We start from the raw sequence: 57439 nt of genomic DNA on the forward strand, positions 1-57439 counted from the left end.
CCTGCGATCGACGAGAACTCGCCGCCGGCGATCGTGGTCGGCACGCTGATCTGGCGCACGGTGGGGGGATTCATCTCGGGCGAGACGCCGCCACGGGTGCGGATCGTGTCGATGCCGTCGGATGTCGTGACGTTGTTGGCGAGGCAAAGCTGCACCGCCTTGGCGCCGTCGGTGATCGAACCGCCGCCGATGGTGACGATCAGATCGGCCTTCGCATCACGTGCCTGTTGCGTCGCCGCGATCACCGCGGCGCGCGGCGTATGCGCCGGCATCTGGTCGAAGGTGCCGACACAGCGGGCGCCGAGCTTCTCGCGGACTTTTTCGATCTCGTCGGTCTCGCGGTTCAGCGTACCCGACACCATCAGGAAGGCGCGCTGGGCGCCAAGCCGGTCCAGTTGCTCGACGACGGCCTCACGGGCGGGCCGCCCGAACACGACCTCGTCCATGGCGCCGAATACGACACGGCCTCGATGCACGCGGCTGTCCTCCCTCAAGATAGCCCGCCTTGCTGGCGGCCCTTTGCGGGGAGGTTAGCGGAGGAAATCGGGGCCGTCATCAGGGGTCTGGGTTGCACGTTCAGAGGCTCCGCGTTCACCGCAGTCGTCCCGGCGAAGGCCGGGACCTATAACCACCGGGCTCGGTGGTGAACGGGATCGCGGCTCCAGCGTCGCGCAGCAATCGAAATCTGGGGTAATGGGTCCTGGCCTTCGCCAGGACGACACCGAGGATGCTGCGCGGCTTGCGAGTCATACATCCGCATCCTCGCGGCGCCACGCGTCCGAGTCTTGCGTTTACTTGCCTTCCTCTTGAGCAGAGGGCGCAGGGAAATCCGGGTGCGCTTGGGGGCTCCGCTCCATCCACCCGTCATTCCGGGCGGCCCGCAGGGCCGAGCCCGGAATCCATTGAGCCGCCGAACAAGTGGATGAATGGATTCCGGGTTCTCGCTTCGCGAGCCCCGGAATGACGGTCGACAACAGGTACTCACCGAAATGACAGCGGCGAGCGCTTCAGATCGAAGAAAAGATGCCCGGCAGAAATCTTGACGGCGACATCGCGGCGTGTGTTACACCTCGAAAGCAACAGGGACGTGCGCATGACATCCACCGTCGATCTGGCGAAACTGCATATTGACGACTTCAGGCCGCATCAGGGCGCGGAGTTCGAGATGCAGACCGCGGAAGGCGCAGTGGCGCTGAAACTCGCCAAGGTCGAGCCCGCGGGCAACAGCGGCCGGCCGAGGGGCGCGTTCTCGCTGTTGTTCGCGGGGCCGAAGGGGGCGTGGTTGCCGCAGGCGATCTATCCAGTGCGGCATCCGGCGCTGGGCGTGATCGAGATCTTCCTGGTGCCGATCGGCCCGCTCGGAGACGGCAACGGCTATCAGGCGATCTTCACCTGACGCTCATGCGGCGCGGGGGCCGGGCCTGATCCAGCGCATCAGGTCGTAGACGCCCTTGTCTTCCTCGGTGACGAAACCGAGCCGGCGGTAGAGCCGCATCGCCGGATTGAACTTCTCGACATGGATCGAGACGTCCTTGCCGGCATCAGCCGCCTCGTCCATTGCATCGCGCAGCAGCGCTTCGCCATATCCCTTGCCGCGATGTTCGGGAAGGAAGGCGATGTCGATGATGCGGTGCTGGCTCGGCCAGCGCTCGATATAGAACCGGCCGATGTTCTCGCCGCCATGCGTGATTACCAGCCAGTCGGTGTTCGGATAGTATTGCTGATAGTGCGCGTGCTGGGCGCGGAATTGCTGATCGAGGAAGGCGGCCTTGTCCGCCTCGCTCCACGGCACCGGCGCCAGCTCCTCGGCGCGCGTCGAGGCGTAGAGCCGGCCGAGGAACGGCAGATCAGCCTCCGCCTGCCGGCGAAAGCGGCAACCGGATTCGGCGGCGCGCGCCCAGCCGAACGCAGGACTGATGCTGTCCGACGTATCGAGAACCAAAGCGACCTCAGCTTCGTGGCGGGAATACGCCCTGCAGCGCGATGCAGAAATTCAAGGTGAGATACGGCTGCATGTTGTTGTGCGGCTGGTTGCCGCCGGTCATGCCGATCATGGCGGCGTTCATCTGGATCAACGTCGGCGCCGGGTTTCCGGGCACATAGGCGAAGGCACTCGCCGATTTGCCCAGGATGCGGGTCGGGCTGGGGACTTGGACGTCGGCCGTGTCCTGCGTATCGACATTCACGAGGTGGTTGTGAAGCGGTATCTGGGTTTGCAGCAGGGTGACCGAGGTCGAGCCGCCAGTCTCTCCGAGGTCATACAGCGACAGCCCGGGGCCCTGTCCAGGCGCCAGCGGCGCGTTGCCCTGCATGTTGGGCAGCTGGAAGTTCGACGTGCCGTTGCCGCCATAGGTGGTGCCAAGCAGCGAGAACAGCGCCGTATTCTGCGAGATCGGCAAGAGCTGACCGCTGCAGAAGGCCCAGCCCTTGGGCGCGAAGTTGAAGGGAAAGATGCGGATCTCGGCGACAAAGGGATCGGACATGCTGTCGCGCTCCTAGCTCTGGCTCGGGAAAATGCCGAACAGCGAAATGATGAAGCCGACGCAAAGCAGCGGCTGCAAATTGTTGTGCGGCTGGCTTCCGCCCGCGTTCGTCAGCATTCCGCTTGCCATCGGGCCATCGGGCGGCTGACCGTCGACGTACATGGCGATCGTGCCGGACACCTGATCAAGGATATTTCCTTGCGGGTTCGCCCCGGTGCCGGTCTGCGTCGAGGCGATGAAGGCGTGCGAATGCTGCGGGATCGTCTGTACCGTGAGCGTTACGTTTTCGACGCCGCCATTCTGGCCGATGACATAGCTCGTCCCGCTACTGGCGGTGCCCATGTGGAGCGGCAGGCGGCCGCGCAGATCGGGGACTGCGAAGGTGGATTGGCCATCGCCGCCATAGGTGGTGCCGATCAGATTGAACAGCGTGTCGTACTGGGAAATCGCCAGTAGGCTGCCGTCACAGAAATTCCATCCCGCCGGGGCAAAGTTGCCGCCGAACATACGGATTTCGCCTACAAAAGGTTGTGACATCGGCGCTTCTCATCAGTTCGGCGAGGGGAAAACGCCCTGAAGGGCAATGCTGAAATTGATCGTCAGGAACGGCTGCATGTTCTGATGGGCCTGGCTGCCGCCGACATTGCCCACGGTCGCGGGATTGAGCGTCGTGATGTTGGTCATCGACGTGCTGTAGCCGTTGTTGAAGGCACCGAGATAGCTGCCCGCATCGATCGGCGTGGTGCCGTTGCTGTTGGTGGCGTTTGCCAAATGATTGTGCTGCGCCATCTCGCTGATCGTGAGCGTATGGCCCTCCTCGCCGGCCCGTTGGCCAAGCGCGTAGCCCGCGCCCATACTGATCGGCACCCGGCCGCGGAGGTCGGGCAGGCCAAACGTGACGCGCCCGTCCCCGCCATAGGTCGTGCCCAGCAACGAGAACAGCGCCTGGTTCTGATTGATCGGCATCAACTGGCCGTTGCAGAGCGCCCAGCCCTTCGGAGCAAAGTTGAACGACATCATGCGGATTTCGGAAAGATATGGATCGGCCATAGGTCCTCCGCGAATACGTCGTAAGATTTGCAATAAATACGAGACAATGATGCCGCGTCGACAACCTGTGCACGATAGCGTGTTTTTTATGAAGTGCAACCTAAACGATTGTGCCGTGTTGGCAATTCTTTTTCAATCGCCGGTTGAGCGTGGCATCGGCGAGCCGCGATCGCTGGCTGCGGAGCTCACGTCAAGAAACGGACGTCCGCAAGCGCTTCCTGCGCGACGGTCGGAGTTCTCCGCTGCGGGCAATTCGGATTCGATTGCGCCGAGCGAACAACGCCTGCCGAAGCGATCCGGCTGGCGTTGTGGTTGATGCGGTACCCGTTCAGACGATCAGGTCATGATGGACCAGGGTATGGGTGTGATCGTCGGTCGGCGTGCCGCCCATGGCGGCGAACGCCGCCTCGTGGCCGACCCACCATGAGGGCGCGGCATTGGAATGCCCGCTGAACAGATTGGACAAGGTCTGGCTGTGCGTGGCCAGGTCCGCATGGCTTGTGTTGGACTGCGACTGCGTCGGCGTGAACGACGAGAAATCGAAGCCGTTGGTCGCCTGCTGATTCGAGGATGTGTCGCTTTGCATGGGCATCGCCTTCTGCGATCCCACGTTGGCTTGAACGACATCTGCGGCAGTCGGGAGCCGGCGCTCGCCATCGGCGAGATCGATATACATCAGGTCGTTGGCATCGGATGACGACGTCAAATCGGGGAGACCGAGCACGTGTCCCAACTCGTGGACCACCGCGGTCAGCAGATCGAGATGACCCGCTGCTGCCGTCGACGGATCCGTCTGCAGGCTGGTGCCGGAAGCATTGAGCGCGTGCGTGAACTCAAAATTGTCCGACGGTGTCGGATCGACGAACCAGCCGTGGCCGGCGGCATCGGTATCGATCGTGATGTGGCCGGCGCTTTCCAGGCCGACGATTTGGCCGGCGAGGTCGGCGACGCTGAAAGTGACGGCATGCAGCGCGGCGAGTTGATCCGAGTCGGCGCCTGCCTTCGCCCATTGGGTAATGGCCGCCGAGACGACCGAGTCGAGCTCGCCTTGTGTCAGGTGGGTTTCACCCGGGGTCGCGACAGCGGCCTGCACGCCGCCGTCTGCGGCGAGCATTGGCGATGCGCCGAACCCGTTGGTGCTGGCCGCCACGACGCTGATTGTCGGCGCCGTGGTGACCGTATTGTGCGCCAGCACATAGGCCGCAATCGCGGCGGTATCGGTCGCGCCGCCGCCATAGGACGAACCATCGCCCGCATGCAGACCGACGGTGGTGTTGTCGCGATCGCGCAGCCGGATATCGGTGCCGCCACCCGAGCCCGAACCCAGGAACTGATTTTCCTGGGCGCCGGTGCCGCCCAGCGTCAGCGAGACGCTCTGCGCGTCGCCCGCAACCGTACCGGCGTTGAGCTCAAAGCCATGATTGCCGAATGTGCCGGGGTTGGACGCCGTGTTGCCCATGACGATCGCGGTCAATCGTGCGTTGCCGCCGTCGACCGCATCACCGGTCTGCAACAGGATGCCGTCGCCGTTGCCATATTGAAAGAGATGGTTGTTGGTGATCGTGACGCTGGAATTGGCGCCGCCGTCGGTGATGAAGCCGATGTCGGAGCCCTGGACGGAACCGCTGTTGGCGATAGCCGCCACGCCGATGGTGTTGGAATCGATCGTGCCGGTAAACGAACCCGCGCCCGATCCGGTGCTGATGCCGAGCGCCGTGCCGAGCGCATCGCGCATGGTATTGTTCGCGATGTCGAAGGTCAGGTTGGCGTGATCGCCGGCTCCGCCGGAGCTGATGGTGATGCCGCCGCCGCCCGAGACGATGTTCTGGTTGTTGTTCGAGAAGCTGTTGCCAAGTCCGGCGGTCGCGCCGCCCAGCACGAGATCCGAGCTGACACCGCCGTGCAGATCGAGCTGGAACAGGTCACCGCGCGCCGACGTGAACGTCGAGCTTTGAACCGTCGCGTTGAACGTTCCGTCGGTGGCCTGGAACACCAGTGCATCGCCCGACGAGTTGCTGGCCACCGAATTGGTGGCGAAGGTCGAGCCGGTGATGGTGATGCGGTTGAGCGTCTGACCACTGTTGTTGAAGACGTGGAACGCATCGAGCGCCGCGCCCGTGAAGGTCGAGTTCGTCACCGTCGCCGCGCCCGACAGGCCGGTGAAGTAGACGTCGCCTTCGCCGATGCCGCCGACATTGTCGCCGTTGGTGCCGGTCACCGTGGTATTGCCGAGGGCAAAGCCGGTGACGTTGGTGCCGACGATGCCGTAGTTCTGGAAGTCGTGCATCGTCAGATAGGAGAGCTCAACGTCCTTGGTGTTGTTGAGGTAGACGCCGCTGCCTTGCGTGGTGCTGGCGTCGGCGCCGGTCTTGCTGGCGATGGTGCCGCCGCTGCCCGCCGTCGAGCCGTCGCCGGTGACATGCAGGCCGCCATTGCCGGCGGCCGTGCCGGTGTTCGACAGAATGATGCCGTTGTTGGACCCGCCGCTCGAGGTGATGCTCTTGAGGATGAGGTTGGCTGAGCCGATCTGGGTGTTCTCGACATCGAGCGCGGTGCCGGTGCCTGATGTGATGGAGTTGGCGCTGCCGGTCAGCGTGATGGTGCCGCCATGGGTGAAGCTCAAGCCGGTGCCGCTGGCGGTCTTGACCGTGATGTCGGACATCGTGACGGTGCCGACATTGTTGCCGTCGTCGCTGATGCCGATGCCGGTCGAGGCCGAGGTGTCGATGCTGACGCCGGTGATGGTGTGACCCGTGGTGCCGAGCAGGTCGATGCCGTTGTCGGCGCCGGTGACATGGATGACCGGATCGGTGCCGGAGCCGACATTCGCGGTCACCGTGGCGTTGGTCACCGGATTGGTGAACGTCAGGGTATGGCTGCCGCCGATCAGGTTGACGCCGCTGGCGAGGTTGATGCCGTTGGCTTCGCTGTAGGTGCCGGTGCCGTGCTCGAGCACGACATAGTCGCCGGAGCCGGCCGGATTCGCCGCGTTGAAGGCCGCGATCGAGGTGTAGGGATCGTGCTGGGTACCGAGGTTGAGGCTGGTGCCTGTCGTCGAGTTGTCGATGTAGAACACCTGCGGCACGACGCCGACATGGAAGGTCTGCGCGCCGGAGGTTTGCGCGCCGGGTGTACCGGTGTTGCCGTTGTCGTTGACGTTGAGCGTGACGGTATCCGAGCCGGTGAAGCCGTCGTCGCTGTTGTAGGTCAGCGTCGCCAGCCCGGTATTGACCTGCGCGATGGTGCCGGTGAGCGTGACGGTGTGGCTGGCGTTGTTGGTGAAGCTCGCGAGCCCCGTGGTGTCGAAGCTCAGGGCGGCGTGGCCTGAGCTGATCGTCGCCGTGACGTTCCCGCTGCTGGCGTCGACGTCGGCGACCGACAGGCCGGAGATCGTAAGATTGGTGTGCGAGAAGGCAGTGCCGATCGAATTGTCCGCCGGCACCGTTGCGGTGGGCGCATCGTTGACGGCGGTCACGCTTCCCGTCGTCGATGCCGTCCCGGTGTTGTTGCCGCCATTCGCGGTGCCGCCGTCATCGTGCACGGTCAGGGTATAGGAACGCGCGGTGGTATCGGGGTTTTCGCTGGTGTTGTTGAACTGGATCAGGTCGAGCGCCGCATTGTAGTGCGCCAGCGTGTCGGTGCCGGTGAAGCTGATCGTTTCGGTGCCGGCGGTGCTGCTGATGTCGAAGTGGATGCCGCCGATGTCGCCGCTCGCGCCGGCGTGCCCCGCGATCGAAAGCGCGTCCGACGGCTTCAGGTCGTTCAGCACGAAGGTCGCATCGGTCAGGTTGTTGCCTTCGGCGTCAGTGATTGTCAGGTTTGGCGTGATCGTGACCGGCGTCGAGTTGGCCGCCGGCGTGCCGTTCGGCGGTTCGGTGAATCCGGCGATGGCGCCGAAGCTGATCACCGGCGCGTCGTTGACCGGCGTGACATGGATGGTCGAGGTCGAGGTGTTGCTGTCCAGCGAGCCGTCATTGACCGTAAAGCTGACGGTACGATCCGCCTCGGACGGATTGTCGCTGGTGTTGAAATAGGTGATGGAGTCGAGGGCGGCCTTGTAGTTCGCGACGCTGGAGGAGCCGGTCAAGGTCAAAACGCCGGTCAGAGCGTTGTACGATCCGACGATGCCGTTCTGGGGGTTGAAGCCGAGCACATCCTGGCCGGCGGCGAAGCCGCCGGTAATGGCAACCGTAGCGCTGGCCATGTTGGCGCTGTCGACGTCGGACACGTTGACCGACGTGTCGATCGCGGTCGCGGCCTGGTTCTCGATGTAGTTCAGCGTGCCGCCGGCTGACGTGACCGGCGGATCGTTGACCGGCGTGACGTTGATGGTGTCGGTGACTGCCGTGGAATTCGCGGCGCCGTCATTGGCTGTTATCGTGACGGTGCGCGCGAGGCCCGATGGGTTGTCGCTGGTGTTGAAATAGGTCACCGAGGCCAGCGCGGCCTGGTAGTTGGCGACCGTGTCGGTGCCGGTCAACGTCAGTTTGCCGGTCGCGGCATCAAACGTGCCGGTGATGTTGCCGATGGTGGTGAAGCCCAGGACATCCTGGCCGTTGGCATAGTTGCCGGTGATCTGCATCGTCGCGCCGGCCAGCGTGGTGTTGTCGACGTCGGTTACCGTGATCGCCGGATCGAACGCCGTCGCGACCTGATTCTCGGTGTAGTTCAGCGTGTGGCCGGCGGTGACGACGGCCGGGTCGTTGACCGGAGTGACGTTGATGGTGTCGGTGACCGGCGTGCTGTCGAGCGTGCCGTCATTGGCTGTGATCGTGACGGTGCGCGCCAGCCCGGACGGATTGTCGCTGGTGTTGAAATAGGTCACCGACGCGAGCGCGGCCTGATAGTTGGCGACACTGGAGGTGCCGGTCAGCGTCAGCGTACCCGTTGCGGCGTCGAACGATCCGCTGATGCCGTTCTGGGTGACAAAGCCGAGGACGTCCTCGCCGACGACGTAGTTGCCGGTGATCTGAACCGTCGCGGACGCCAGATTGGCGTCGTCGCCGTCGGTCACGGTGATCGTCGAATCGATCACAGTCGCGGCCTGGTTTTCCGTGTAGCCAAGGGTGTGGCCGGCGGTGACGACCGGTGCCTGGTCGATGACGACGGCGATGGTAAAGGTCTGCTGGCTGTGCAGCGTGCCGTCGGAGGAATCGACCGTGATGTCGTAGGACGGATCGGCGGCGTGGATCTTGGTGGGATCGGCGACCATGACCTTGCCGGTGGCCGCATTGATGGTGAAGGCGCCGCCGGAGGTGTCGCCGACCAGCGAATAGGTCACGGCCGGGCCGTTGACGTCGGTCGAGGATGCCGTCACGCCGGCTCCCGAGCCGACCGGAGCGCCGACCGCGACGCGGTTGATGGCGCCGTCGCTGTCGACCGGGGTCGATGGCGCGACGTCGGTAACGGCGATGGTGAAGGTCTGCGAGCTCGCCAGCGTACCGTCGCTCGCCTGGGCGGTGACGGTGTAGGCGTGCCCGGCCGCGCTTTCGTAATCGATCTTGGTCGAGTCCGCGACGCTGATGACGCCCGTTGTCGCGTTGATGGTGAAGCCGCCGCCGGAGGTGTCGCCGATCAGCGAATAGGTCACGGCCGGGCCGTTGACGTCGACCGACGATGCGGTGATGCCGACGGTCGAGCCGTTGGCCGCGCCTTCGGTGATCGAGTTGGGATTGGCGTCGGCATCGACCGGGGTCGACGGCGGAGCGTCGGCGACAGCGATGGTGAAGGTCTGCGAGCTCGTGAGCGTGCCGTCGCTGGCTTGCGCGGTCACCGCGTAGGAATGGGTCGGGCCGCTGCTCTCGTAGTCGATCTTGGTGGGATCGGCGACGGTGACGACACCCGTTGTCGCGTTGATGGTGAAGCCGCCGCCCGAGGTGTCGCCGACCAGCGAATAGGTGACGGCCGGGCCATTGACGTCGGTCGACGACGCGGTGACGCCAACCGTGCTGCCGGCGGCGGCGCCTTCGACGACACTGTTGGCGGCGGCATTGCTATCGACCGGAATCGACGGCGCAGCGTCGCTGACTGCGATGGTGAAGGTCTGTGAACTCGCCAGCGTACCGTCGCTCGCCTGTGCGGTGATGGTGTAGCTGTGACCCGCGCCGCTGCTCTCATAGTCGATCTTGGTGGGATCGGCGACGGTGACGACGCCGGTCGCGGCGTTGATGGTGAAGCCGCCACCCGAGGTGTCGCCGACCAGCGAATAGGTCACGGCCGGGCCGTTGACGTCGATCGCCGACGCGGTGATGCCGACCGTGCTGCCGGCGGCGGCGCCTTCGACGACGCTGTTGGCGCCGACGTCGCTGTCGACCGGGGTCGATGGCGCAACGTCCGTGACGGCGATGGTGAAGCTCTGCGTGCTGGTGCCGCCCAGGCCGTCGCTAGCCTGCGCGGTGATGGTGTAGCTGTGAGCCGCGCCGCTGGTTTCGTAATCGATCTTGGTGCCGTCGGCGACGGTAACGACACCCGTCGTCGCATCGATGGTGAAGCCGCCGCCGGAGGTGTCGCCGACCAGCGAATAGGTGACCGGCGGGCCGTTGACGTCGATCGCCGACGCGGTGACGCCGACGGTCGAGCCGTTGGCCGCGCCTTCGGCGATCGCATTGGGGTTGGCGTCGGCGTCGACCGGGGCCGACGGCGGGGCGTTGGTGACGCCGATGGTGAAGGTCTGCGAACTCGCGAGCGTGCCGTCGCTGGCGGTCGCCGTCACGGTGTAGGCGTGGCCGGGCGCGCTTTCATAGTTGATCTTGGTCGGGTCGGCGACGGTGACGATGCCGGTTGCCGGATCGATCGCGAAGCCGCCGCCGGAGGTATCGCCGGTCAGCGAATAGGTCACGGCCGGGCCGTTGATGTCGACCGCATGCGCGGTGATGCCGACCGCGGTGCCGGCGGTTGCGCCTTCGACCACGGTGTTGGCTGCAGCGTTGCTGTCGACCGGGGTCGACGGCGCCACGTCGGTGACGTTGATGGTGAAACTCTGGGTGCTGGTCAGCGTGCCGTCACTGGCCTGCGCGGTGATGGTGTAGGCGTGGCCGGGGGCGGTTTCGAAATCGATCTTGGTCGGATCGGCGACGGTGACGATGCCGGTCGCGGCGTCGATGGTGAAGCCGTGCGCATCGCCGACCAGCGAATAGGTCACGGTGCCGCCATTGATGTCGGTGGCGTGGGCGGTGATCCCGACCGCGGTACCGATGGCCGCGCCTTCGACCACCGAATTGGCCGTGACGTCGGTATCGGTGGGCGCCGACGGCGGTGCGTCGGTGACGCCGATGGTGAAGGTCTGGGTCGACGAGGTCGCGCCGGCGGTCGCGTGCACGGTGATGGTGTAGGCGTGGCCGGGCGCGCTCTCGTAGTCGAGCTTGGTCGGATCGGCGACGGTGACGACGCCGGTATTGGGATCGATCTTGAAGCCGCCGCCGGAGGTGTCGCCGGTCAGCGAGTAGGTGCTTGCCGGGCCGTTCGGATCGACCGCGGACGCCGTGATGCCGACCAGCGTGTTGACGGCGGCGCCTTCGACGACGCTGTTGGCGGCGGGATTGGTGTCGACCGGCGTAGAGACCGGAACGTCGTTGACGTTGATCGTGAAGCTCTGCGAGCTGAAGCCGCCGTGGCCGTCGCTGGCCTGCACGGTGATGGTGTAGGCGTGGCCCGGCGCGGTCTCGAAGTCGAGTTTGGTGGAATCGGCGACGGTGACGACGCCGGTGTTGGGATCGATCTTGAAGCCGCCGCCGGACGTATCGCCGGTCAGCGAATAGGTGACGCCGGGGCCGTTGACATCGGCCGACGATGCGGTGATGCCGACCAGGGTATTGACGGCGGCGCCCTCGTTGACGGCGTTGGCGGCGGCGTTGCTGTCGACCGGTGTCGATGGCGGCGCATTGCTGACCGCAATCACGAAACTCTGCGACGACGCGAAGATGCCGTCGGTCGCTTGCACATTGACGACGTAGCTGCCGCCGGAGCTCTCGAAGTCGACCTTGGTGGGATCGGCGACCGAGATCACGCCGGTGTTCGGATCGACCTTGAAGCCGCCGTAGGAGGAATCTGATGTCAGCGAATAGGTGACCGGAAGGCCGAGCAGGCTGCTCGACTGCGCAGTGATGCCGACCGAGGTGTTGGCTGCCGCGCCTTCAACGACCGTGTTGGTGCTGGAATTGGCATCGGTCGGCGGCGCCAGGAAGCCCTGGATCGGCGGCCAGAGCGTGCCGGGAGGGCAGCCGAGGTAGAGATATTGCAGACCATACGTGTCGGCGAACGCCTGCGCGGCCGGATCAAGAATGATATGTCCGGTCGGATCGAGGTGAAGTTCGGGGCGCGTTAAACCACCGATTGAATAAGCAGGTATGGTCGTCATGCGCACTCCTGCGACCGGCGTGGAAGCCGATCAATATTTACAATTGTTGGGGACGATGACGTGTGAAGCCGTTCACACGTTGAAGTTGATCGCCCGCGACCGGCGATCGCGCCAAGCCGCCTGCAATTCGAGAAAGCCGCGATGTTCGCGGAGCCGCGGCATCAGCAAGATCAAATGCGCTTGCCATTTACGTCGTCGCTTTCACACACTCGCGCCGCGACAAAACACTATGAATGTTCGAGAAAAATGCGGCCGGCCAAGAATATTCATGCTTTGGCAACCATGACCGTATTGGCGATACTACCGGGTGTCAATGTGTGTCCGGATGACAACCTCGCCGTTAACGACGATTTCGCCGTGCAGCGGGAGGTAGAGTATGGGAGCTTGGCTGGTCGTGACGAAAGGTTCCTGTGCCAAAAGTAGAATCGGGGGCGGTGTGACGAATCTGTGAAACGAACTCGCGTTGTGATTGATTCGCGACGATCCGTCTGTGACCTTGCGCCCTCGATAGGCCAGCCAAACTGCCCCTTTTCGTCGTCCCGGTTTCGCGCGCGTGTCGTAAGGCTTTCAGACTACGAAACTATTTGCTTGATCCGGCGGCCATCTTGAACAGACTGTGGTGCGGCTACATCTGTGACGTCCGCTGCCGCGACATTGCGGTGGTGAGTCCGTGTTGAATCACCGCAAGTTTCAATTGCGACTTTCGTAGCCCTGCTTTGGTCGGCGTGCTTCGTAGTCTTCGGGGGAGTAAGGAATTGAGTTCGATTGACAGAACGGAGCGTCCGGCTCCGGTGACCGGCGTCGAGCGTCATTCGCTTCGCCGCCAGGGATTCGTCAGGGCGTGCTGGCGCGGCCTCGCGCCGATTGGGCTGTTGGCCACGCTGACGCTCGGCGGCTGCGACGACAAGAGCGCGCAATCGCAGGCCGCGCCTCCGGCGCCGCCCGTGACCGTCGCGCAGCCGGTCAAGCGCACCGTCACCGACTGGGACGAATTCACCGGCCGCTTCGAGGCGATCGAGGAGGTTCAGGTCCGCGCCCGCGTCGGCGGCTTCGTCAACAGTGTCGAGTTCAAGGATGGTGCGATCGTCCACGCCGGCGATCTGCTTTACACCATCGATCCGCGACCGTTCGAGGCGGTCGTGCTGCAGGCCGAAGGTCAGCTCGCGGACGCGCGTGCCAAGGGCGAGCTTGCCAAGCGCGATCTCGAGCGCGGGCTCAATCTGGTGCAGACCAGCGCGGTCTCGGAGCAGGTCGTCGACCAGCGCCGCCAGGCGTTGCAGGCGGCGCGCGCTGCCGAAACGCAGGCCGAGGGTACGCTGAAGGCCGCGCAGCTCAACGTCGAATTCAGCCATGTGCTGGCGCCGATCGCCGGCCGCGTCAGCCGGCATCTGGTGACGCCGGGCAATCTGGTGCAGGGCAGCGAGAGCGGAGCGACGCTGCTCACCTCGATCGTGTCGCTCGATCCGATCTACATCTATTTCGACGTCGACGAGGCGACCTATCAGCGCAACAGCAAGCTGTGGTTCGAAGGCCGGCGGCCGAGCTCGCGCGATACGGCGAACCCGGTGCAGGTGACCCTGACCGGCGAGACCAAGCCCTCGCATGAGGGCAAGATGGACTTCCTCGACAACCGCCTCGACGTCTCCACCGCAACGCTGCGCAGCCGCGCGGTGATCCCGAACAAGGACCTCTCGATCCTGCCCGGCCAGTTCGGCCGCGTCCGCCTGATCGGCTCCTCGCCCTATGAGGCGCTGCTGATCCCGGATACCGCCATCGCCACCGACCAGTCGCGCAAGATCGTGTTCGTGGTCAAGGACGACAACACGGTGGAAGCACGAACGGTCACGCTCGGACCGCTGGATGAGGGCCTGCGCGTGATCCGCGAAGGCCTCAAGCCGGAGGACCATGTGATCGTCGACGGGCTGCAACGCGCCCGCGTCGGCGCCAAGGTGACGCCGAAAATGGCCCAGGCTCCGGCAGGAGACAAGCCGGCGGCAGGTGCCAAGCCATGAATCTCGGCAGGCTCTCCATCAACCAGCCCATCCTCGCGATGGTGCTGTCGATCGTGCTGCTGATCGTCGGCGCGATTGCCTATCCGACGCTGCCGGTCTCGGAATATCCGCAGGTCGTGCCGCCGACCGTCACGGTGACCACGCAGTACCCGGGCGCCTCGGCGCAGACCGTGTCCGACACCGTCGCCGCTCCGATCGAGCAGGAGATCAACGGCGTCGAGGACATGCTCTATCTCTACAGCCAGGCGACCTCGAACGGCCAGCTCACCATCACCGCGACCTTCAAGCTCGGCACCGACCTCGACAAGGCCCAGGTGCTGGTGCAGAACCGCGTCGCGATCGCGCAGCCGCGGCTGCCTGAAGAAGTCCAGCGCAACGGCGTCGTCACCCGCAAGAACTCGCCCGACATCCTGATGGTCGTGTTCATGCTGTCGCCCGACGACACGTTCGACCAGCTCTACATCTCCAACTACGCGCTGCTGCAGGTCCGTGACCAGCTGTTGCGGCTCGACGGCGTCGGCGACATCCAGATGTTCGGCGCGCGCGATTACTCGATGCGGCTGTGGCTCGATCCCGACCGCATCGCCAATCTCGGCCTGACCTCGGGCGAGGTGCTGGCGGCGATCCGGGCGCAGAACCTGCAGATCGCGGGCGGCCAGATCGCCGAGCCGCCGATCGCCGATCGCGCCTTCCAGCCGAATCTCGTGTTCACCGGCCGTCTCAAGGACATCAGGCAGTTCGAGGACATCGTGGTGAAGGCCGGCTCCGACGGCCGTACCGTGCGCCTGCGCGACGTCGCCCGTGTCGAGCTCGGTGCGCTGTCCTACGCGACCAACAGCTTCCTGCTGCGCAAATCGGCGGTCGCCCTGCTGGTGACGCAGCGGCCGGGATCGAACGCGCTCGCCACTGCCAAGAGCATCTCCGACACGATGGAGCACATGAAGGCGAGTTTCCCGAAGGGGCTCGACTACAACATCGGCTACAACCCGACCGAGTTCATCGCCCAGTCGGTTCATGAGCTGATCAAGACGATCTACGAGGCGATGGCGCTCGTCGTCATCGTGGTGCTGGTGTTCCTGCAGGGCTGGCGGCCTGCGATCATCCCGATCATCGCGATCCCGGTGTCGCTGGTCGGCACCTTTGCGGTGATGGCCGCGCTCGGCTTCTCGATCAACAATCTGACCTTGTTCGGCCTGGTTCTCGCGGTCGGCATCGTGGTCGACGACGCCATCGTGGTGGTCGAGAATGTCGAACGCCATCTCGAGCACGGCATGAGCCGGCGCGAGGCCGCGCTCAAGACCATGGAGGAGGTCGGCGGCGCGCTGGTCTCGATCGCGCTAGTGCTGTGCGCGGTGTTCGTGCCGACCGCCTTCCTCGGCGGCATCTCCGGGCAGTTCTTCCAGCAATTCGCGGTCACGATCGCGGTCGCGACCGCGATCTCCTGCTTCTGCTCGCTGACGCTGTCGCCGGCGCTGGCCTCGCAGATCCTGGTCCCGCACGAGGAGAAGCGCCCGCCGGCGCGCTGGAACATCATCGCGCGCGGCTGGGACAGCTTCACCGCGCTGTTCAACCGCGTGTTCGACCGGCTGGCGCATGGCTATGCGGCGGTTGCCGACTTCGTGATCCGGCACACGGTGGTGATGGTCGCGATCTACCTCGTGTTGATCGGCAGCGCCGGCTGGCTGCTCGCGACCACCTCGCAGGGCTTCATCCCGGCGCAGGATCGCGGCTACGTCATCATCTCGGCACAGCTGCCGGGCGCCGCGTCGCTGGCGCGGACCACGGCTGTCGTGCGCGAGATCGAGCGGATCGCGCTGGATACGCCCGGCATCGTTCGCGTCGCGGCGTTCGCCGGCTTCTCCGGCGCGACGCGCACGCAGGCGGGTAATGCCGCGGCGTTGTTCCCGGTGTTCGACGAGCCGGAGGCGCGCCTGAAGAAGGGACAGACGGCGACCGCGATCACGGCCGACCTGCGCAAGCGTCTGTCGGTGATCCAAGGCGCCTTCATCATCGTCATTCCGCCGCCGGCCGTGCCCGGTATCGGCACCGGCGGTGGTTTCACCATCCGCGTCCAGGATCGACAGGGACGCGGGCCCGAATTGCTGGCGTCCGCGACCGACGAACTGGTGTTGGCCGCGCGCAAGTCGCCGAGCCTCACATCGGTGTTCTCGCCGTATTCTGCGAACACCCCGCAGCTGTTCGTCGATATCGATCGCGTCAAGGCGCAGAAGCTCGGCGTTCCCATCGCCAACATCACCGACACGATCGAGACCTATTTCGGCTCGACCTATGTCAACGACTTCAACCTGTTCGGACGCACCTATCACGTCACGGCGCAGGCTGACCTGCCGTTCCGCAAGGAGACCACCGATCTTTCGCGGCTACGCACCCGCAACGGTGCCGGCGACATGGTGATGCTCGGCAGCGTCGTGGACTTCAAGGACATCTCGGGACCCGACCGTGTCGCACGCTACAATCTCTACTCGGCGTCCGAACTGCAGGGTGAGCCGGCGCCGGGCGTCAGCTCGACGACAGCGCTCAACACCATCAAGAAGCTCGCCGACGAAACCCTGCCGAGCGGCTTCTCGTTCGAATGGACCGACCTGTCCTACCAGCAGATCAACGGCGCCAATGCGGGCCTCTACGTGTTCCCGGTCTGCGTGCTGTTCGTCTATCTGGTGCTGGCCGCGCAATATGGCAGCTGGACGCTGCCGTTCGCGGTGATCCTGATCGTGCCGATGTGCCTGTTCGCGGCCACCATCGGCGTGCGCATCATGGGCCAGGACGTCAACATCCTGACCCAGATCGGCTTCGTGGTGCTGGTGGGGCTCGCCGCCAAGAACGCGATCCTGATCGTCGAGTTTGCGCGCGATATCGAGCTCGAGGGCCGGCCACGGCTGGAGGCGGTCATCGAGGCCTGCCGGCTCCGCCTGCGGCCGATCCTGATGACGTCGTTCGCCTTCATCCTCGGCGTGCTGCCGCTGGTGCTGTCGACCGGCTCGGGCTCGGAGATGCGGCAGGCGGTTGGTGTCGCCGTGTTCTTCGGCATGCTCGGCGTCACCTTGTTCGGCCTCGTCTTCACGCCGATCTTCTACATGGTGGTGCGCAACCTCGCGGAAGGAAAGAACGAGGGCAAGCCGAAGGAACCCGCAGCGAACATGGCGGGGTAGCGGCGGCATTCGCCGTACCGCGGCAGCAAGTCCTTCCCCGTCATCCTGAGGTGCGAGCCCTTGCGAGCCTCGAAGGATGCACGGCCACCAGCCGGGCCATCGACCCTTCGAGGCTCGCCCAGCGGCGCAATTGCGCCGCAAGGCTCGCACCTCAGGGTGACGGAGCAGATATTGTGCGGACTTGCGTCGACAAGCCCATACTAACGGCTGAGCGGAAAGAGATGGGCAGGCGCGGGGTTATAAAATAATGTCGCGCCGATTTTTCCTGATGAGAGACTGCTGGGAGAGCACAAAAATGAAGTCGGGATTTTTGGCTGCGGTCGCGGCTTGCAGCTTGATGCTTGCGGCGCCGGCGTCGGCACAAGGTGTCAAGATCGGCATCCTGAACGACCAGTCGGGCGTCTACGCCGACTACGGCGGAAAGTATTCGCTCGAGGCGGCGCGGATGGCGGTCGAGGATTTCGGCGGCGAGGTGCTGGGCCAGAAGATCGAGATCGTCACCGCCGACCATCAGAACAAGCCGGACCTCGCGACCGCGATCGCGCGGCGCTGGTACGACACCGAGGGTGTCGACATGATCACCGAGCTGACGACGTCTTCGGTCGCGCTCGCGGTGCAGGAGCTGTCCAACGAGAAGAAGAAGATCGACATCGTGGTGGGCGCGGCGACCTCGCGCATCACCGGCGATGCCTGCACGCCCTATGGCTTCCATTGGGCGTTTGACACCCGTGCGCTAGCCGTCGGTACCGGCAGCGCACTGGTGAAGGCGGGCGGCGACAGCTGGTTCTTCCTCACCGCCGACTATGCCTTCGGCTATGCGCTGGAAAAAGACACCAGCGAGATCGTGAAGGAGAGCGGCGGTAAGGTATTGGGCTCCGTTCGCGTGCCGCTCAATTCGTCGGACTTCTCCTCTTTCCTGCTGCAGGCACAGAGCTCGAAGGCCAAAGTCATCGGGCTCGCCAATGCCGGTCTCGACACGGTCAATTCGATCAAGCAGGCGGCCGAATTCGGCATCGTGAAGGGCGGTCAAAAGCTCGCCGGTCTACTCATGGTGCTTTCGGACGTGCACGGTCTCGGGCTTGAGACCGCACAGGGCCTGGTGCTGACCGAGGGCTTCTACTGGGATCGCGATGACAAGACGCGCGGCTTTTCCGAACGCTTCTTCAAGCGCACCGGACGGATGCCGAACATGATCCAGGCGGGTACCTATTCAGCAACGTTGAGCTATCTCAAGGCGGTCAAGGCCGCCGGCACGAAGGACTCCGATGCGGTGACGAAGAAGCTGAAGGAGCTGCCGGTCGACGACGCCTTCGCGCAGGGCAAGGTGCTCGCGAACGGACGCATGGTGCATGACATGTATCTGTTCGAGGTCAAGAAACCCTCGGAATCGAAGAAGCCGTGGGACTATTACAAGCAGCTCGCCGTGGTGTCGGGCGACAAGGCGTTCTTCACCGCCAAGGACAGCGGCTGCCCGCTGACCAAGTGACGCCTAGCTAGGGCAACAAATATCGGTGTCGTCCCGGCGAAAGCCGGGATCCATAACCACCGATGTTAGCTATTCTGCCGCGCTGGGGCCCCAGCCATCGCAAAACTCGACCCCATGGTTATGGGTCCCGGGTCAAGCCCGGGACGACAGCGGCGTGTGTGGCGCGATCGCGCCTTCAATGCACCAGCCGCCACACCGCGCCGCCGAGCGCGCCGATCCACAGGATGATGCACGCGGTGGCCTGAATGGCAAAACCCCGGCTGCGCTTTGTCACCGCCTCGCGATAGCCGATGAAGTAGACGATGCGGCCGATCACCCAGAGCGCGCCGAGCGCGGCCGCCGCGGCATCGCCGACATAGATCGCGAACAGCCACAGCGACGGCAGGAAGATCGGCATCCATTCCAGCGTGTTCATTTGGATGCGGAACACGCGCTCGAAATCCGGATGGCCCGAGATCGCCGGCAGCTTGACGCCATAGGCGACGCGGGCGCGCGAAACCTCGATCGAAGTGTAGAAATAGAACGCGACGGCAAGGCAGGTGACGATGGCCGTGTAGTGGTACATGTCGGGCGTGTCCTCTTGTTTCATTGGCCCCGATGTCATGACGGGGCGGCAGCGACCGGTGTGACAGGCTGGACGATTTTGGGCGCGTCGATCTTCTGTCGGCGTTTCAGTACCCGGTCATCTCAAGATAGCCGATTCCCGCATGGCTGCCTGCAAAGCGGATCGGGCCTTCCCAATAGGGGAAGCTGGTCCCCATCCAGGCCTTCGGATTGACCGGCGTGGTCTCGATGGCAAGGCCGCGCGCCGGAAGGGCGACGCGCCATGACGTCGGCAGCTTGCGGCCGTCGATCTCGGTGATCGCAATCGGCGTGATGTTGTTGCCGGGGCCGGCGATCGCGGCCGAGCGGCCGTCCGGCGTGAACCAGTTGCCGAACAGGTTCTCGCGGCCGTCCTTCTGGCGCAGCCGGTACAGCATCAGTTTCTCGTCGCCGGGCAGATGCAGCGAGAACCAGTCCCAGCCGGTCTGGTCCGCCGCCAATGGCTGGCTGCTCCATTCGCGATCCATCCAGGCCATGCCCGTGACGTCGACCGCGCTATCGTCGATCACGATGCGGCCGGACGCCTGGTAGAACGGCTGGCTGTAGTAATAGGAGGCCTGTCCGCGATCCGACTTGCGGCTGTAGCCGTGGTCGCCCTGCAGCACCAGCGGGCGATTGGCGTCGAGGCGGAGCGCGGTGCTGAAGTCGGCAGCCGAAGCCTTCAGCTCGAGCGGCGCGACGCGCTGCGCATCGAATGGGTCGAGCCCGTGCATCTCCCAGGCGTCGACCCAGGCACGGAACGGCGTGGCTTCGACACCGGCCTGACCGATGCCGCCGCGCGCAAACGTCTCGCTGAAACGATGCGTGGTGGCGGTGATCACGGCGGCGTGGCCCATCCAGACCTGTTGGTTGGCCCAGCCCTCGCTGGGGCCGCCCGGCTTCATCGCCTGGCGGAACAGCGTCCATTGCGCGCCATAGGCTGCACCATTCGCGCCGGCGAGATTCGCCGTCACGTACCACCATTCGATCCGGAACTCCGGATGCGGGCCGTGATCGATTGGGAATGCGAATGGCTTGCCCAGCGTGACGGCGGCAAAACCTTCGGCATTCTCGCCGAGCCCGGCAAAGCCCTGCGCACGGCTCTTGCCGCCGAGCGCAAGCGCCAGCGCGCCGCCGGCAAAGGCGCGGCGAGTGATGATCGCGCGAGCGGCGACCGTATGTCGTATGGACCGGCGCATCCGCAACCTCACTTCACCTCTCGCGCTTGCGGGGGAGGTCGCCGCGCGCAGCGCGGCGGGTGGGGGCTCTTTCCGACATGTGACTCGTGGAGATACCCCCACCCTGACCCTCCCCCGCAAGCGGGAGAGGGAACGCAATCCCTGCGTGGCCGTAGTATAACTCCGTCCCTTCGCAGTCAGCGCTCATTGACGAAGATCCTGATCAGGCTGGCCGGCTGCATGCGCGCCAGTCTAGCGACCGGCAGCGCCGCTGCACAGAACGCGGCGGCGAGCGCCACCGCGAGCAGCTCGATCAGCTGCAACGGGAAGACGTGGAACGGCAGCCGCCAGCCGAACGCCTTTACATTGACGATCGCAAGCAGGCACCAGGCGACCAGAAGGCCGAGCGGCAGCGCGAACAGCGCGGTGATCAATGCGACCGCCATGGTCTTCAACAGTTCGAGCGCCGCGAGCCGCCGCCGCGTCAGGCCGATCGCCCACAATGGCGCAAGCTGCGGCAGCCGCGAATTGGCCAGCGTGAGCAGGCTGGTCAGGAGCGCGATGCCGGCGACGCCGAGCGTGAAGGCGTTGAGCGCCGCGGTCACCGAGAAGGTGCGGTTGAACACCCGCCTGGATTCCCGCTTCATCGTCGCCTGGTCGGCGATACTGCGGTCGTCGAGGCCGAACTTCTGCTGCAGCGCCGTGATCAGCGGCGCGATATGATCGGGCGCGACGCGCAGCCCGATCCGGGTCTGCGGCGTCAGCGGAAAGCGCCGGGTCAGCGCGGCGAAGTTGACCGCGATCTGGCTTTTGGGGTTGCCGTAATCGGCATAGATGCCGACGATCTCGAGCGGCCAGTTGCCGCCCGGGGCAGGCACCTTGATATGATCACCAATCGCAAGCTTCATCCGCCGCGACAGCTGCTCGCTGATCAGACAAGTGTCGCCGGGACGCAAGCGCACCCAGGCATTTGCCGCGCTTTCCAGCAATGGCCAGTTGTCGCGATAGGTGACGTGGTCGGGCAGGCCGAGCACCTCGATCGGCGCGCCGCCGAATTGTGTATCGGCGCGGCCGCCGGGCAGGATCGCCTCGACTTCGGGCCGATCGCGCAGCCACGCCTTGATCTCTTTCGCCTGCTGATCGCTGGCGGCGCTGATGTAGACGTCGGCGGCGAGGCGGCCGTCGAGCCACACCAGGAAGGTGCGGCTGAAACTTTCCACCATGGTGCTGACGCCGATATTGACCGCGAGCGCGAGCAACAGCGCCATCAGCGCCAGCGACAGGCCTGAGAGCTGCTGGCGGCTGTCGGCCCAGAACCAGATGCCGACCGGCGCCCGCGCGCTGCGCTGGCCGAACGCGAGCGCGATCTGTAGCACCATCGGCAAAATCAGCGCCGCGCCGAGCATCAGCGCGGCCAATACCGCAAAGCCCGCGATCAGGGAATCGCCGAACTGAATGAGAGCCGCCGCCACCGCAAATACCGCGAGCGCCGCGGCACTCTGGAACATCAGCCAGCGCCGTTGTGCCTGCTGCCAGGCCTGCGGCTGCGCCGTCGCCAGCACCGGTATCCGGATCGCCTTGGCAAGGCTCGCGGCGGCGGCTGCGAGCGCGCCCAGGATGCTGATGGCGATGCCGGCGAACCACCAGGCGGGCTTGAGCGAAAGCTGTCCCGGGATCTGCGCGCCATAGAGCCCGCGCAGAGAGGCCGCGACATCGGGCAGCAAGGCTGCCGCAATGAAATAGCCGCAGACCAGGCCAATCAGGCCGGCGACCAGCGCCAGCGACACCAGCTCGATCACCAGCACGGTGTTGAGCAGCCGCGCCGAGACGCCGCAGGCGCGCAAGGTGCGTAGCATCGGCAGCCGCTGCTCGAAGGCGAGGCCGATCGCGGAGTTGACGATGAACAGGCCGACGAAGAACGACAGCAGGCCGAATGCGGTGAGGTTGAGATGGAAACTGTCGGTCAGCCGTTCGAGGTCGCTCTCGGCGCTCGGCTCGACCAGGCGGAGTTTTTCGCCTGCAACGCTTTCCAGCGTTGCATGCGGTGCTTTGGACTTGCCGACCAGCAGGCGCGACACCTGGCCGGGCATCTTCAGGATCTCCTGCGCGATGCCGATATCGACGACGAGCGCGCCGGGTGCGAGCTCCGCCTGCACGCGCAGCGGCGGCAAGCTCGTGCCGTTGGCCTGCGGCCGTTCGCCCTCCTTGAGGCCGAGATCGCGCAGCGTCTCGCCCGCAACCAGCATCTCGCCGGGCGGCGTGACGAAGGATAGCAGGCTGCCGCGCCCGACCGCCGGCGCGTTGCCCACCTCGGACGGCAGCGTCACCGGCTCGACGCCGAGCAGGCGGAAGCTGCGCCCGTCGATCTGGACCCGGCCCTCCAGTGTCGGCGACACCGGCCAACCGGCGCGGCGCAGATCGACGAACAGTTGTTGCGGGAAGGTCGCGCTGTCGCGGCTCACCAGCATGGCGGTGCGCGAGCCGCCGAAGGTCGCGGCGGCGCGGTCATAGGCGATGCGGGCCTGCTGGTTCAGCGCCTGCACGCCGCTCCACAGCGCGGTGGCCGAGATCAGCCCGATCAGCAGCGTCGCAAGCTGCATCGGATGCCGCCGCCAATGGCTGAGCAGCACGGCGAGGATCCAGAGCGCCCGCCTCATGCGATGACCCCGGCATGCAGGGTGACCTGGCGGTCGAGCGTCGCGGCGAGCCGCGCGCTGTGGGTGACCATCAGGAAGCCGCAGCCGGTGCGAGCGACCAGATCGCGTGCCAGTCGCAGCACCTCGTCGGCGGTGTCCTCGTCGAGATTGCCGGTCGGCTCGTCGGCGAGCAGCAGCAGCGGCTTCGGCGCCAGCGCGCGGCCGATCGCGACGCGTTGCTGCTGGCCGCCGGACAATTGCTCGGGATAGCGCTTCAGCAGCGGCTTGAGCCCGAGCCGCTCGACCAGTTCGTCATTCCAGGCGGCATCGTGCCGGCCGGCGATGCGGGACTGGAACACGAGATTGTCCGCAACCGTCAGGCTCGGGATCAGGTTGAACTGCTGGAACACAAGGCCGAGCCGGTCGCGGCGCAGCTCGGCGCGGCCGGCATCGTTGAGAGCGGAGACCGTGATATCGGCAAGCCTGATCTCGCCGCTGTCGGCGGCGTCCAGCCCCGCGATCAGATGCAGCAGCGTGCTCTTGCCGCTGCCGGATTCGCCTGACAGCGCCACGCTCTCGCCGGTCGTGACAGTGAGATCGACGCCGCGCAGCACTGCGACGTCTTCACCGGCAAAGCGGTAACTCTTGGTCAGGCCGGTGACGCGAAGCACCGCGGCGGTCTGGTCAGATGAAGCGATGGCCGTGCCTCATTCAAGGCTTCTGGTATTTCAGGACGAACTCGTCGATCGGCACCGGCGCCTTGAAGACGGGAATGTCCTTCGGGTCCTCTGCATGATGCAGGAAATCGGCCTCGGCCACCAGCTTGAAGCCGGCCGCCTCGATCTCCTGCTTCAGGGTGCTCTCCTCGATCCGGTGCAGCGTCTTGGCGACGCTTACGCCTTCGCCCGCCTTGGCCGAGTGGTCCGCGATCACGAGGAAGCCGCCGGGTTTGAGCGCGGCGAACATCTTCTTGTTCATCGCGGCGCGATCGACCGGCAGATAGCTGATGTCGTGATAGAAAAAGAACAAGGTGATCATGTCGAGGTTGCTGACCTCGGGCGGGATCGGATCATCATAGTCGCGCACCACATGGACCACGTTCTTCATCGCCGGCGCCTTGGCGCGGGTGTCGAACTTGTCCTTGACGAAGCGCTCGAGCACGGTCGCCGAATCCTGCGCGTAGACCTTGCCCGAAGGGGCGACGGTGCGCGCCAAGAGTTCGGTGCTGTAGCCGGCGCTCGCCGCCATGTCGAGAATGGTCATGCCGGGCTTGACGCCGGCAAAGGCCAGCATCTTGGCCGGCTGGCGGCGCTGGTCGACCTGGCGATCCGCATCGCTGCGATCGGGCGCGGCAACGATCGCCGCGTAGTCGGGACCGGCGGCGTCCTCGGCGCGGACTTCAGGCACCGCGAGCAGCGTGGCGGACATAAGCGCAGCGCAGGCGGCCGCGCGAAGGATCGATCTGTTCATGAAATAACCCAACCTTCAATAACCTCGGCTTTTGGTTGCCGCTAAGCATAGCAGCCGGCCCATGACAGATCACCGCTTCACTGGCCGCGACGACGCGATCGTGATCGGGGCGCGCTTGCCCGGCCATCGTGTCGCGCCGGCCACAGAACCCGAGGAAATGCGGGTTGCGTTGCGCGGCGAGGCGTGGCTAGCATCCCGGCGGGGCCGATCTTACGAGCCGAAAAACGAAACGACGGGGAGCCAGACATGACGACGCAACCGACGCCCAAGGGGATGTCAACGGGGATGTCGAAGGGGACGCCCAAAGGCGCCTGGCAAATCACCTTCCTTCTGTTCCTGTACATGGTGGTGAACTTTGCGGACAAGATCGTGGTCGGGCTTGCCGGCGTGCCGATCCGGAAGGAGATGGGTCTCACCCCGGAGCAGTTCGGCGATCTCGGCTCATCCTTCTTCTATCTGTTCTCGATCTCGGCGATCGTGGTCGGCTTCATCGTCAACCGCGTCGACACGCGTTGGGTGCTGCTGATCCTGGCGGTGATCTGGTCGCTGACGCAATTTCCGATGATCGGCACCGTCAGCCTCACCACGCTCACGATCTGCCGCATCATCCTCGGCGCCGGCGAGGGACCGGCCTTCTCGGTCGCCGCGCACGCGATCTACAAATGGTTTCCGGACGAGAAGCGCACGCTGCCGACCGCGATCCTGTCGCAGGGTTCGGCGTTTGGCGTGATCCTCGCGGTGCCCGCGCTGAACTGGATCATCGTCAATCACAGCTGGCATCACGCCTTCGGCGCGCTCGGCATCGTCGGCCTGCTCTGGACCGTCGCCTGGTTCGCGCTCGGCAAGGAAGGGCCGCTGGTGTCGACGGCTGCCGTTGTTGCCGACGAACCACGGATTCCCTACTGGAAGCTGCTGACGTCGCGCACCTTCGTCGGCTGCGTGGTCGCGACCTTCGGCGCCTATTGGGCGTTGTCGTTGGGACTGACCTGGTTCACCTCCTTCATCATCGAGGGACTCGGCTTCTCGCAGCAGCAGGCCGGCTTCGTCTCGATCCTGCCCTGGATCTTCGGTGCGACGATCGTGCTCCTGACCGGCTGGATCTCGCAGCTGATGCTGGCGCGTGGCTTCACCACCCGCGGCGCGCGCGGCGTGCTCGGCTCGGTGCCTTTGATCGTCGGTGGCTGCATCCTCGCTGCGCTGCCCTATGCGCCGCCGGGCGCGCTGATGATCGCACTGCTGGTGATCGGCTCCGGCCTGTGCGGCTCGATCTATGTGGTGTGCCCGCCGATGCTCGGCGAGTTCACGCCGGTGTCGCAGCGTGGCGCGATCATCGCGATCTATGGCGCGCTGTACACCATCTCGGGCATCATGGCGCCGATGGTGATGGGCAGTGTGATCCAGCACGCCGCCACGCCGATGGCCGGCTACATGAGCGGCTTCACCATCAACGCCGCGATCATGGCCGGCTCCGGCCTGCTCGGATTGCTGCTGCTGTGGCCCAACACCGAGCGTGCGCGGCTGACCGGCACGTCGCAGCCGGCGGGCACGATCAAGGGCGCGATGTCGCCGACGTAAGGGACGCGGCTTCCACCCTCCCCTGGAGGGGGAGGGTCGCTGAGCATGTAGCGAAGCGGAATGCACAGCGGGGTGGGGTGATCTCTCCATTCGGGCACTGCCCGTGTTGAGAGGTCACCCCACCCCGTCTCACATTTCGCTGCGCTCAATGTGAGCCGACCCTCCCCCTCCAGGGGAGGGTGTGTCTATCTCAATTCATCCCCTGCGCGCCGCGAACCAGCCTGCCCGGCCGTGCGCCGGTGGCCTTGCCTTCGCGCTGGGTCACCACGCCGGAGACGATAGTCGCGTCGTAGCCGTCGACCTGTTGCAGGAGGCGGCGGCCGCCGACCGGAAGGTCGTAATGCACCTTCGGCGGATGCAGGTGCAGCCTGTCGTAGTCGATTACGTTGACATCGGCCTTGAAGCCCGGCGCGATCACGCCGCGATCAGTGAGCCCGACCGACAGCGCGGTTTTGCGCGACTGCGCCGCGATCACGAACGGGATCGAGAGCTTCTCGCCGCGGCTGCGGTCGCGCGTCCAGTGCGTCAAGAGATAGGTCGGGAAGCTGGCATCGCAGATGATGCCGCAATGCGCGCCGCCGTCGGACAGGCCGGGCACGGCACTCGGTTCGCGCAGCATCTCATGCACGGCATCGAGATTGCCGTCGGCATAATTCAGGAACGGCACATAGAGCATGCCGCGGCCCTCGTCGGTGAGCATCGCGTCGTAGGCGAGCTCTTCCGGCTGGCGGCCCTGGCGGCGCGCCTGCGGGCCGAGCGCGTTCTCCGGCGGCTGCTCATAGTCCGGCGGATTACCCAAAAGATACATCTTGTCGTAGTTGGGCCGGAAGAACAGCGGGTCATCGGTTGCCGTCGCGCTCTCGCTCAGGATCGCGGCGCGCACCTCGGGACGGCGCAGATGCGTCAGCTGCTCGGCCAGCGGCAGCCTGGCGATTTCGCGATAGCTCGGATGGGTCTGGAACGGGTTGCGCGACAATTCCAGCCCAAGCAGCAGCCCGACGGGGCGCGCGGCGATCTGGGTCGTGATCGACAGGCCGCGGGCGGCGGCTTCATTGATGGTGTCCATGGTCTGCCGCCAGCGCCGCGGCGCCTTGTCGGCCTGAGCGACGGAGAACGAGATCGGGCACCTCGTGTTCTCGGCGACCCGCAGCATCATCGGCAGGTCTTCGTGGACGGTGCTCTGATCGAGCACGAATTGCAGCACGCTGCGGCCGACGCCGTGCATCGCGCCGGCGATCGCGGTCAATTCATCCTCGCCTGCCTTCAAGGTCGGCGTGTAGTCGCCGGTCGAGGTGCGGTGATTGAGCGTGCGCGAGGTCGAGAAGCCCAGCGCGCCGGATCGCACCGCGTCGCCGGCGAGCGCCGCCATCGCCTGGTTGTCCTCGGGCGTGGCGGGATCGCGGCGCGCGCCGCGCTCGCCCATCACATAGACGCGCAGCGCCGCGTGCGGCAGCTGCGCACCGATGTCCATGTCGAAGCTACGCTTCGACAGCCATTCCATGTAGTCGGGGAAGCTTTCCCACGCCCAGGGAATGCCGGCGGAGAGCACCGGCTCCGGAATGTCCTCGACGCCTTCCATCAGCTGGATCAGCCTGCCGTGATCGCTCGGCCGGCACGGTGCGAAGCCGACGCCGCAATTGCCCATGATCGCGGTGGTGACGCCGTTCTGCGACGACGGCGTGATGTCCTGGCTCCAGGTCACCTGGCCGTCGTAATGGGTGTGGACGTCAACGGAGCCTGGCGCCACCAGTCTGCCGCGGGCGTCGATCTCTTCCTTGCCCTTTGCGGAGACCTTGCCGACTTCGGTGATCTTGCCGCCTGAGATCGCGACATCGGCTTCATAGAGATCGCCGCCCTTGCCGTCGGCGATGTTGCCGCCGCGGATCACGAGGTCTGGGGTCGAGGTCATGGCGTTTCATCCCGGGCTGTTCTTGGTTGCGGGCATCATGGGTGAGCCCTTGATGCTGTCAACCATCGCCGGTGAAGCTCTGGGATGCGCTGGCGATGATTTGGCAGCGGGGATTGCGCGTTGCGGAAATTTGACCCCGCCGACCAGCGGCGGGTGCGGCTGAAGCTAACCGGCCTCGCGGCCGATCATCTCGCCGAACTGTCTGCGGTTCATCTCGATGAGCTGTCGCCGATCGAGCCGCTCCTGAAGCAGGTGTTGCCGCGGCGATCGGAATGAATTCCTGCTGCGCATAACGCTTCGCGCCCGCGCAGCGCGCTTTCTCGCGCTTGGATCGCGATGCGGCCAAATCCAACCTAAAGGCGCGATTCTAGATACAATTCGCGGCCAACGCAGCCTGCAATGGCGCGATGTGCCTTGTCATTGTCATGAAACCTTCATAGACCATGCTTGGGGGCGATATCATTGAATGGACGGCGGCCGGTCGTGACCGATGCGGGGACTCCCATTGCCGTCAGGCATGGCGATCAGGCGGAAATCGAACTCAAGCTGCTTGCGCCGCAAGGAAGCCTCGAAAAACTGCGCGAGGCAGCCTGCATCGTGCAGCATGCGCGCAATCGCGGTGCATTTCACCGGCTGGAGACGGTTTATTACGACACGCCGGAGCGGCTGTTGTTTCAGCATGGCATGTCGCTGCGCGTGCGACGCAGCGGCAAGACCTTCGTCCAGACGCTGAAGCTTGCGCCCAATGGCGCGCAGCCTCTGATGCGACGCCAATGGGAGGCGGCGGTCGAAGGCATCGCCCCTGATCTGGCGCGGTTCCCCGCCGACGAGATCGGCGATCCCGTAGCGGCGCTGAGCAACATTGCGCTGGTGCCGGTGTTCGCGACAAAAGTGCGCCGCCACGCGCGGCAGCTCGATCTGCCCGATGCGTCGGTTGAGATCGCATTCGACGAGGGGACGATCGAGGCCGATGCGCGCCAGGAAGTGCTGTCGGAAATCGAGCTTGAATTGAAGAGCGGCAATGCCGGCGTCCTGTTCGATCTCGGAACCCAGTTGCTCGATGCAGCACCGCTGCAGATCGGCACGCGCAGCAAGGCAGAACGCGGCTATGCGCTGGCGTTCGATGTCGCGCCGTCGGCGGCGAAGGCCGAGTTGCCAGGCATCACCGCGGAGCTTGCGGTCGACGACGTCATCGCGCTGCTGGTGGGCTCCTGCTGGCACCATCTTTTGAGAAATCACGCGGTGGCCGAGCAGGGATCGGATCCCGAAGGCGTGCACCAGATGCGCGTGGCCTTGCGACGCTTGCGGACGATCTGCGCGCTGTTCCGGCGCGACATTCCATCGCCGGCATTCCTGGCGATCAACAGCGAAGCAAAATGGCTGATGCGGCAACTCGGCAAGGCCCGGGATTGGGACGTCTTCGCCGAGACGACGATCAACCGTCTGGTCAGCGCGGTTCCGGATATCGATCTGGATGGCCTCCGCCAGGCGGTTCAACAGCAACGGAAGTCGAGCTACGGCACCTTGCAAAGCGTTCTGGCTGACCCTCGATGCAGCCGTTTCCTGCTCTCGCTGGGGCATCTGGTGGAACGCCGCGGCTGGCGCAACGAGATCGACAGCGAAGCGCTGGCTGTGCTGTCGCAGCCAATGCCGGTGCTCGCCGATCAAATTCTGGAACGATTGCATCGCAAGACATTGAAGCGTGGCGCGCGCTTCCGGCGGCTCGATATCCACGCGCAGCACAATCTCAGGATCAACCTCAAGAAGTTGCGCTATGCGGCGGAGTTCTTCCTGCCGCTTTATGCGTCCCACGCGCCGGCGAAGCGCTACGTGAAGCGGCTCGCCGGGCTGCAGACCACTCTCGGGCGGGTGTGCGACATCGGAAGCACGCGCGTGCTGCTCCATGCCATCCGGCAGGACGACCAGCCTGCGCTTCATCTCGGCATCGGCGCGATGGCCGGCTGGCTCGCCCGCGATCAGATCGCGGTGGCGAAAACGCTGCGCAAGAGTTGGCGGCGGTTCAAGACGACGCCGGCATTCTGGGGCCGGTGAGTTTGGCAGCGGAAGGCGATCCGCGCGGGTTGCCTAACGGGGCTGCGCCTGGGTCGCAAGTGCGGAGGCCCGCGGCTTGCGCTCGGTGACCAGCGCAAGCAGCACCGTCAGCACCATGAAGACCGCCGAGGCGCCGAACACCCAGTGCGGCATGTGCTGATCCATGATCCAGCCGAACAGCAGCGGGCTCACGATGCCGCCGAAGTTGAAACCGGTGGAGACGATGCCGAAGGCGCGGCCCGCTGCGCCGGGAGGCGCGGCATTGCGCACCATCATGTCGCGGGACGGCGCGATCACGCCGCCAAGGAATCCGGCAAGCCCCATCGCAAGCGTGAGCGCGACGGGCGGCAGGTTCACCAGTGCGACCAGCACGACCAGCACGGCATTGACCGCGAAGCAGCCTGCGGCGAGCTGGCTGTGGCGATGGGTCCAGTCGGCGAGATAGCCGCCGGCGAGCACGCCGGCCGCGCTGGCGCCGAGGAACGCGGTCAGCGCGATGTTGGCGGTCGAGAACGACGCGCCGTAACCGCCCATCAGCGCGACCACGCCGAAATTGTTGATGCCTGAGGTCGAGAGGCTGAGCAGCGTGAAGAACGCTGTCAGCACCATCAGCGCCGGCGTGATCACGCTCGCCTTCGGGGTCGCATCGTCCTTCGGCTTGTTCTTGTTGGCGCCGGCATCGGGAATGCCGAGCACGATCAGGAACAGCGCCACCAGCGGGCCGACCGCGCCGGCCACGATCAGCGCGCCGGGGCCGCCGATCGAGGCGACCAGCGCCGCCATGATCGCAGGCGCCACCGCGCCGCCGAGGAAGCCGGCAAAGGTGTGGATCGAGAAGGCGCGGCCCATCCGCGCCTCGTCCATATGGGCCGAGAGGATCGCGTAGTCAGCCGGATGGTAGACGCTGTTGGCGAGGCCGAGCGCCACGGCACAGACGATCAGCGACGTATAGCTCAGATGCAGGCCGAGCCCGATCAGCGCGCAGCCGCCGATGGTCAGCCCGATCAGCAGGATCTTGCGCGCGCCGATATGGTCGGCGAGGTAGCCGATCGGCGCCTGGGTCAAGCCCGACACCACCGCAAACACCGTCAGCGCGAAACCGAGTTCGATATAGCCGACGCCGAGCTGTTGCTTCAGGAACGGGAACAGCATCGGCAGCACGAAGATATGGAAATGGCTGACCCAATGGGCGACCGAAATTCCCGTCAGCGTGCGCAGCGCGCTGTCGGCCTTCGCTTGCTGCGGTGCGGCCAGAATGTCGACCATGTCAGTGAAGCCCCAGTTCCAAAGCGTTTTCGAGCGAAGTGGGTACCGGTTCGCGTGACGAAAACGCGTCAAAAAATGCCCGGCAGGGCCGGCAGAAAATAAGGGCTGGCCGCTAATTGTCCATGAACGCGGGCGCATGGCTGCCCCCGGCGCGGGCGTGCCGGATCGACACATGCGGCATTAAAGGCGGCGACAAAGTGTGGTCCTGCGGTGATGATCAGCCATGATCGACGCCAAAAAGCCGCTCCGGGTGCTTGTGTCAGAGGGCTCCAGCACCTCCGGCCGCGAGGCGATCACGATCCTGGGGCTGGCCGGCCATCACGTCGAGATCTGCGATCCTTCGCGCTGGTGCCTGGCGCGTTATTCCCGCTTTGTCCGCAAATACCACCATTGTCCGCCGCTGCGGTCAGATCCGGCCGGCTTCCTCCGCTTCGTCGAGCGACTGTTGGCGTCGCGGCATTTCGATGTGCTGCTGCCGACCCACGAGCAGGGCTTTCTGTTCGCCCGCGCCGCGGCGCGGTTGACATCACGGACCGGTCTGGCGCTGCCGGATTTCGACAGCTATCGCGCCGTGCACAGCAAGGCCGGCTTCAGCCGGCTGCTCGACCGGCTCGGCCTGCCGCAGCCGCCGACCCGGATCGCGCGCTCGGCCGACGAGCTGCGCGAGGCGGTGCGGTTTCCATCCGTGGTCAAGACGTCGGTCGGCACTGCCAGCCGCGGCGTCTGGTTCGTGCGCGATGCCGGCGATCTCAACCGCGCGCTCTATGATCTCGAATCCGCCGGCGATTTTGCCGGCGAGGTGCTGGCGCAGGATCTCATCACCGGCACGGTCGAGAAGGCCCAGTCGGTGTTCTGCCGCGGCAGGCTGGTCGGCTTTCACGCCTACCGGCAGATCGCGGCCGGCGTCGGCGGCGGCGAGGCAATCAAGGAGAGCGAGAGCCGGCCGGCGGTCCGTGCTGCGCTCGAGACCATCGGCGCGCATCTCGGTTGGCACGGCGCGCTCTCGGTCGACGTCATCATGCCGCTCGACAGCGCAACGCCGCTGTTGATCGACTGCAACCCGCGGCTGGTCGAGCCCGTCAATGCGTACCGGTCCGGCACCGATCTGGTCGATCTGCTGCTGCGCGTCTCGCTCGGCGAGACGCCGGCGCCGCTGGCCGATGGTCGTGCCGGCGTGCGCACACATCTGGCGATGCAGGCGTTGCTCGGTAGCGCATCGCGCGACGGCACCCGGCGTGACCTGATCAGGGAATGCGGCCGCATCGCCGCGGGCGAAGGTCTCTATCGGAGAAGCAGCGAGGAGTTGACGCCGGTGCGGCTCGATTGGCTCAGCGCCGTGCCGCTGGCGATGACGACAGCACTGCTGCTGGCATCGCCGCCGATCGCCTCATCGCTGGCGCGCGGCGGCTTCGGTGCGCATCTGCTCGATCGCGCAAGTATCAAGAAGATCGAGGGTGAGGATTTCTGCTAGCCCCATCCCCACGTCGTCCCGGGCAAGCGAAGCGCGACCCGGGACCCATAACCACCGAAGGTGATTGTTGTGCATCGCTGGGGCTACAGCTTGTCTCAACAACCCAACCCTGTGGTTATGGGTCCCGGCTTTCGCCGGGACGACGTGGGGATGGATATCGCTGATCCCTCACAACGGCTCGTCATCATTGCCGTAGCGATCGACCTTCGGCGTGGCGATGTCGCCGTCCTCGTAATAATCGTCGTCCTGTGGCGCCGCGGGCGGCGGAGGCTTTTTCGACTTGTCGTCGGTCTTGTCGTCGATCTTGCCGCCGCCCTTGCTCTTCTTTCCGGCCTTGGCCATGCGTTTCCCCTGCGCGGGTCAAATCAGCTGCCGGAATTCTACCCCAGTTCGCCGGGGTTTGTAACGTAAGGAGATGGGCGCGGCCGGGTCACACCCGCCGCGCCGGTTTTGCTGGAGCATGATCTTTTCGGAAAGCCGGTCCCCACTTTTCCGGATCATGCTCTAAAACGTCGCGCCCGCCCTGACCATGTAGGTGCGGCCGGGCAGCGGATAGGCCGAGAAGCGGCCGGCCGTGAACGAGCTCGCGATGGCGTAGTCGTAGTACAGCGCGTTGAACAGATTGTTCACGCTGAGCGACCAGAAGAAGCGGTCAACCTGCCCGCTGAGCTTGAGATCGGCAGTGGCGTTGGCGGGAATCCGGCTCTGGGTGTTGGCCTGGTCGTTGTCCATGATGCGCGAGCTCCAGGCCCGCACCGTGGCATCGAACACCAGATAGTTCTGCCAGATATTCCAGGTCACGCCGAGATTGCCGGTGTAGCGCGACACCAGCGGCACGTCGTTGCCGGCCCACATGCCTTCGCGGAACACGGCGCGGGTGATCGCCATGCCGCCGCGCAGGGTGACGGTGTCACTGACCTTCAGCGAGGCGCTGGTCTCGGAGCCGTAGCGGCGGGTGGGGTCGAGGTTGACGTTGTAGAATAGCACCGGGTTGAAATGGATCTCGTTCTCGAGATCCATCAGATAGACGCTGGTCTGCACCTGAAACAGGTTGGTCTTGACGCGCAAGCCGCCCTCGACGTCCTGCGACGTCTGGGTCTTGAGCTGGAAGTTCTGCGGGACCGGGGCGAAGGTCAGCGGGTCGAATGACGGACCCGATGCGACGCGTTCGTCGACATCGGGCGTGCGGAATGCGCGCGCGGCACGGCCGAACACCGAGAAGCTGTCGGTGAAGCGATGCTCGGCGCCGACATGCAGCGCGTATTGGGTCTCGTTGCTGTCGAGCGGCGCCGCCTGCGCGTCGAAGGCAAACGGCGCATTCGGATCGTAGCGATCGCGTGCCGAGACGCTGGTGTTCTGGACGCGCGCGCCGTACGAGAAATCGGTGGTCGGCAGCAGGCCGATCGTGTGCTGCCAGTACCCGGCCACGGTCTGCTGCTCGATGTTGTAGATGTGGGTGGGATCGACGCCCTGATAGGCGCCGCGCGCCTCACGGAACGTCGAATCGTAATAGTCGATACCGGTCAGGATCGTGGACGGCATTCCCAGCACGACGTTCTTGACGCTGAGGCGCGGCGTGATCGACCAGGTCTGCAGCGCGGCGTCATTGTAGGTCGAGGCGAAACTGATGGTCGGCACGGTGCCGAAGAAGCCGCTTTGCGTCTCGCGCTGGCGCCAGCCGCCGTCGACGATGAGGTCGACGCCGTTCATCAGCGTCTTGGTGAATCCGGTGGTGACACTGGCGGTCTGCTGGTTGGCGTAGTCGAAGGGCGTGGTGGCGCCGCGGCGATCGGTGAGCAACTCGTTGACGCCGATCGACGGATCGACCAGCCGTCCGCCGGGCAGGCCGAGCTTCTGGTCGCTGCCGGTGACGGTGAGGAAGGCGGTCAAATCTGGTGTCGTGTAATTGACGTTGCCGACGGCGTTGCGCTGGTCGAGCGCATTGTTGACGCGGTAGCCGTCGGACTTGATGCCGTTGCCGTAGAACGAGGTGGACCACGGGCCGGAGTTGAGTGCCGCGGACACCGCGGCCATGCGGGTGTTGAACGAGCCGAAGCCGCCTTCGGCCCGGATCGTGGCCGGCGGACCGCCGGCGCCGGTCTTGGTGATGATGTTGACCACGCCGCCCACTGCGTTGTCGCCATAGAGCACCGCACCGCTGTTGCCGCGCGTGATCTCGATGCGTTCGATCGAATCGAGCGGGATCGTGGTGAGATCGAAGCCGGCCTTGTCGACGTCGTTGAGGCGGCGGCCATTGAGCAGGAACAGGGTGTTGTCCGAGGCGAACGCGCCGAAGCCGCGCAGGTCGACCGCAGTCTTGGCGCCGTTCGGGCCACCATAGAGTGATTGCAGTTGGACTCCCGGCACCTGCGCGAGAATCTCGGGCAGCGACTGCACCGGCGAATGCGCGATGTCGTCGGCGGTGATCACGGTCGAGGAAGAGCCGACAATGCCGGCGAACTGGCGGCCGCCGCTACCGGTGCCGCCCGTTCCGGTGGCCGGTCCGGTCCCTGTCGTGCTTGATCCTGCTCCACTGCCCACATTGTTGCCTTGCGCGGTGCCCGGCGCCGGGCGGCGCGGCGCCAGCGCTTCGTCAGCGGCCGGCTTGGCGCGCGTAAAATTCTGGTCGCCCGGCTGGGTGATTTCGATGGCCGGCAGCTGATTCGGAGAGGGCACCTGCTGCGCCCGTGCGGTTGAGATGATGATGGTCGGCGCGATCATCGTCGACGCGAGCAGAAGCGCACGGCGGCGCCGGGAGGAAGAGTTGGAGAACATCTAAGTGAGACCTCGGTAACGTCAGTGGCACGTCACCGCGAACCAGTCTCACCATCGTGCTCGCAGGCTCAGCTGCTTGCAGCCTCAGGTGAAGCTCATGCCTGTACTCCCCGACCGGCATCTTCGCGTGTGACCACGGCTGACGGCAGGTCTCCTGGCTCGCGGGTCGTTACCCTTCGTCGCCTTCCCAGGACCGAGATTCCCAGTGGCATCTGACGAAGGATTCACCGCATACAGTTGCGGGGGCAGCCGCGGCATTGGGGAAGTTTCCCCGCACCGCATTCCCTTTTCATCTCATAAAAGAACCGTCATGTTCATCTAGGGTTCGGCCCGGCAGCAATGTCAACCCGGCGGACGTCGGGCAGTGGCCGCGCGGCTACGGTTTTTGGCGGGTGTCGCTTGCCTGCCACGGCGATCGCTGTAAGAGCATGGATCCAATGAGCGTGCAGGATTTTGCCTTGGCGGCCGAGGTCGCGGCGCGGCGCCGGTGGAGCGCCACCGCGGCGCTGCTCGCGCTCGTGGTCCTGCTGCTGGTGCTCTCGCTCGGCATCGGGCCGGTGCGGCTGTCGCCGCTCGCGGTGATTGAGGCGCTGTTCGGCGGCGGCAGCGATGTGGCGCAGGTGATCGTGCGCGAGATCCGGTTGCCGCGCACTATTCTGGCATTCGCGATCGGCGGTATTCTCGGGCTATCGGGCGCCGCGCTGCAGGGACTGCTGCGCAATCCGCTGGCCTCGCCGTCGCTGTTCGGCGCGCCGCAATCGGCGGCATTCGGTGCGGTGCTGGTGATCGCGCTGGGCCTCGCCGATGTGCGCTCCTACGCGCTGCCGGTGGTGGCGATCATCGCCGCGTTCGGCTCGGTGTTCGCGCTGCTTGCGATCGCCGGCCGCAATGCCGGGCTCTTGATCCTGATCCTCGCGGGACTCGCGATCTCGAGCTTTGCCGGGGCTGCGACCGCGCTGGTGATGAACCTCTCGAGCAATCCGTTCGTGGTGCTCGAGATCGCATTCTGGCTGCTCGGCTCGCTGGAGGACCGCAGCTTCCAGCACGTGGCGCTGGCGTTGCCCTTCATCATCGCGGGCGCCGCCGTCCTGCTCAGCCAGGCGAGCGCGTTCCGCGCGCTGACGCTTGGCGAGGAGGCGGCGCAGAGCCTTGGCGTCGATGTCGGACGGCTAAGGTTGCTCGTGATCGCGGGGGCTGCGCTCGGCGTCGGCGGTGCGGTCGCGGTGTCAGGCACGATCGGCTTCATCGGTCTCGTCGCTCCGCATCTGATGCGCCCCCTGATCGGTCACGATCCGGCGCGGCTGCTGGTGCCGAGCGCGCTCACCGGTTCGGCGCTGCTGCTCGCCGCCGATATCGCGGTGCGCATCATCCCCTCGACCTCGGATATCAAGGTCGGCGTGCTGACCTCAATCATCGGCGTGCCGTTCTTCCTCTATCTGATCATGCGCGAACGCCGCGCGCTCGGCGGAGGCGTGGCATGACGCTGCTCTCCGCCACCGCGCTCAACGCTTCGCTCGGCAGCCGCAAGGTGCTGCGCGACGTTTCGCTGTCGCTGGAAGCGGGCCATCTGGTTGCGCTGGTCGGTCCGAACGGCGCCGGCAAGACCACGCTGCTGCGCGCGCTCGCCGGGCTGATTCCATCCGACGGCGAGATCAGGATCGGCGGCGACGCGCTGGCGTCGCTTGCGCTGCGCGAGCGCGCGAAGCGTTTCGCCTATTTGCCGCAGGGGCACATGGTGCACTGGCCGCTGCCGGCGCGCGATATCGTGGCGCTCGGCCGCTATCCGCATGGCGCGACCGATCCTGCGCGGCTGTCGCCAAGGGATATCGAGGCGGTGCTGCGGGCGATGCAGGCGGTCGATGTCACCGAATTCAGCGATCGCCGCGTCACCGAGCTGTCCGGCGGCGAGCGCAGCCGCGTTGCACTGGCCCGGGTGCTGGCGGTGGAGGCGCCGGTGATCCTCGCCGACGAGCCGACCGCCTCGCTCGATCCGCGCCACCAGATCGACGTGATGCAGAAGCTGCGCAACGTCGCCGACACCGGCGTGCTGGTCATCCTGGTGACGCACGATCTCGGGCTCGCCGCGCGTTTTGCCGATCACGTGCTGGTGCTGTCGGACGGGCGGCTGGCGGCGCAAGGCGCGCCCGCTGAAGCGTTGTCCGAGAGCGTGCTGGCCAGCGTGTTCCGCGTCAGCGCCTACCGCGCCGAATTTCAGCGCGAGGCCGTCATCGTGCCATGGGCGGACGTCTGATGAGGCCGGGGCCTCTCCACGAACTCGGCTCACCTCTCCCGCTTGCGGGGGAGCATAGGCCGCCTTCGGCGGCCGTTCCTGAGAAACGCCGAAGCGAGGCTTCGGCTATGTCGCATCGCCAGATGCGATGCGGGTGGGGGCTCTCTCCGCAATATGATTCGCGGCGAAACCCCCACCCTGACCCTCCCCCGCAAGCGGGAGAGGGGGCGCACCTTTTCAATGGCCGCCAGCTTGCCTCACTTCATCTCGGAGCGGTGATGGCGATTCTGCTGTGGCTGATCTCGTGCACTGCCGCGTCCTCCGCCGGACCGCGCATCGTCTCGATGAACGTCTGCAGCGACCAGCTCGTGCTGTCGCTGGCCGACCCGGACCAGATCCTCGGCCTCAGCCGCTTTTCGCGCGATGCCTGGCAATCCTGGGCCGCCGAGAAAGCCCAAAACTATCCGCTTCTGTCGGGCGGGGCCGAGGACGTGCTGCTGCTCAAGCCCGACCTTGTCGTCGTCAGCCTGTTCGACAAGCGCGCGACGCGCGATCTCTTGAAGGCGCAGGGGCTGCACCTCGTCGAGTTCACCGTGCCGCGCACGCTGGACGAGGTGAGGGACCAGATCCGCGCGATGGGCGACGTGGTGCAGCATCCGGATCGCGCGCGAGCCGAGATCGCGCGCCTCGATGCGGCGGTCGCGCGTGCGCGCGCGGTGGCTGATGGTCATCACTATCGCGTGCTGTCGGTGGAGCGCCGCGGCTTTGTCTCAGGCGACAGCAGCCTGATCAGCTCGCTGATGGCGGCGACCGGTCTGACCAATGCCGCGGGCGAACTCGGCTTCAGCGCGGGCGGATTTGCCTCGCTGGAGGCAATCGTAAAATTGCGGCCGGACTTCATCCTGGTGTCGGAGGCCGGCGATCGCGCCCAGGATGAGGGCCGCGCCTTCCTGCTGCATCCGGCGCTTGAACGTTTCTACCCGGAGAGCAAGCGCATCGTGCTGCCGGAGCGGCTCACGGTGTGCGGCGGCGTGATGCTGGCGGATGCGCTGGATCGGCTGACGGCGGAGTTGCAGCGGGTGGCGCGGTGATCCCTCGTCATCCGTCATCCTGAGGAGCGCGTAGCGCGTCTCGAAGGATGTACGGCCCGGATGCTTCCAAATGTTTGCGGAGGGAGCGGGGCCGGCGCCCTTCGAGGCTCGCTTCGCTCGCACCTCCAGCGACAACGGCGAAGCCGTTGCGCGGGGGTGACGGTCTCATATTTCCGTGTGGGCTAGACGGCTACGCGTTTACCCCATCACCACCGGCCCGCCGGCCTTCTTCCACGCATCGATGCCGCCCTCGATATGGGCGGTGTTCGCCAGTCCTGCCTTCTTCGCGGCGGCAACGGCCATCGCGGAGCGCTCGCCGAAGGCGCAGAAGAACACGACGCGGCGGCCGGTTGCTGCCGCGACTTCGCGCAGCATGCCGCCGGGCTGCAAGGTGGCGCAAATGCCGGGATAGGGCGCGTGCAGCGCACCGGGCAGCATGCCGTGCTTGGCGCGCTCGCCGCTCTCGCGCAGATCGACCAGCAGGATATCGGGCCGGCCGAGGCTCGCGATGGCGTCGCGCGCACTGAGAGAGAGGCCTTCCTTGGCGAGCTCGTCCTGGTGCAGGCCGACATGCATATTGGCGGGCAGCACGACATCCATCAGCTTCGGGTTCGGCAGGTTGAGGTTGTTCATCAGCTCGACATAGTCGTCGATCGATTTCACCTGCAGCCGCGGATTGTAGCGCTTCTCCTCGCCGATGGTGGAGACGGTGTCGCCCTTGTAGTCATGCGCGGGGAATACCATGGTCTCTTCCGGCAGCTTGAGCAGCCGGTTGAAGATCGAATCATACTGCGCCCGCGCGCTGCCGTTCTGGAAATCGGTGCGGCCGGTGCCGCGGATCAAGAGCGTGTCGCCGGTGAAGACGCGGTCGCCCATCAGATAGCTGTAGGAATCGTCGGTGTGGCCGGGCGTGTACATCGCCTCGAGGCAAAGCCCCTCGATCGTCACTCTGTCGCCGTCGGAGACCCGCATCGACACCACGTCGGCCTTGCTCTGCTCGCCCATGATGGTGATGCACTGGGTGCGGTCACGCAGCTCGCCGAGGCCGGTGACGTGATCGGCGTGCAGATGCGTATCGACCGCCTTGACCAGCCTGAGGTCGAGTTCCTGCAACAGCTTGCAGTAGCGGTCGGCCTTCTCCAGCACCGGATCGAGGATCAGCGCCTCGCCACCGGCGCGGCTCGCGAGCAGATAGCTGTAGGTGCCGGATACGCTGTCGAAGAGCTGGCGAAAGATCATGACGGCTTACCTGTTCTCCGGGTCGAGTCGTGAAGAGGATATTATTCCATAGATAGGGGCGATTCAAAGCAAATCCATCCCCCGACAATCTGTCTCATCACCCCCGTCGTCCTGGCGAAAGCCAGGACCCATAACCACCGAGTCTGATTATGAGCACGATCGTGGCCCCAGCGCCGCGCAACACAAATGGCTGGGGTAATGGGTCCTGGCTTTCGCCAGGACGACACTGGATGCTTGGTGCCGCTCGAAAGGCTTGCGTTCGCAATGTCCTCCATGGCGGGCCTCACAGGCCCCCCTCTACGGCCGAACGTAACTCCAGCCCTGCTCCTGCAGCTCCATCAGATGGACCACCCCTGACGGTACGATGGTGGCATCCGGGACGACGGAGATCGCGTGGCCCTCGGCCTTCTCCATGCCTTGCCGGGTGTTGTTGCAGGCGGAGAACTGGATCTTGCCCGGAAACACGAAATCCTTGAGCCGCCTGATGCGGTCCTGCACCGGCGAGGTATCGCTGCGCAGCATGTGCACGCCGGGACCGTAGGTGACGATGTCGACCTCCACGTCCTCGTTCCTGGCGCGGTAATATTCGATCACATTGGTCGCATTGTTGAGCGCGAGATTCATGATCTGCGGGTCGTTCTGGTCGACCTGGATCGCGATGCGGTGCGGCTTGTCGGCGGCGAGTGCGCTCGCTGTGAAGGCAAGCGAAAGCACGGCGGCGGCGGCGAGACGGCGAAGCATGGCAGGGTCTCTCATGTGACTGCCGCTCTCTCCGTCATTGCGAGGAGCGAAGCGACGAAGCAATCCATTCTGTCCTTGCGACCAAGCATGGATTGCTTCGCTTCGCTCGCAATTGTGCATGTTCACTAATTCGCTGATTGGATCGCGGTGGTCTTGGTAGCGGCGAAGGCCTTTGGCGTTTGTCCTGCTAGGGCTTGGTGAGGCCTGTGGTTGTTGTAGTAAATCAGATACTCGAACAGCTCATTGGCGAAGTGGTCGAGGTTGTCGAAGGTGGCGCCCTCGATCACGTCCTCGTCGAGGGTGCGCCAGAAGCGCTCGACCTTGCCATTGGTCTGCGGTCGATAGGGTCTGGTGTAGCGGTGCTTGATGCCAAGTTCGAGCAGCATGGCCTCGAAGGGATGTTCCTGAGGATTGTTGCGGGAGGCGAACTCGGCACCGTTGTCGGACAGGATTTCCTGGAAGGCGAGCCCATAGGTGACGTTGAGGGTGTTGATCATCTTCAGCGTCTTGAACATGACTGGCAGTGCCTTCTTGGAGGCCAGGACCTCGGCCCAGGCCAGACGCGAGCAACTGTCGATCAAGCTGACGATGTAGGCCGTGACCGAGGGTGGCGCGAGGAACATATCGCGCGGCAATTGATGCAGATCGACGTGGCCCAGTTCCCCGAGCTTGTCCTTGATAATGCGACGTTTCTCCTCACGCATCGCCGGCGTGCGGCGGTTTAGCTGATGGCGTCGCAGCACCCGGTAGATCGTCACCGGCGAAGGTACTGTGTCCCGCTGCTCGCGCAAGACCGCATGGATCTCGTAACGGTTCATCCCTCGCCTGCGGCAAGCGATGATCTCCGCCTCGATCCCTGCCGGCTCGCGCCGCTCCCGCCATTTGGGGCCGCGGCGGCGCGGCAACAAATCCGCTTCGTCGCCGCTCTGCAAATAGCGATTGTAATACTTACGGAACGTCTGCGAGCAGGTCCCATGGTGGCGGTAGAAATCCCCCACCCGTTTGAACAGCTCCGATCGGCCAGCCTTTACTGCCTCATACTCCGGGATCAGAAATCGCCACTTCTGCAGATAGTTACGTTCGATCGTCCGGTCGTAGCTGTTATCGCGCATCGGATCATCCTCCAGTCGAGCGATCCAATCAGCGAATTAGTGAACATCGACAGCAATGACGGCGGGGGTTAAGGCCGGACCAGCGTGTATCCGTTCTCGGTGAGAAGCAAAATCTGTGCGACGCCGACCTGCACGGGGGTGGCGGCTGCGATGTAGTCGGGCCGCTTGCCGCTGTCGCGCTCGATGGTGTCGACGGTGTTGAGGCAGATATCGACCCGCGCGCCCTGCGCGACCAGGCTCTCGACCAGCTTGCGGTTGGCATTATCAGGCTTGAGCAGCTCGATGCCGGGGCCGAAGGCGACGATCTCGACCGCGACCTTGTCGGGGTCGTAGTGCTTCATCAGATTGCTCGCGACGCTGATGACGAGGCCCTGCTTCTTCGGATCGTTGTCGGAGAGCTGCAGCACGACCTTGTGCTCGGCGAACGGCTTGTCCTGCAGCGGCGCGAGCTGAGCGCGGGCCGGCGGCGCTGCCAGCGCGACCGCCGCAAGGCCGAGCGCCGCGATGAACGCGCGCCGCGTCATCCGTGCCTCGCAATGCCCGGGTTGTCCTCGACGCCTTTCAGCGTCACCCCGGGTTCGTCGCGGTTCGGCGGCCGGCCGGAGCGCAGATGCTTGGCCACGACATCCCAGATCGGCGCGCCGGTCTGCTGGTTGACCGAGGCCCAGCCCGCGACCTTGTAATGCTTGCCGGCTTCGAGATGCTTGCCGTTGCCGAGCTTCAGCTCGGAAATGCGCTTGCCGACGGATTCGCCCGGCGTGCAGGTGTAGGCGAGGCCGCCGACGCGGACCATGTCGCCGCCCTGCTGGTAGTAGGGATCGACGTTGAACAAATTGTCGCAGACGTCTTCCAGCACATCCTTGATCTGGCTGCCGGTCATGCCAGCGACGTAGGTCTCGGGATAGGTGATCGCGGTCTCCGACAGCACGTCGTCCATGGTCAGCGGCTGGCCGGCGAGCGTGGTGAGGCCCCAGCGGAAGCCGGGCGACAGCGCGATCTCGGCGTTGAGCTCGTTCAGCAGCGCATCGCAGATCAGCTGGTCGACGGTGCCGGAGAAATTACCGCGACGGTAAAGCAGGCGGTCGGCCGTGCCGAGCTTGTCGCTCCATTCGTCGGCATGCGGATCGCGCATCTTGTCGATCAGCGTCTGCATCGCCGGATCGGGCTTCAGCAGCTCGGCGAACACCGGCAGCAGGCGGTAACGGACATTGGCGACCTTGCCTTTGGCGAGGTCGAGATCGAGCACGCCGATGAACTTGCCGTTGGAGCCGGCATTGGTCACCAGCGTGACGCCGCCGGCATTGGTCACCGTGATCGGGATCGGGATCGCGTCATGGGTGTGGCCGCCGAGGATGACGTCGATGCCGGTGACGCGGCTGGCGAGCTTGAGGTCGACGTCCATGCCGTTATGCGACAGCAGGATCACCGCCTCGACCTTGTCGTTGTTGCGATGGCCGTCGACGAGCTTTTGCAGCTCCTCGTCGCGGATGCCGAACTTCCAGTCCGGCGTGAAACGCTTGGGATGCGCGATCGGCACGTAAGGAAAGGCCTGGCCGATGATCGCGACGCGGTGGCCGCCGATCTCCTTGATCGTGGACGGCTTGAACACCCGCCCGGAGGCCGGATCGAACGCCTTGGCGTCGTTGAACGCGGCTTCCTCGGTCAGGAACACGTTCTGCGCCAAAAACTCGCCCTTGAAGCGGGAGAGATTGTCGCGCAGCACCTCTTCGCCATAGGTGAATTCCCAATGCCCGGTCATCGCCTCGATGCCGAGCAGGTTCGCGGCCTCCACCATGTCGGCGCCGTTCATGGCATTGGCGAGCCCGGTGCCCTGCCAGAGGTCGCCGCCGTCGAGCAGGATCGAGCGCTTTTCGCCGACATCGGCGCGCAGCTTGTCGATCAGCGTCTTCAGATGGGCAAAGCCGCCGAGCCGGCCGAAGCGGACGGCGGCCTTCTCGAACTCGACGCAGGTAAAGGCATAGGCATCGGCGCTATCGGGCCGGATGCCGAAACGGTCGAGGAACGCCTTGCCGACCAGATGCGGCGGCTGGCCGGCCATCGCGCCGACGCCGATATTGACGCCGGGCTCGCGGAAGAACACCGGCTTCAGCTGCGCATGGGTGTCGGTCATGTGCAGGATGCGGGCGTTGCCGAAGCGTTCGAAGTCGTAGACGCTGGCGGTATCGGCACTGCGCGCGAGGCGGGGCAGGCCGGCCACAAGCGTTGCGGCGGCCGAAGCTCTCAGGAAATCCCGGCGGCGGATGATCATCACTCTCTCCGCGCCCCTCTTCACCTCTCCCGCTTGCGGGGGAGGTCGTATCGCATCGCAGATGCGACACGGGTGGGGGCTCTTTCCACACAATGAACGGGGTGAATCGCGGCGAAACCCCCACCCCGACCCTCCCCCGCAAGCGGGAGAGGGGGCGCAGGGAGCTCGCGGCTCAACCTCATCCCAAACTCATCAGCGAACTTCCATGTCCTTCCAGCGTTCCTTTTCGCTGGTGGCCTGGAAGATCGATGCCTTTGCCAGCGCCTCGGCCTCCTTGGCCTGGGCGACTGCGGTGTCGAAATCACCAGCCTCACCGGCCTTTTTTGCGGCGGATAGCGCCGAGGCTGTCGTAGTCCACTGGTTGCGCAGCAGGCCTGCTTCCTTGTTGGCGGCCTCAGCCGCGGCGTAGGCCGCCTTGTAGTCGGCCTCGGAGGCGGCGAGGGCTGCGGTCGTCGTCGCGATCAGCAGGGCCGACGCTGCGAAGATGGCTCTCATGGCCACACTCATGGCCTGGCTCCCGGCCCCGAGATCGGCAGGCCATTGCTGACATAGGACAGGTAATATTCGAGGTTGCGGTACTCGTCGTCCTGCGGATTGAGCGGCACGCCGCGGATCTGGCTGTTGCAGGTGGTGAAGCGGCGGCTGGTCGTGCCCATGCCTGACCATTCCGAGCGGTAGATAGGCATCGCGTTCAGGATGCCCAGCGCCGGCGCCAGCACCTCGGCGCGGATCCGCTCGCCCGGGCTCTGGATGTGGCAGGTGGCGCAGGAGAAATTGAGCTGGCCGCGGCGGGTGTAGAAATACTCCTTGCCCTTCTGATAGGCCTCCAGCGCGCGCGGATCGTCCGGGATCTTGATGTCCATCGGCTTGCCGCGCGAGGTGAAGGCCATGTAGGCGGTGAGCGCGGCCATGTCGTCCTTCACATAGGAGAACGGCGCCTCGCCATTGGCCTCGCGGCAGCGGTTGAGCGCGAGCTCGAGCGTGACGACCTTGCCTTCCTTCTCGTCGAAATAAGGATAGTTCTGGCGGATGCCGATGCCCTGATTCGGGAAGCAGTCGGCGTAGGTCTTGCCGTTCTTGAACGGCGTCGAGAACATTTCCTTGCCGGCCTCGAGCGAGAACTCGTAGGGCGGAAACTGCTCCTTCTCCTCCCACTGCTTGTGCAGGTCCTCATTCATCGAATAGGGACCGTTGACGAAATCCTCAAGCTTCAGCTTGGGGAATTTGCCGGTGAAGAATTTCTGGAACGCGGCCTTGTCGGCGGCGGGATCGACGGTGCCGGCTGCGTGCACGGCCGGCGCCAGCATGCCGAGCGCCAGCGTCGCGATTGCTGCGCGGATTGCCGAGCGCCGCGTCATTGAATCTTCGCCGTGGTGGTGTCGGTCGCGCCCTTGTTGTCGATCCAACTGACCGTCAGGTCGTCGCCTTTCTTGCCGCCCTTGAAGGCGAACTTGACGTAGGGATCCTTGGAGACGCCGCCGCCCCAGTCGGCGACGAACACCGGCTTGCCGTCATACTCGAAGGTTAGCACCTGGATGAAATGCGGCGGGATGATCTCGCCCTTGGCGTCCTTGACGAAGCCGGAATCCATCGGATGCTGGATCAGCGCCTGCACCTCGGTGGTGTCGCCGTTTGACGTGGCGCGCACGCGAATGCTCGATGCCATCTGGTTTATTCCTCTGTTATCGCAACGGCCCGTCCGCGGGCTCGCTTCACCTCTCCCGCTTGCGGAGGAGGTCGGATCGCATCGCAAGATGCGATCCGGGTGGGGGCTCTCTCCAAACGAAGAGCATCTATCGTGGCAAAACCCCCACCCCGACCCTCCCCCGCAAGCGGGAGAGGGGGCGCAGCGAGTTTGCGGGTTCGATCGATGCTCATCATGTGCACTAGCCGCCGCAGCCGCCGACGGTGACCTTGATTTCCTTTTGGGCGCTGTACAGCTTGCCGCCGGCCTCGACGATCACGGTGACGTTGCTGGTCTTGGCCATCTTGATGCGGTTGGCGACGCTCGGCAGCGTGCCGGCCGGAATCCTGTACGAGGCGATCAGCGAGATCGGGTTCTCGCTGACCAGGAACGAGATCGAGGTGACGTCTGATAGCGTCGTGGTGGCGGAGATCGGCACGACCGCGCCGTTCTCGGCGATCTCCGGTGCGTCCATCTTGACCTTGTCCGAGGGCTCGGCGGTCTTGCCGTAGAGCGCCTTGATCGCGTCGGCCTCGTTCTTCTGCTTGAACGCCTCTTCCGGATATTTGTCGTTGGCAGCGGCGAGCGCCTGCGGCACGTCGAACGGAATGACGCCAAGGCCGATCAGCGCGGCGACGCCCGCGCCCTTCAACACCAGGCGGCGCGTTCCGGAAAATTCGCTGGTCGTGATGTTCATCGAAAGAATCTCCTCAAGCGGATGTCGCCGCGTCACAGCGTCTGCAGGAAGTCCACCACCGCGCCGATTTCCTTCTCGCTCAAGATCCGGTTTCGGCCGAACGGCGGCATCACCGTCTGCGGGTTGCGCTTGGTCTCATCGGTCACGATCGCGATCAGCTCGTCGCGGCTGTATTTCGCCTTGAGGCCGGTCAATTCGGGGCCGATCGTGCCGGGCAGCTCGCCGCCCTTGATGACATGGCAGGTCAGGCAATTGCCCTTGCCGCGGTCGAAGGCGAGCCTCTCACCCTCGGCGGCGGATTGGGCCTGTGCGGGCGCGGCCATGGCGGTGCCCGCCAGCAGCGCCAGGACAAGGGCTGGCTTGGAGAAAGTGGCGATCAAGGACGTTTCCCGGGCTTCAATCTCGATGATCCCATCGCAATATAAAGAGTGGAAAGCACAAAGGCCATCGGCTGGCAACTCGGAGAATAGGCGCGTTGCGACGGGGTTAATGCCAGAGCGAGGATATCTCTCCGTCACCCCCGCGCAACGGCTTTGCCGTTGTCGCTGGAGGTGCGAGCGGAGCGAGCCTCGAAGGGTGCGCGGCCCGGCCGGTGGCCGTGCATCCTTCGAGGCTCGCAAGCGCTCGCGCCTCAGGATGACGGATCAGGCAGTGTCGGCATGCCGGTTCCGGCTTTGCCGATAGGAACAGTCTGATCTAGACACGGCTAACAGGAGAAGCGCGGTGGCGGAGTTTGTGGTGGAGTTCGGCAAGGACGGCAGGCCGGTCGAGGCGGACGGGCGGCTCGACGCGGCAGCGTTCCACCGCAATCACCAGCCGATCTGGGCGGTGCTGAAGGACTACCTTGCCGGCCGATCCGGCGACGTGCTGGAAGCCGGCAGCGGCACCGGCCAGCATGTCGTCCATTTCGCCGGTCGGACGCCCGACATCATTTGGTGGCCGAGCGACCTCCATGCCGCGCATCTGCGCAGCATCGAGGCCTGGCGCGCGCATGCCGGCTTGCCCAACATCCGACCACCGCAGCCGATCGATCTGTCGGATCCGGCCTGGTCGCCGACGCCATCGGACGGCAAAGGTCCGGACAAACTGCTCGCGATCTTCTGCGCCAATGTGATCCACATCGCGCCGTGGCGCGTCGCCGAGGGCCTGTTCGCCGGTGCCACGCGGCATTTGCGTGCCGACGGCCGGCTGTTCCTCTACGGCCCGTTCAAGCGCGGCGGCAAGCACACCGCGCTGAGCAATGCCGTGTTCGACACCTCGTTGCGCGAACGCGACGCCGAATGGGGCGTCCGCGATATCACAGATGTCGAGGCGCTCGCGCAGAGCGTCGGGCTGAAGCTTGACGGCACCTTCGAGATGCCGGCCAACAACATGATCCTGACGTTTGTCCGGAAGGGTGACCTGTAGGGTGGATTAGCCGACTACGTCCGCCGTAGTTCAACGAGCGAAGGCGGAAGGCGTAATCCACCATTGTGACGTGCTGCGAACGAGGCGGGTTACGCGGAGCCTGTCATCGGGCCGCGCTTTGCGCGGACCCGTTGGCTAACCCGTCCTACAAGACCGTGAACGATCAGCTCAGTCGTACGCCAGGCACCATCCATCCCCGCGCAGCCAGCAGCGTTCGTCGGGAATGTCGGCATCGCGGTAGAGCCGCGTCACCTTCTGCCAGCCACCGCTGGCGAAGGCTTCGGCCAGCACCTTTTCCGACGCCTCGTCGCGGCCACCGTCGCAGGGAATGATCGCGACCGGTGAGATCCAGGTGGCTTGATACTGCGCGCCCTCGCGCCGGACACGGAACACCGCGCCGGAGCGCGCGATCTGCTCCGGCGCGCCGCCCTTGAATCCTTCGTCCGACGTCAACGGCAGGATCAGGCGGCCGCCGTCGGCAAGCCCGTCGAGCCATCGCGCGGCCGGCCGGGTACAGCCGGCATTGACATAGATCACGTCGGCCGGATCGAACGATGCGCGCGTGCCGTCGCCCGCAATAATCTCGACATTCGGATAGGGTGCAAGATTGGCGCGGGCGCGCGCGGCAAGCTCCGGGTCGTATTCGATGCCGGTGACGCGGCCGGTCGGTCCGGCCAGATGCGCGAGGAGCGCCGTGTAATATCCGGTGCCGGTTCCGATATGCACCACATGCTCGCCGGCCGCCGGTGCGGCGTGGTGCATGAGGTAGGCGTGCAGCGACGGCTGGCCGTTGTTGAGGCGCCGCTCCGGCAGCAAGGCGATCAGGTCGTTGGTGTAGAGATAGACCGGATCGGCTTCGGGTGTCGGCACGTAGTCGCGGGTCCACCATCGCAGTATCAACCACGGTCCCGGGCCGACGAAGTCCTCGCGGGGAACGGCGGCGAAGGCCTCCATCACCCGCGCATCGGCGACGTTGGCGGCGGCCATGATCTGCTTGGAGTAGGCGGCTCGTACGATGCGAAGTTCGGCTTGCGGGTCCATTGCCACTCCCTGCCTTGAGTTGTGTCATTTGACACACTGTTGTGTGTGAAATAGCATACTCCAACGACGGAGGCCAGAATGAAGAGACGGCTTTATCCGGCCGTGCTGGAGCGCGGGCCGCGCGGCGCGTTCGGGGCGTGGTTTCCCGACTTTCCCGGCTGCGTCGCCGGCGGCAAGTCGCAGGAAGAGGCGATCGAGCGTGCCGAGCATGCGCTGGCGCAGGCGGTGGACGGCTGGGTCGAGCAGGGCCACGCGCTGCCGGAGCCGACGCCGATCGAGCGGATCGTGCCGCCCAAGGGCTCCGACGTCGCCGCCTTCTTCATGGTCGGCGTCGATCCGCCCGATCCGTCCGAGCGGGTGAACGTCTATCTGCCGAAAAGCCTGATCGCGCGCATCGACAAGCGCGCCGCCGAGCTCGGCATGAGCCGTTCGAGCTTCTTCGGCTTTGCGAGCTCGCTCGCGCTCGAATGGCCGGGCGGATATCCGCGCGGCGCCCCGATCGCGCCGCGCTCCAAGGTGCACAAGACCGGCGCGCTGCGCGCCGAGAAGCGGCCGGGCAAGAAGCCTGCGCGGTAGAAGATTGATCATCAAGCGACAAGCTTTCTCACCGTCACCCTGAGGAGGCCGCGCAGCGGCCGTCTCGAAGGGTCGACGGCCCGGCTGGTGGCCGTGCATCCTTCGAGGCTCGCTGCGCTCGCACCTCCAGCGACAAAGGCGAAGCCTTTGCGCGGGGATGACGGGACTAATTGAAGCGCCAAACTTGTACGACGGGAGAGCAGGGTTAACCCTCGTGCGCCTCCCGCATGGCCTACGTCCGTTTGCGCCGGTTGATCGGCCTGCACCCGCTCTCCATAGTGCGCGCGATTGGAGGCTCCCGCCGGGGCTTCAAGGCGGGACTTCAGATGATCGACGTGACAGCTGCGGATGAGGCGAGCGATGACGCGCGGGCGCGCAGCAACGTGTGGCGGCTTGCGGCGGCGCAGGCGCTGACTGGCGCCAATTCGGCCGTGATCTTCGCCACCGGCTCGATCGTCGGTGCGTCGCTGGCGCCCGACATCTCGCTCGCGACGGTGCCGCTCTCGATGTATGTGCTCGGGCTTGCCGCTGGCACGCTGCCGACCGGCGCGATCTCGCGCGCCTATGGCAGGCGGGTCGCCTTCATCGTCGGCACCCTCTGCGGCACGCTCACCGGTGCGCTCGGCGCCTGGGCGATCCTGCACTCGTCGTTCTGGCTGTTCTGCGGCGCGACCTTCCTCGGCGGGCTCTATGGCGCGGTCGCGCAGTCCTATCGTTTCGCGGCAGCCGACGGCGCCAGTGTCGCGTTCCGGCCCAAGGCGGTGTCCTGGGTGATGGCCGGCGGCGTATTCGCCGGCGTGCTCGGGCCGCAGCTCGTGCAATGGACCATGGACATCTGGCCGCCTTATCTGTTTGCGTTCTCCTTCGTGATGCAGGCGCTAGTCGCACTGGTGGCGATGGCGGTGCTGTCGGGTGTCGACGCGCCGAAGCCCGCGGCGGCGGATCTGCATGGCGGCCGTCCGCTGCTCGAGATCGCCAGGCAGCCGCGCTTCATCGCCGCCGCGCTGTGCGGCGTGATCGCCTATCCGATGATGAATCTGGTGATGACCTCGGCGCCGCTCGCCATGAAGATGTGCGGGCTGTCGGTCAGCGATTCCAATTTCGGCATCCAGTGGCACATCGTGGCGATGTACGGCCCGAGCTTCTTCACGGGCTCGCTGATCGCCCGCTTCGGTGCGCCCGTCATCGTCGCGCTCGGGCTGGCGCTGGAGGCTGTCGCCGCGATGATCGGGTTGTCAGGGATCACGGCGCCGCACTTCTGGGCGACGCTGTTCGTGCTCGGCATCGGCTGGAACTTCGCCTTCGTGGGCGCCTCCGCGCTGGTGCTGGAAACGCACCGGCCGCAGGAACGCAACAAGGTGCAGGCGTTCAACGATTTCCTGGTGTTCGGCATGATGGCGATCGGCTCGTTCTCGTCGGGCCAATTGCTCGCCCATTACGGCTGGAATGCCGTCAACATGGTGGTGTTTCCGCCGGTGCTGCTCGGGCTTGCCGTGCTGTCGCTCGCCTCATTCGCCAAGCGGCGGGCGAAATTGCGTGCGGTGGAAGAAATCCCGGATCCCAGCATCTGATTTCCTGCTGCCAATTGCTGACACTTCGATCAGCTTCGAAATGACCGGCTTGCAAGGCTGCTCACATCGTGGGAACGGATTGGTCCGGTCCTGACGATGTGAGAAGCAAGAGCAAGAAATGGACGCATCATCACCCACGCTGCATGACGAATCCGCGCTCGGTTACGAGGGTTGGCGCATCGTCGTCGTCTGCTTCCTGCTTGCGACCTTCGGCTGGGGATTGGGCTTCTACGGCCAGAGCGTCTATGTCGCCGAGCTACACAAGCTGCACGGCTGGCCGGCGTCGCTGATCTCGTCGGGCACGACCTTCTTCTATTTGTTCGGCGCCGCGCTGGTGGCCTTCGTCAGCGAGGCGATCAAGGCGTTCGGTGCGCGCAGCTGCCTGATCGCGGGCACCCTCGCGATGGCGGTTGCCGCGGTTGCGATCGGCGAGGTGCGCGAGCCATGGCAGCTCTATCTCGCCGATGCGCTATTGGCGTTCGGCTGGGCCGGCACCAGCCTCGGCATTATCACCAACACGCTCGGCCTGTGGTTCGACAAGAAGCGCGGCATGGCGATCAGCCTGGCGCTGAACGGCGCCAGCTTCGGCGGCATCGTCGGCGTGCCGCTGCTGGTGGCGGGGATCGGCGCTTTCGGCTTCTCCGGCGCGATGATCGCAGCCGCGGTGGCGCTCGTCGTGGTCATGGTGCCTGTCATCCTGATCTTCGTCGGGCGGCCACCGGTGCATCTGCATGCGGTGACTTCAGCGGCGGCCGATGCGCCGTCGGCGATCCAGGTGCGTGCCCGGGCGCTGCGCGACATCCGTTTCCTCTCGGTGTCGATTGCCTTCGCGCTGGTGCTGTTCGCCCAGGTCGGCTTCATCGTGCATCTGATCGCCTATCTCGATCAGGTGATCGGCCGCGAGCGCGCCACGGTGGCGATGGCGCTGTTGACCGCGATGGCCGTGGTCGGCCGTGTGTCCTTCTCGTTCGTGATCGACCGCCTCAACCAGCGGCTGGCGTCGGCGCTGTCCTTTGTCAGCCAGGCGATCGCGCTCGCCGTCATCATCAATGTGCACAACGACATCGCGCAGATCGCCGCCTGCGCGCTGTTCGGCTTCTCGGTCGGCAATCTGATCACGTTGCCGGCGCTGATCGTGCAGCGCGAGTTCGATCCGCGCGCGTTCGGCGTGCTGGTCAGCCTGATCACCGCGATCAACCAGATCACCTACGCGTTCGGCCCCGGCGTGATCGGGCTGTTGCATGATCTCTCCGGCAGCTACACGCTGCCGTTCTATGGCTGTATTGGCCTGGAGCTGATCGCGGCGGCGGCGATCATGACCCGCGGAAGACCGTAGCCCGGATGAGCGAAGCGTAATCCGGGGCAGGTCGACCCGCGGAGGGACTCCCCGGATTTCGCTGCGCTCATCCGGGCTACGATTTCTTCCGCGGCCGCCGCTCCTTCTTCTTCTCACCGATCTTGCCGGCCGCTGCGACCCGCAGCAGGCGTCGGAAGGTCGGACATTCCATGTGGCTCGGCGCGGGACAGACGGCGGCGTGGCGCAGGCCGTCGCGCATCGCGTTGAGCCGGCGGATGGTGTGGTCGAGGTCGTCGGCCTTGGCTGCCAGCATTTTCCGGTCGATGCGTGGCCTGCCGTCGGGTGCGAACATTCTTGCGATCTCGTCGAGCGAGAAGCCGGAGGCGCGTCCGAGCGCGATCAGGGCCAGCCGGTCGAGCACGGCCGGATCGAACAGCCGGCGCAGCCCGCGCCGTCCATGCGAGGCGATCAGCCCTTTTTCCTCGTAGAAGCGCAAGGTCGAGGCGCGAACGCCCGACAATTGCGCCACCTCCGCGATGTCGATGTCCCGCATGGCCTTGACCTCAAGTTCACTTGAACTGGCAGTGTGCCGCCAGGCGCTTGCCTAAGGCAAGCATCAGGACAGGCAAATAGCAAAGGGACGAGATCATGAGTATCGCATCGCCGGCCGAGGACGAGCAGGTCAAACTCTGGAACAGCGCTGCCGGGCGCGCCTGGGTCGAGACCCGCGACGTGCTCGAAGCGATGTTCAAGCCGCTCGAAGAGCTGCTCGTGCGGGCGGTGGTCGATGCCGCGGCGAGCCATGTGCTCGATATCGGCTGCGGCACGGGCGCCACGACATTCGCCGTCGCACACGTGCTCGGCCCGCAGGGGCGTTGCACCGGCATCGACATCTCCGAACCGATGATCGCGGCGGCGCGTGACCGCGCGGAGCGGGAAGGGCGGCCGGCCGACTTCATCTGCGCCGACGCACAGACCCATGGCTTTGCGCCGGCGAGCTTCGACATCGTTATCTCGCGTCTCGGCGTGATGTTCTTTGCCGATCCGGTGCAGGCTTTCGCCAATCTCCGGCGGGCGGCCCGGCCGGGTGCCGCGCTGCGCTTCATCGTGTGGCGCGCCGCCGCCGAGAACCCGTTCATGACGACGGCGGAGCGGGCGGCAAAGCCGCTGCTGCCGGATCTTCCGGCGCGGCGTCCCGATGCGCCGGGGCAGTTCGGCTTCGCGGACCGGAACCGGGTCGAAAGCATCCTGGAAGACAGCGGCTGGAGCGCGATCGCGATCGAGCCAGTCGATGTCGCCTTGCGCTTTCCGGCATCGGTGCTGACCCGTTATGTGAGCTGGCTCGGCCCGGTCGGTACGATGCTGCAGGAGATGGAAGAGCCGCGCCGCACCCAGGTGATCGAAACCGTGCGCGACGCCTTCGACCGCTACATCCACGGCAGCGAAATTCGCTTCACCGCGGCCTGCTGGATGGTCACGGCGCGAGCGCCAGTGGAGGCTGCGAATGGTTGACGCCATGGATTTTCTGGCGCGCGCGGTGCTGATCGGGACCGGCGCGACGGTCGTGATGGACATCTGGGGGATGGTCCGCAAGCGCCTGCTCGGCATCCCGTCGCTGGACTATGCCCTGGTTGGCCGCTGGCTCGACCATCTCGCATCCGGCCGCCTGCGCCACGACCGCATCGCCGCGTCGCCGCCGGTCGCGGGCGAACGGGTGATCGGATGGGCGGCGCATTATCTGATCGGGATCGGCTTTGCCGGCGTGCTGCTTGCGATCTTCGGCCTCGATTGGGCGCGGCAGCCCAGCATCGCTCCGGCTCTGATCGTCGGGATCGGCAGCGTGGCCGCGCCGTTCCTGGTGATGCAGCCCGCGATGGGCGCGGGCTTTGCCGCGAGCCGGACGCCGCAGCCATGGGCGGCGCGGCTGCAGAGCCTCCTGACGCATGCGGTGTTCGGCGTTGGGCTCTACGCGGCCGGCTGGCTCGTCAGTTTGGTGAATTCGTAGCCCGGATGAAGCGAAGCGTAATCCGGGAACAGTATCGCCCATGGAGCGAACCCCGGATTTCGCTGCGCTTCATCCGGGCTACAAACTCCATCTGCGCTACGGAATTACGCCGCCCGCTGCTTCAAGAGATCTTCGAGATCCAGCCGCCGCGTGAACATCGAAAGCTTGCCGTCCGCGCTGCGCGGCCATTCGGCTTCTGGTCGGTCCCAGTAGAGCTCGACGCCGTTCTCGTCGGGATCGCGCAGATACAGCGCCTGGCTGACGCCGTGGTCGCTGGCGCCGTCGAGCTGGATGCCGGCCGACAGCACGCGATGCAGCGCATCGGCGAGTGCCGGGCGGGTCGGATAAAGGATGGCGGTGTGGAACAGGCCGGTGGTGCCTGATGGAGGCGGATGGCCGCCCTTGCTCTCCCAGGTGTTGAGGCCGATGTGGTGATGATAGCCGCCGGCCGAGATGAAGGCCGCGTCCGCGCCCATGCGCTGCTGCAGCTCGAAGCCGAGCACGCCGCAATAGAAGCCGAGCGCCCGCTCGAGATCGGCGACCTTGAGGTGGACATGCCCGATCCGCGTGCCCGCGATGATGGGGGGATTTTCCGGCATGAGCTGGCTCCGTTGGCATCAACGCCGTGCCGTCAGGGGCAAGGCTTCGCCGCCTGATATAGTCCGGATTTGCCGGGGCGGAGCAATCCATCCTGAAACGCAGCGTTTCCGAACGGCGCCACGGCAGGCTGAGCCTAGAGCATGATCCGGAAAAGTGTGAAGCGGTTTTCCGAAAAGATCATGCTCAAACAAGAAGCTAAAGCGCGATGACGATTCAACTTGATCTCATCGCGCTTTAGCAGAGTTCCGACAGCTCGCCGCCCGGCAGCTGGAAATCGAATGTGTTCAGCGTCATCGACACCATGGTGTAGTAGCCGCAGAGGCCGATCACCTCGACCAGTCCGCGCAGGCTCAGCACCTCGACCGCCTCGTCATACAGTCCCTTCGGCAGGCCGTGACCTTCGTGCAGCGCCTTGGCGACGTCGTAGATCATCCTGGCCTTGGGATCGTCGAAAGTCGGCGTCCGGCGCACGCGAATGTCCTCGATGATCTTCGGATCGAGGCCGCCCTTCAGCGCGAGGCGCTTGTGGGCATACCATTCGTAATGCGCGGTCCAGTGCCGGGCGGTGACGAGGATCGCGATCTCCGACAGCTTCGGCGGGAAGACCGTGTCGAAGCGCAGCACCTCGCCGAGCCGCGTGGCATGCCGCGCCATCTCCGGGCTGTTCAGCCAGGCCATCATCGGCGCCGGTGGCGCGCCGCGCTTGCCGGAGATCGACTCGTCGTAGGTTTCTTTCTGGGCGGGGTTCATTTCGCTAGGCGAAAGCAGCTTCAGCCGCATGTCCGTTTCCTCTTGTTTTTCAATCGTTACCCCGTCTCGGCGATACACCCGATCGCGTAAGGTGAGTAGCGACGCCAGAGCATGGCGCGGCTGCGAGGCATATTGAACTCGGCGGCCGCGCGGGGCTAAGGTCGATTCCAATTCGACGATTTTGACTGGAAACGCACCATGGCTGACCTCGAGAAATTCCGCGCCGAGACCCGCGCCTGGCTGGAGCAGAACTGCCCGGCCGAGATGCGTAAACCGATGACCTCCGATGGCGACACCTTCTGGGGTGGCCGCAACGCGAAATTCTCGTCGGACGCGCAGCGGGTCTGGTTCGAGCGGATGCGCGACAAGGGTTGGACCGTGCCGCATTGGCCGAAGCAATATGGCGGCGGCGGCCTCGACGGCGAGGAAGCCAAGATCGTGCGCCAGGAGATGGCGGCGATCGGCGCGCGCCAGCCGCTGACCTCGTTCGGCATCTCGATGCTCGGACCGGCGCTGCTGCAATACGGCACCGAGGAGCAGAAGAAGGAGCATCTGCCGAAGATCACCGCGGGCCTGATCCGCTGGTGCCAGGGCTATTCCGAGCCGAACGCCGGCTCCGACCTCGCCTCGCTGCAGACCCGGGCGGTCGGCGACGGCGACGACTACATCATCAACGGCCAGAAGATCTGGACCTCCTACGCCAACTATGCCGACTGGATCTTCTGCCTGGTGCGCACCGATCCCGCGGCCAAGAAGCACGACGGCATCAGTTTCATTCTCTTCGACATGACGTCGAAGGGGGTGTCCACAAAACCGATCCTGCTGATCTCCGGCTATTCGCCGTTCTGCGAAACCTTCTTCGACAATGTCCGGGTGCCGAAATCGCATGTCGTGGGCACCGTCAATCGCGGCTGGGACGTCGCGAAATATCTGCTGCAGCACGAGCGCGCGATGATCTCGGGCATGGGCGAGCGCGGCGTCGGCCGTCCGCTCGGCCAGATCGCCGCCGACTCGGTCGGCGCGGACGCGCAAGGGCGGCTCGACGACGCCCAGCTGCGCAGCCAGATCGCGAACTTCGAGGTCGACGAGGCCGCGCTCGCTGCTGCGGCGGAGCGCGCGGTCGATCTCGCCAAGGCGGGGCAGTCGCATCCGGCGTTCTCCTCGGCGATGAAATATTACGGCACCGAGCTCAACAAGCGGCGCTACGAGATCCTGATGTCGGCGGGCGGCATTGACGCGCTGGAATGGGAGAGCGACCGCTCCAGGGGCGGCGCCCGTCCGCGCGCCTGGCTGCGCACCAAGGCCAACTCGATCGAGGGCGGCACCTCGGAGGTGATGCTCGGCATCGTCGCCAAGCGCATCCTCGACCTGCCGGGCGCATGAGGCACAGTTTCACCATGCGTCATTCCGGGATGGCCCAAAGGGCCAGGCCCGGAATCCATAATCACGATCGGGAGTATGGATTCCGGGCTCGCGACGATGTCGCGCCCCGGAATGACGAACTCAACATCGTCTCAATTTGAATTATCGAAGAGCGGAATCCACCCATGGCCCTCGTCCTCACCGAAGAACAATCCATGCTGCGCGACAGTGCGCGCGGTCTCATCAGCGACAAGGCGCCGGTCGCGCATCTGCGCTCCTTGCGCGACAGCAAGGAC

48 protein-coding genes and 1 riboswitch (2 of these 49 cut by a window edge) are annotated in these 57439 nt (G+C 65.4%); of the genes, 19 read left to right on the forward strand and 29 right to left on the reverse strand.

The genetic code is table 11. The annotated features are described in order from the left end of the window. Nucleotides 1–476: the 5' portion of an iron-containing alcohol dehydrogenase gene (locus AAFG07_RS02660; protein WP_342725893.1), read on the reverse strand. The gene continues 679 nt to the left of window position 1, outside the view; only the first 476 of its 1155 coding nucleotides appear in the window; the start codon lies at nt 474–476; the stop codon falls past the left edge of the window. 617 nt (nt 477–1093) lie between these two features. Here AAFG07_RS02660 and AAFG07_RS02665 point away from each other — a divergent pair. Continuing rightward, a complete protein-coding gene (locus AAFG07_RS02665) occupies nt 1094–1396 on the forward strand; it encodes a hypothetical protein (RefSeq protein WP_342725894.1) in 303 nt (100 codons plus the stop codon). A gap of 3 nt (nt 1397–1399) precedes the next feature. Here the strand turns inward: AAFG07_RS02665 and AAFG07_RS02670 are convergent, their stop codons facing one another. The 5 genes from AAFG07_RS02670 to AAFG07_RS02690 all read right to left on the reverse strand — a co-directional run bounded on the left by AAFG07_RS02670 (nt 1400) and on the right by AAFG07_RS02690 (nt 11889). Beyond that, nucleotides 1400–1942 (reverse strand): GNAT family N-acetyltransferase, encoded by a 543-nt coding sequence (locus AAFG07_RS02670; RefSeq protein ID WP_342725895.1) that lies wholly within the window; start codon nt 1940–1942, stop codon nt 1400–1402. A gap of 7 nt (nt 1943–1949) precedes the next feature. Continuing rightward, on the reverse strand, nt 1950–2483 hold the full coding sequence (locus tag AAFG07_RS02675) for a tail fiber protein (RefSeq protein ID WP_342725896.1): 534 nt from the start codon (nt 2481–2483) through the stop codon (nt 1950–1952). Between the two features lie 12 nt (nt 2484–2495). Next, nucleotides 2496–3020, reverse strand: a complete 525-nt coding sequence (locus AAFG07_RS02680) for a tail fiber protein (protein WP_342725897.1) — start codon at nt 3018–3020, stop codon at nt 2496–2498. 12 nt (nt 3021–3032) lie between these two features. Continuing rightward, nucleotides 3033–3533 carry a tail fiber protein gene (locus tag AAFG07_RS02685; RefSeq protein WP_342725898.1) on the reverse strand — a complete coding sequence of 167 codons (501 nt, stop codon included), beginning with the start codon at nt 3531–3533 and terminating at the stop codon, nt 3033–3035. Between the two features lie 328 nt (nt 3534–3861). Then, nucleotides 3862–11889 (reverse strand): cadherin domain-containing protein, encoded by an 8028-nt coding sequence (locus AAFG07_RS02690; protein WP_342725899.1) that lies wholly within the window; start codon nt 11887–11889, stop codon nt 3862–3864. 863 nt (nt 11890–12752) lie between these two features. On the opposite strand from AAFG07_RS02690, the gene AAFG07_RS02695 reads away from it, so the two are divergent. The 3 genes from AAFG07_RS02695 to AAFG07_RS02705 all read left to right on the forward strand — a co-directional run bounded on the left by AAFG07_RS02695 (nt 12753) and on the right by AAFG07_RS02705 (nt 18557). Beyond that, nucleotides 12753–13901 carry an efflux RND transporter periplasmic adaptor subunit gene (locus AAFG07_RS02695; RefSeq protein WP_342729439.1) on the forward strand — a complete coding sequence of 383 codons (1149 nt, stop codon included), beginning with the start codon at nt 12753–12755 and terminating at the stop codon, nt 13899–13901. Beyond that, the gene (locus AAFG07_RS02700; protein WP_342725900.1) at nt 13898–17071 is read left to right on the forward strand and encodes a multidrug efflux RND transporter permease subunit; all 3174 of its coding nucleotides are present in this window, start codon (nt 13898–13900) and stop codon (nt 17069–17071) included. The genes AAFG07_RS02695 and AAFG07_RS02700 overlap by 4 nt, the downstream gene beginning before the upstream one ends. A 295-nt stretch (nt 17072–17366) precedes the next feature. Further along, nucleotides 17367–18557, forward strand: a complete 1191-nt coding sequence (locus tag AAFG07_RS02705) for an ABC transporter substrate-binding protein (protein WP_342725901.1) — start codon at nt 17367–17369, stop codon at nt 18555–18557. Between the two features lie 175 nt (nt 18558–18732). Here the strand turns inward: AAFG07_RS02705 and AAFG07_RS02710 are convergent, their stop codons facing one another. The 5 genes from AAFG07_RS02710 to AAFG07_RS02730 form a co-directional block, all read right to left on the reverse strand. Beyond that, complete coding sequence (locus AAFG07_RS02710) at nt 18733–19122, reverse strand: MAPEG family protein (RefSeq protein WP_342729440.1); 390 nt, start codon at nt 19120–19122, stop codon at nt 18733–18735. Between the two features lie 106 nt (nt 19123–19228). Next, nucleotides 19229–20338, reverse strand: a complete 1110-nt coding sequence (locus AAFG07_RS02715; protein WP_342725902.1) for a lipocalin-like domain-containing protein — start codon at nt 20336–20338, stop codon at nt 19229–19231. A 176-nt stretch (nt 20339–20514) separates the two neighbouring features. Then, the gene (locus AAFG07_RS02720; RefSeq protein ID WP_342725903.1) at nt 20515–22974 is read right to left on the reverse strand and encodes an ABC transporter permease; all 2460 of its coding nucleotides are present in this window, start codon (nt 22972–22974) and stop codon (nt 20515–20517) included. Next, nucleotides 22971–23624, reverse strand: coding sequence for an ABC transporter ATP-binding protein (locus AAFG07_RS02725; RefSeq protein ID WP_342725905.1), 654 nt, complete (start codon nt 23622–23624; stop codon nt 22971–22973). The genes AAFG07_RS02720 and AAFG07_RS02725 overlap by 4 nt, the downstream gene beginning before the upstream one ends. 40 nt (nt 23625–23664) lie before the next feature. Beyond that, the gene (locus AAFG07_RS02730; RefSeq protein ID WP_342725906.1) at nt 23665–24423 is read right to left on the reverse strand and encodes a class I SAM-dependent methyltransferase; all 759 of its coding nucleotides are present in this window, start codon (nt 24421–24423) and stop codon (nt 23665–23667) included. A 246-nt stretch (nt 24424–24669) separates the two neighbouring features. Here AAFG07_RS02730 and AAFG07_RS02735 point away from each other — a divergent pair, with 246 nt between their 5' ends. Then, nucleotides 24670–25998 (forward strand): MFS transporter, encoded by a 1329-nt coding sequence (locus tag AAFG07_RS02735; protein WP_342725907.1) that lies wholly within the window; start codon nt 24670–24672, stop codon nt 25996–25998. 190 nt (nt 25999–26188) lie between these two features. Here the strand turns inward: AAFG07_RS02735 and AAFG07_RS02740 are convergent, their stop codons facing one another. After that, nucleotides 26189–27907, reverse strand: coding sequence for an amidohydrolase family protein (locus AAFG07_RS02740; RefSeq protein WP_342725908.1), 1719 nt, complete (start codon nt 27905–27907; stop codon nt 26189–26191). 120 nt (nt 27908–28027) lie between these two features. Here AAFG07_RS02740 and AAFG07_RS02745 point away from each other — a divergent pair, with 120 nt between their 5' ends. Further along, on the forward strand, nt 28028–28183 hold the full coding sequence (locus AAFG07_RS02745; protein WP_342725909.1) for a hypothetical protein: 156 nt from the start codon (nt 28028–28030) through the stop codon (nt 28181–28183). A gap of 207 nt (nt 28184–28390) precedes the next feature. Continuing rightward, nucleotides 28391–29959: a CHAD domain-containing protein gene (locus tag AAFG07_RS02750; RefSeq protein ID WP_342725910.1), complete on the forward strand. Its 1569-nt coding sequence runs from the start codon at nt 28391–28393 to the stop codon at nt 29957–29959. 33 nt (nt 29960–29992) lie between these two features. Here AAFG07_RS02750 and AAFG07_RS02755 read toward each other — a convergent pair whose 3' ends face one another. Further along, the gene (locus AAFG07_RS02755; protein ID WP_342725911.1) at nt 29993–31225 is read right to left on the reverse strand and encodes an MFS transporter; all 1233 of its coding nucleotides are present in this window, start codon (nt 31223–31225) and stop codon (nt 29993–29995) included. Nucleotides 31226–31448: 223 nt separating this feature from the next. Between AAFG07_RS02755 and AAFG07_RS02760 the strand changes: the two genes are divergently transcribed. Further along, a complete protein-coding gene (locus AAFG07_RS02760) occupies nt 31449–32696 on the forward strand; it encodes a hypothetical protein (RefSeq protein ID WP_342725912.1) in 1248 nt (415 codons plus the stop codon). A 168-nt stretch (nt 32697–32864) separates the two neighbouring features. On the opposite strand, the gene AAFG07_RS02765 is transcribed toward AAFG07_RS02760, so the two are convergent. Together AAFG07_RS02765 and AAFG07_RS02770 are read right to left on the reverse strand one after the other, a co-directional pair. After that, nucleotides 32865–33038 (reverse strand): hypothetical protein, encoded by a 174-nt coding sequence (locus AAFG07_RS02765; protein ID WP_342725913.1) that lies wholly within the window; start codon nt 33036–33038, stop codon nt 32865–32867. A 162-nt stretch (nt 33039–33200) separates the two neighbouring features. Then, nucleotides 33201–35417: a TonB-dependent receptor gene (locus tag AAFG07_RS02770; protein WP_342725914.1), complete on the reverse strand. Its 2217-nt coding sequence runs from the start codon at nt 35415–35417 to the stop codon at nt 33201–33203. Nucleotides 35418–35597: 180 nt separating this feature from the next. Next, a riboswitch (cobalamin riboswitch) is annotated at nt 35598–35796 on the reverse strand. 112 nt (nt 35797–35908) lie between these two features. On the opposite strand from AAFG07_RS02770, the gene AAFG07_RS02775 reads away from it, so the two are divergent. From AAFG07_RS02775 to AAFG07_RS02785, 3 genes are all read left to right on the forward strand, one after another. Further along, complete coding sequence (locus tag AAFG07_RS02775) at nt 35909–36952, forward strand: iron ABC transporter permease (protein ID WP_342725915.1); 1044 nt, start codon at nt 35909–35911, stop codon at nt 36950–36952. After that, entirely contained in the window at nt 36949–37722 is a 774-nt protein-coding gene (locus AAFG07_RS02780) for an ABC transporter ATP-binding protein (RefSeq protein WP_342725917.1), read from the forward strand. Before AAFG07_RS02775 ends, AAFG07_RS02780 begins: the two co-directional genes overlap by 4 nt. A gap of 257 nt (nt 37723–37979) precedes the next feature. Then, the gene (locus tag AAFG07_RS02785; RefSeq protein WP_342725918.1) at nt 37980–38792 is read left to right on the forward strand and encodes an ABC transporter substrate-binding protein; all 813 of its coding nucleotides are present in this window, start codon (nt 37980–37982) and stop codon (nt 38790–38792) included. Between the two features lie 198 nt (nt 38793–38990). On the opposite strand, the gene AAFG07_RS02790 is transcribed toward AAFG07_RS02785, so the two are convergent. From AAFG07_RS02790 to soxX, 10 genes are all read right to left on the reverse strand, one after another. Beyond that, nucleotides 38991–40031 (reverse strand): MBL fold metallo-hydrolase, encoded by a 1041-nt coding sequence (locus AAFG07_RS02790; RefSeq protein ID WP_342725919.1) that lies wholly within the window; start codon nt 40029–40031, stop codon nt 38991–38993. Between the two features lie 297 nt (nt 40032–40328). Next, nucleotides 40329–40787, reverse strand: a complete 459-nt coding sequence (locus AAFG07_RS02795) for a DsrE family protein (RefSeq protein WP_342725920.1) — start codon at nt 40785–40787, stop codon at nt 40329–40331. 110 nt (nt 40788–40897) lie between these two features. Beyond that, nucleotides 40898–41884 carry an IS481 family transposase gene (locus AAFG07_RS02800; RefSeq protein ID WP_342725716.1) on the reverse strand — a complete coding sequence of 329 codons (987 nt, stop codon included), beginning with the start codon at nt 41882–41884 and terminating at the stop codon, nt 40898–40900. A 68-nt stretch (nt 41885–41952) separates the two neighbouring features. Beyond that, nucleotides 41953–42408, reverse strand: a complete 456-nt coding sequence (locus AAFG07_RS02805) for a hypothetical protein (protein ID WP_342725921.1) — start codon at nt 42406–42408, stop codon at nt 41953–41955. Beyond that, nucleotides 42405–44153: a thiosulfohydrolase SoxB gene (soxB, locus tag AAFG07_RS02810; protein WP_342725922.1), complete on the reverse strand. Its 1749-nt coding sequence runs from the start codon at nt 44151–44153 to the stop codon at nt 42405–42407. Before soxB ends, AAFG07_RS02805 begins: the two co-directional genes overlap by 4 nt. Nucleotides 44154–44345: 192 nt before the next feature. Beyond that, nucleotides 44346–44648: a hypothetical protein gene (locus AAFG07_RS02815; protein WP_342725923.1), complete on the reverse strand. Its 303-nt coding sequence runs from the start codon at nt 44646–44648 to the stop codon at nt 44346–44348. Between the two features lie 8 nt (nt 44649–44656). Next, on the reverse strand, nt 44657–45511 hold the full coding sequence (gene soxA, locus AAFG07_RS02820; RefSeq protein WP_342725924.1) for a sulfur oxidation c-type cytochrome SoxA: 855 nt from the start codon (nt 45509–45511) through the stop codon (nt 44657–44659). Beyond that, nucleotides 45508–45819, reverse strand: a complete 312-nt coding sequence (gene soxZ, locus AAFG07_RS02825) for a thiosulfate oxidation carrier complex protein SoxZ (RefSeq protein ID WP_092122527.1) — start codon at nt 45817–45819, stop codon at nt 45508–45510. The genes soxA and soxZ overlap by 4 nt, the downstream gene beginning before the upstream one ends. 220 nt (nt 45820–46039) lie before the next feature. Continuing rightward, entirely contained in the window at nt 46040–46534 is a 495-nt protein-coding gene (gene soxY, locus AAFG07_RS02830; RefSeq protein WP_342725925.1) for a thiosulfate oxidation carrier protein SoxY, read from the reverse strand. Between the two features lie 32 nt (nt 46535–46566). Then, complete coding sequence (gene soxX, locus AAFG07_RS02835; protein WP_342729034.1) at nt 46567–46857, reverse strand: sulfur oxidation c-type cytochrome SoxX; 291 nt, start codon at nt 46855–46857, stop codon at nt 46567–46569. A 400-nt stretch (nt 46858–47257) separates the two neighbouring features. On the opposite strand from soxX, the gene AAFG07_RS02840 reads away from it, so the two are divergent. Further along, on the forward strand, nt 47258–47941 hold the full coding sequence (locus tag AAFG07_RS02840) for a DUF938 domain-containing protein (RefSeq protein ID WP_342725926.1): 684 nt from the start codon (nt 47258–47260) through the stop codon (nt 47939–47941). Between the two features lie 168 nt (nt 47942–48109). Here the strand turns inward: AAFG07_RS02840 and AAFG07_RS02845 are convergent, their stop codons facing one another. Beyond that, nucleotides 48110–48982 (reverse strand): methyltransferase domain-containing protein, encoded by an 873-nt coding sequence (locus AAFG07_RS02845; RefSeq protein WP_342725927.1) that lies wholly within the window; start codon nt 48980–48982, stop codon nt 48110–48112. 78 nt (nt 48983–49060) lie between these two features. On the opposite strand from AAFG07_RS02845, the gene AAFG07_RS02850 reads away from it, so the two are divergent. The 3 genes from AAFG07_RS02850 (at nt 49061) to AAFG07_RS02860 (ending at nt 52465) form a co-directional block, all read left to right on the forward strand. Next, nucleotides 49061–49558, forward strand: coding sequence for a type II toxin-antitoxin system HicB family antitoxin (locus AAFG07_RS02850; RefSeq protein WP_223974706.1), 498 nt, complete (start codon nt 49061–49063; stop codon nt 49556–49558). Between the two features lie 326 nt (nt 49559–49884). Further along, nucleotides 49885–51129 carry an MFS transporter gene (locus AAFG07_RS02855; RefSeq protein WP_342725928.1) on the forward strand — a complete coding sequence of 415 codons (1245 nt, stop codon included), beginning with the start codon at nt 49885–49887 and terminating at the stop codon, nt 51127–51129. Nucleotides 51130–51247: 118 nt separating this feature from the next. Then, nucleotides 51248–52465, forward strand: coding sequence for an MFS transporter (locus AAFG07_RS02860; RefSeq protein ID WP_342725929.1), 1218 nt, complete (start codon nt 51248–51250; stop codon nt 52463–52465). A 76-nt stretch (nt 52466–52541) separates the two neighbouring features. Here the strand turns inward: AAFG07_RS02860 and AAFG07_RS02865 are convergent, their stop codons facing one another. Continuing rightward, complete coding sequence (locus tag AAFG07_RS02865; protein WP_342725930.1) at nt 52542–52979, reverse strand: helix-turn-helix domain-containing protein; 438 nt, start codon at nt 52977–52979, stop codon at nt 52542–52544. 95 nt (nt 52980–53074) lie between these two features. On the opposite strand from AAFG07_RS02865, the gene AAFG07_RS02870 reads away from it, so the two are divergent. Together AAFG07_RS02870 and AAFG07_RS02875 are read left to right on the forward strand one after the other, a co-directional pair. After that, nucleotides 53075–53938 carry a class I SAM-dependent methyltransferase gene (locus AAFG07_RS02870; RefSeq protein ID WP_342725931.1) on the forward strand — a complete coding sequence of 288 codons (864 nt, stop codon included), beginning with the start codon at nt 53075–53077 and terminating at the stop codon, nt 53936–53938. Further along, nucleotides 53931–54431, forward strand: coding sequence for a DUF2938 domain-containing protein (locus tag AAFG07_RS02875; RefSeq protein WP_342725932.1), 501 nt, complete (start codon nt 53931–53933; stop codon nt 54429–54431). Before AAFG07_RS02870 ends, AAFG07_RS02875 begins: the two co-directional genes overlap by 8 nt. A gap of 104 nt (nt 54432–54535) precedes the next feature. On the opposite strand, the gene AAFG07_RS02880 is transcribed toward AAFG07_RS02875, so the two are convergent. Both AAFG07_RS02880 and AAFG07_RS02885 read right to left on the reverse strand, forming a co-directional pair. Continuing rightward, nucleotides 54536–55030, reverse strand: coding sequence for a VOC family protein (locus AAFG07_RS02880; RefSeq protein ID WP_342725933.1), 495 nt, complete (start codon nt 55028–55030; stop codon nt 54536–54538). 235 nt (nt 55031–55265) lie between these two features. Then, nucleotides 55266–55811, reverse strand: coding sequence for a carboxymuconolactone decarboxylase family protein (locus AAFG07_RS02885; RefSeq protein ID WP_342725934.1), 546 nt, complete (start codon nt 55809–55811; stop codon nt 55266–55268). Between the two features lie 168 nt (nt 55812–55979). On the opposite strand from AAFG07_RS02885, the gene AAFG07_RS02890 reads away from it, so the two are divergent. After that, entirely contained in the window at nt 55980–57164 is a 1185-nt protein-coding gene (locus tag AAFG07_RS02890) for an acyl-CoA dehydrogenase family protein (protein WP_342725935.1), read from the forward strand. Between the two features lie 164 nt (nt 57165–57328). Beyond that, on the forward strand, nt 57329–57439 hold the 5' portion of the coding sequence (locus AAFG07_RS02895) for an acyl-CoA dehydrogenase (protein WP_342725936.1). 1029 nt of this gene lie beyond the right edge of the window; the window shows 111 of its 1140 coding nt (coding positions 1–111); it begins with the start codon at nt 57329–57331; its stop codon lies off the right edge, out of view.

Source organism: Bradyrhizobium sp. B097 (genome assembly GCF_038957035.1).
Lineage (GTDB): Bacteria > Pseudomonadota > Alphaproteobacteria > Rhizobiales > Xanthobacteraceae > Bradyrhizobium.

Bases quoted from the DNA above. Each gene is read 5' to 3' on its own strand.
- soxZ (WP_092122527.1), bottom strand. From the start codon at position 45,819: ATGGCATCGAGCATTCGCGTGCGCGCCACGTCAAACGGCGACACCACC.
- AAFG07_RS02880 (WP_342725933.1), bottom strand. From the start codon at position 55,030: ATGCCGGAAAATCCCCCCATCATCGCGGGCACGCGGATCGGGCATGTC.
- AAFG07_RS02735 (WP_342725907.1), top strand. From the start codon at position 24,670: ATGACGACGCAACCGACGCCCAAGGGGATGTCAACGGGGATGTCGAAG.
- AAFG07_RS02760 (WP_342725912.1), top strand. From the start codon at position 31,449: ATGATCGACGCCAAAAAGCCGCTCCGGGTGCTTGTGTCAGAGGGCTCC.
- AAFG07_RS02755 (WP_342725911.1), bottom strand. From the start codon at position 31,225: ATGGTCGACATTCTGGCCGCACCGCAGCAAGCGAAGGCCGACAGCGCG.
- AAFG07_RS02795 (WP_342725920.1), bottom strand. From the start codon at position 40,787: ATGAGAGACCCTGCCATGCTTCGCCGTCTCGCCGCCGCCGCCGTGCTT.
- AAFG07_RS02815 (WP_342725923.1), bottom strand. From the start codon at position 44,648: ATGAGAGCCATCTTCGCAGCGTCGGCCCTGCTGATCGCGACGACGACC.
- AAFG07_RS02875 (WP_342725932.1), top strand. From the start codon at position 53,931: ATGGTTGACGCCATGGATTTTCTGGCGCGCGCGGTGCTGATCGGGACC.
- AAFG07_RS02690 (WP_342725899.1), bottom strand. From the start codon at position 11,889: ATGACGACCATACCTGCTTATTCAATCGGTGGTTTAACGCGCCCCGAA.
- soxB (WP_342725922.1), bottom strand. From the start codon at position 44,153: ATGATCATCCGCCGCCGGGATTTCCTGAGAGCTTCGGCCGCCGCAACG.
- AAFG07_RS02715 (WP_342725902.1), bottom strand. From the start codon at position 20,338: ATGCGCCGGTCCATACGACATACGGTCGCCGCTCGCGCGATCATCACT.
- AAFG07_RS02870 (WP_342725931.1), top strand. From the start codon at position 53,075: ATGAGTATCGCATCGCCGGCCGAGGACGAGCAGGTCAAACTCTGGAAC.
- AAFG07_RS02885 (WP_342725934.1), bottom strand. From the start codon at position 55,811: ATGCGGCTGAAGCTGCTTTCGCCTAGCGAAATGAACCCCGCCCAGAAA.
- soxX (WP_342729034.1), bottom strand. From the start codon at position 46,857: ATGGCCGCGCCCGCACAGGCCCAATCCGCCGCCGAGGGTGAGAGGCTC.
- AAFG07_RS02730 (WP_342725906.1), bottom strand. From the start codon at position 24,423: ATGAACAGATCGATCCTTCGCGCGGCCGCCTGCGCTGCGCTTATGTCC.
- AAFG07_RS02785 (WP_342725918.1), top strand. From the start codon at position 37,980: ATGGCGATTCTGCTGTGGCTGATCTCGTGCACTGCCGCGTCCTCCGCC.
- AAFG07_RS02855 (WP_342725928.1), top strand. From the start codon at position 49,885: ATGATCGACGTGACAGCTGCGGATGAGGCGAGCGATGACGCGCGGGCG.
- AAFG07_RS02710 (WP_342729440.1), bottom strand. From the start codon at position 19,122: ATGTACCACTACACGGCCATCGTCACCTGCCTTGCCGTCGCGTTCTAT.
- AAFG07_RS02740 (WP_342725908.1), bottom strand. From the start codon at position 27,907: ATGACCTCGACCCCAGACCTCGTGATCCGCGGCGGCAACATCGCCGAC.
- AAFG07_RS02675 (WP_342725896.1), bottom strand. From the start codon at position 2,483: ATGTCCGATCCCTTTGTCGCCGAGATCCGCATCTTTCCCTTCAACTTC.
- AAFG07_RS02700 (WP_342725900.1), top strand. From the start codon at position 13,898: ATGAATCTCGGCAGGCTCTCCATCAACCAGCCCATCCTCGCGATGGTG.
- AAFG07_RS02680 (WP_342725897.1), bottom strand. From the start codon at position 3,020: ATGTCACAACCTTTTGTAGGCGAAATCCGTATGTTCGGCGGCAACTTT.
- AAFG07_RS02780 (WP_342725917.1), top strand. From the start codon at position 36,949: ATGACGCTGCTCTCCGCCACCGCGCTCAACGCTTCGCTCGGCAGCCGC.
- AAFG07_RS02775 (WP_342725915.1), top strand. From the start codon at position 35,909: ATGAGCGTGCAGGATTTTGCCTTGGCGGCCGAGGTCGCGGCGCGGCGC.
- AAFG07_RS02865 (WP_342725930.1), bottom strand. From the start codon at position 52,979: ATGCGGGACATCGACATCGCGGAGGTGGCGCAATTGTCGGGCGTTCGC.
- AAFG07_RS02805 (WP_342725921.1), bottom strand. From the start codon at position 42,408: ATGACGCGGCGCGCGTTCATCGCGGCGCTCGGCCTTGCGGCGGTCGCG.
- AAFG07_RS02665 (WP_342725894.1), top strand. From the start codon at position 1,094: ATGACATCCACCGTCGATCTGGCGAAACTGCATATTGACGACTTCAGG.
- AAFG07_RS02790 (WP_342725919.1), bottom strand. From the start codon at position 40,031: ATGATCTTTCGCCAGCTCTTCGACAGCGTATCCGGCACCTACAGCTAT.
- AAFG07_RS02800 (WP_342725716.1), bottom strand. From the start codon at position 41,884: ATGCGCGATAACAGCTACGACCGGACGATCGAACGTAACTATCTGCAG.
- AAFG07_RS02845 (WP_342725927.1), bottom strand. From the start codon at position 48,982: ATGGACCCGCAAGCCGAACTTCGCATCGTACGAGCCGCCTACTCCAAG.
- AAFG07_RS02685 (WP_342725898.1), bottom strand. From the start codon at position 3,533: ATGGCCGATCCATATCTTTCCGAAATCCGCATGATGTCGTTCAACTTT.
- AAFG07_RS02765 (WP_342725913.1), bottom strand. From the start codon at position 33,038: ATGGCCAAGGCCGGAAAGAAGAGCAAGGGCGGCGGCAAGATCGACGAC.
- AAFG07_RS02860 (WP_342725929.1), top strand. From the start codon at position 51,248: ATGGACGCATCATCACCCACGCTGCATGACGAATCCGCGCTCGGTTAC.
- soxA (WP_342725924.1), bottom strand. From the start codon at position 45,511: ATGACGCGGCGCTCGGCAATCCGCGCAGCAATCGCGACGCTGGCGCTC.
- soxY (WP_342725925.1), bottom strand. From the start codon at position 46,534: ATGAACATCACGACCAGCGAATTTTCCGGAACGCGCCGCCTGGTGTTG.
- AAFG07_RS02890 (WP_342725935.1), top strand. From the start codon at position 55,980: ATGGCTGACCTCGAGAAATTCCGCGCCGAGACCCGCGCCTGGCTGGAG.
- AAFG07_RS02720 (WP_342725903.1), bottom strand. From the start codon at position 22,974: ATGAGGCGGGCGCTCTGGATCCTCGCCGTGCTGCTCAGCCATTGGCGG.
- AAFG07_RS02705 (WP_342725901.1), top strand. From the start codon at position 17,367: ATGAAGTCGGGATTTTTGGCTGCGGTCGCGGCTTGCAGCTTGATGCTT.
- AAFG07_RS02850 (WP_223974706.1), top strand. From the start codon at position 49,061: ATGAAGAGACGGCTTTATCCGGCCGTGCTGGAGCGCGGGCCGCGCGGC.
- AAFG07_RS02770 (WP_342725914.1), bottom strand. From the start codon at position 35,417: ATGATCGCGCCGACCATCATCATCTCAACCGCACGGGCGCAGCAGGTG.